Source organism: Brevibacterium sp. S22 (assembly GCF_004745485.1).
GTDB lineage: Bacteria > Actinomycetota > Actinomycetes > Actinomycetales > Brevibacteriaceae > Brevibacterium.
The window spans coordinates 1-56,615 of sequence record NZ_RHFG01000026.1 but is presented as its reverse complement, the minus strand read 5'-3'; the positions used below and the strand labels follow the sequence as shown (position 1 = coordinate 56,615).

Below are 56,615 nucleotides of genomic sequence, written 5' to 3'. Positions count from 1 at the left end.
CGTGGGCGGAATCCGTCGATGCCAGCCGGGAGCTGTTCGGCCGGCTCGTCGGTGTGCCCGCCGATCAGGTGGTCACCGGGGCGGCCGTGTCCCAACTGCTCGCCCCGATCGCCGCAGCCCTGCCCGACGGAGCGGAGGTCCTGATCCCCGACATCGAGTTCACCTCCGGGGTCTACCCGTTCGCAGTCCACGCCGACCGCGGTGTGCGCGTGCGCACCGCGCCACTGACCACCCTCGCCGAGGCGGTCGATGAGTCCACGACGCTCGTCTCGTTCTCCGCCGCACAGTCAGCAACCGGCGAGGTTGCCGACATCCCGGCGATCACCCGCCGCGCTCGGGAAGTCGGAGCACTCACCGTCCTTGACGGCACTCAGGCGGCCGGATGGCTGCCGCTCAACGCAGCCGAGGTCGACTTCCTCGCCGTCGCCGCCTACAAGTGGCTGTGCGCCCCACGCGGAACCGCCTTCCTCACGATGCCATCGCAGGTGACAGGCGTCGACGGTTCCCATCTGCGCCGTACGGAGTTCTTCGACCGGCTCACACCTCTGGCCGCAGGCTGGTTCGCTGCCGGAGGCGGGGCCAGCTACGGGATGCCGATGCACCTGGCCGACGGTGCCCGCGCCTTCGACATCTCACCGGCCTGGCACTCCTGGGTCGGCATGGCCCCGGCGCTCGAGCTGGTCCTCGACGTCGGCGTCGAACAGATCCACACACATGACCTGGCTCTGGCCAACCGTTTCAGAGCCGGACTCGGAATGTCGGAATCGAATTCGGCAATCGTGACCATCGACCTCGACGACAGTCGGCACTCCTGGCCCGGCGCCCTTGATCGCCTCGACGCAGCCGGGGTGCGATACTCGCAGGCCGGAGGAAACATGCGCTTCGGATTCCACCTGTTCAACGACGAGGCCGATGTCGATACTGCGCTCAACGCTGTGACGGACGGCGTGACTTATTGAAGTGCGCCCTCGGGCATCAGCGTGTGCGCAGACTCCTCATCCAAGCTCAGAGCGAGGCGAGAATGCTTTCCAGTCTATTCGCGGTCGCCTCGAGCTCCCGGGCTTGTGCAAGAAGCTTCTTGTGCTCGCGCTGCAGTGTTGCCACGGTGTCAGCAGTCGCTGAACCGTTCATACAGGGCAGAAGCTCACGAATCACCTCGGTGCCGAGGCCGGCGTCGATGAGCCTGCGATAGAGGAGGACTCGCTCGACAGAGTCAGGCGGGTAGCGACGTTGGCCTCCTCCGGTGCGCTGCGGAGCGAGGAGGCCCTGCTCCTCGTAGTAGCGGAGAGCGCGCGGACTGCTGCCGGCACGACGTGCCGTCTCTCCGATTGTTAACAGGGTGGACGACTTCGGGTTCTGTGACATGCGCCTCATTGGCTTGAACGTGACATGGACGTCAGATTCTAGCATCGAGACACCCTCCTGAACCGGCGGGAAATGCGAAAGGAAGCACGGTCATGAAAATCAAGAACAGCGTCGCCATCGTCACAGGAGCGAACCGCGGACTGGGGAAGCAGTTCGCCGCTCAGCTGCTCGAGCGCGGTGCCGGGAAAGTCTATGCGGCAGCGCGCCGTCCAGAGCTGGTCGAACTGCCCGGAGCCGAGGCCATCCGTCTCGATGTCACCGACCAGCAGCACGTCGATGATGCGGCTCGTGCGGTCGGTCGAGCAGACATCGTCATCAACAACGCTGGATTCTCATCCTTCGCCCGACTCATCGATGGGGAGATGGACGACATCAAGGCAGAGATCGAGGTCAACTATGTCGGTGCACTGCGCATGGTCAGAGCCTTTGCGCCAGCCATGCGTAACCGCGGTCGAGGCGCTTTCCTCAACGTCTCCTCTGTGATGGCCTGGCTGGGTTACGAGCACTCGAACTCCTATGGAGCGTCGAAAGCGGCGAATTGGGCGATGTCGAACGGGCTGCGTGAAGAATTGGCTGGGGCGGGCATCCAGGTCAGCTCCTTGCTGCTCGGAAGCACGGACACCGACATGATGGCAGGAATCGACGTTCCCAAGAACCACCCTGGAGAGCTCGTCACCGCTGCACTCGACCAGTTCGAGGATGGAGTCAACGAGATCCTGGCAGACGATGCCGCCAAGGCACTCAAGGCAGGTCTGTCAGGCGACCGCGGTCGCTTCGCCGACTGACGCAGCACTTGAGCGTCAGCTGACTCCGGGTCGACCAGCTCGATCCGCACCTGGACCGTCCCGCACCCCGACCAATCCAAACGCCGACCTCGGAGGGAATTCGATAACACAGCCATAACGATCGCTTGGGCGTTCTCCGACGGCGGAGAGTCAACCGGCCCCAGCCGTCGGGGCAGGACGGCCTTTGTGAAAGATCTGCAACATTCAACATTTTCTTCATGTGGCGATCGGACCGCGAACTCGGGGCTAATCTTGCTCTCGGTGCCTGTCCTGCACGCAAGGGACGGCCGCAACTGACAGACCACTGCGCATCTCAGCTGCACCAAGCGAGGATGCCGAGAACGAGATGGAGTGACGATGACCTACACCCTGCAGGCCGTTGAGAACTCGGATGAGAAGACAGACCTGGTCAAGCGGTCCTGGACCGGGGCGCTCATCGTCATCGTCGCCGCCATATTGGGTGGGCTGCTGGCATGGAATGAACAGCACCCCATGGCGGTGGCACTCGCCATCCTCGTCGGCGGTGCCGGCATCCTCGCCGTTGACATCGCCTTGGCCTACCGCTCCTCGGTACGACGCTCGAAAGGCTGAACCGCGCGGGAACCGCACCCGTTCCGTCGAAGCCAAAAGACGGCGGCTGAGCCACCGCAGCTGAGACAGCACAACATCCGCCGTCCGCCTCCGACTAGCATGCTGACTTGAAGCATGCCGGCGACAGGAGGTGAGTGATGACCGGCCACGACCAGAGGGCCCCAGGCATCGGCCTGCTGACCGTCCTCCTCGGCGCCGTCGCAGCCGGACCGATCCTGCTCTACGGGCTCAGCGCCACGAGCGATTCGATCATCGCCGAGCTCGGCATCTCCGAAGCCCATTTCGGACTCCTGGCCACCACCTGCTTCGGTGCCGCCGCGATCGGCAACGCCACGCTGGGCCGCCTCGCCGATCGGCATTCCGACCTCTCGCTCATGGCGTTCATCTTCGTCCTCGCCACACTCGCGCTGCTTCTGGTGGCCGTGCCCGACGGATTCTGGATGCTGCTGCTCGCCGCCGCCCTGTCCGGCATCGCCCAATCCTTCCCCAACGGCGTGACCAACCGGATCCTGTTAGAGCGCGTTCCGGACTCCAAGCGCATCGGCTGGGTCGGCATCAAACAGTCCGGAGTCCAGGTCAGCCAGCTCGTCGCAAGCCTGCTCTTCCCCGTCCTCGCAATCGGCATCGGCTGGCGCGGCGCGGCCCTGACCACAGCCATTATCCCGCTCGTCCTCCTCGCGATGACCTGGCAGTCGCTGCGCACCACCCCGCTGCTGCCCACCGCACCGTCGAAGGTCGAAACCTCCGCCGAGGAGGCCGGCACCAACCCTCCCAAAGAAGAGACCGACACCCCCGCCGAGGCGGCCGACCGTTCCGCCGAACCGGCCACCACCCGCCCGGCGAAGCACCCAGGAATGGTGTGGGCGCTCGCCGCCTTCGGGCTCATCAACGGCATCGGCGTGCAGGCGACGAACGTGTACATGCCCCTCTTCGCCGTGCGCGAGATGGGCTTCAGCCTCGTCCTCGGCGGCGCCACGGCAGCACTGGCCGGAGTCATCGGCGTCATCGCCCGGGTCACCTGGGCCAGACGCATGGCCAAAGGAGCCTCAGGCCCTCACCTGCTGCTCATCCTCGCCCTCATCGCCCTGACCGGAGCGGTGCTCTTCTTCGTCGCCGATGCCGCCGGCTGTGCGGCGCTCGTCTGGTTGGCCGTGGCCTTCCACGGCATCTCCGCGCTCGGGGTCTCCGTTGTGCTCATGGCCGCGCTCATGCGTGCCATCCCTGCGGCATCAATGGTCTCGGCCAGCGGAATGGTCACGGCCGGAATGTTCTTCGGCTTCGCGCTCGGTCCGCTGGGGATGGGTGTCATCGTCGGTTCGCCGGGCGGCTTCGAACTCGGCTGGATCGCTGTCGGCATCACCTACCTGCTGTGCATACTGCTCGCCCTCGTGCTCATTCGCGTGAACTCTCGAGGCAGACGGTGAAGCCAGCGATGAAAGGTTGGGCTGAACATCGCCGGTCGTCTGTGACCATTCGCCGGTGCAAGGGGAGGCTCGCAGCTCGCGAACCAGGCGAATCAGCTCAATTGCAGATGCAGCAGCGGATACGGTCGTCCGGCCTCGTCGGTTTCGCTGCGAGCGACCAGGTGGAAACCTCGACGAGTATAGAACTCCACCGCTTGGCGATTCTGTTCATTCACATCGACGTTCCTGACGCCGTGATCGTTGACGGCGCGGCTGAGAAGTCTCGTGCCGATGCCGGTGCCGCGCTGCTCAGCGTCGATGAACAGCATCTCGAGGTTTCCGTCGAGGACACCCGAGAATCCCACCGGTCGACCATTCAGCTCTGCGATGGTGAGCGACACAGCGGGGAAGTAGTCAGACTCCAGTTTGGATTCGATCTGACTTCGGTCCGACTCGGAAAGGAAGTCGTGAGTCGCGTCGACCGCGCTTCGCCAGATGGCGACGAGGGGCGCAAAGTCCTCTGGTCCGCGTGACGACCGAATTCTCAGTTCACCTGCGCCGAGGTCCGGCTGCTCATTCATATCTCGATTATGTCAGGGCAGTCACACGGCACACGATCCGGCCTTCTGCATCGCCGGCAGCACGCTCTACGGCGTCTCGGAGTCCTCGGCGACGCGGTCGCGCTCGCCCTCTACGTCAGTCCTCGAAGCTAGACTCACAGTCGGCAGAAACTTTGCGGCAGGAATCTGTTTACACACACGAAAGGGCGGATAGGGTGGCGGCCCGTATCACTTCGGCGCGACCGACGTTTGCCCTGGCGCTCGAATACGAAACGACGGCACGTGGGATTACTGAGCCTGGCGCATATGAGGAGTGCTTGTGACTCCAGCACGTTCTGAGCACTACCGCATTCCGTCCAAAGACGTGAATGGTCGGTTAAAGCCGCAGCTGCGAGACTTGGGCAAAATGATGTTGGACCTCGGATGGAGATTCTACTCAAGCGGGCACGGTATGAGGGCTGTCTGCCCAACGGGTCGATGCGAGATCCAGTTCAACAGCACGCCGCGGGTTCCTGACATTGACGCAAAACGTGTACGCACAAAACTCTCGAACTGTGACCATCGGTCAGATCCGGCACCGAAGCCAGCCGTGCTGAAACGTTTGCGAAAGGTACTCGGCAGGTGAAATCAACCGGAGACCATAGCGTCTCGAAATCTTTTTGTTTACACTTGACAACTAGAGAAACTGGCAGCCAAAGCGCTGGCGCAACCGTTCGTCTGCCATTCAACGTGAGGAGTTGAGGTGCTCTACTACGATCTTCGCTTCCAGCTCAAGCGTGCCGTCACTGATTCTGAAGCTATGGATTACGGCGAGAGAGGCTATTTTTTCGACTCCACAGACGGAGTCCCCTTCGTCACGATAGACGTTTCCGGTGGTGTGGCTGCGCACGAAGCATTGTACGAAGCGCATCACAAATTGATCGCGGATGGAATTGAAGTCGTGCGGGCAGTCCCCAGCTTCGTGACCGTCAGTTCGATGGCTGATCGGTTCGGCGTGTCCCGGCAAGCTGCTCAGCGCTGGTCCAAGGACGATTCGTTTCCGTTGCCAGTCATCACCGATGGCACGAGTCTTTGGTACTGGCCGGAAGTTCGCGAATGGGTTCAGTCGGAACGACGCAAGAAGACTTTTGACGATTGTCTATACCCGTCTTTTGGAGACTACACGCTGTTCAATGCTTCTCTCCTCGGCGCCGATACATCTGCGGCCTGATTGTTCCGAGTCGTTCAAGCAATGACCGCGGGTCGCGCCTCTAACTCTCGCCCGTCTCCTCGACGACACGATCGGTGGCCAGCAGCGTCCGGTCGCCTGCCTGCACTGTGCCCAGACCGTCCGGGGTGAATGCTGCCGGCACCGCGACCACACCTGAGCCGTCGGCCGGGTAGCCGCGGGCAAGACTGCCGGTCGCGGCATTGTGGACGCGCAGCGTGCCACCCTCGCGCAGATAGATCAGGCCCCCGACCGCCGCCTCGAGGTCGACCGACTGCGGCACCGAGACCGGCAGCTCGTTCTTGCCCGTGTCATCGATGACCGTCAGCCCCTGCTTGCCGAGCGTCACGATGGCCCCGGTGTTCGCATCCTGGGCGACCCCGCGGGCGTCGCCATCGAGCAACTCGCCTGTTTCGCGGTCGAGCACCGGACCGACTCCGTCACCGGCGTCGAGGGCGATGACATCCTCGCCCGGATCCGCCTCGGCGACGGCGCGCAGCTCATCGGCGTTCCAGCCGTTGTCCGGCAGCGACAGCTCCCAGGACTGCTCACCGGTGGCGCGCAGCCTCTCGCCGTCGATGCTCAGTATCGTGCCCCGATACTCGCCGAGGCGGCGCACGTCCGAGGATCCGTCCTGCACCGCCTCGCCGGTGGCCGGATCGAGGGCGAGAGCCTCGGCGGGTTCGGCATCCTCGGCGGCGAAGACCGTGCCCGGTCCGCGCATCGGGCCGGGCACATCGACCGGCCCCCACACCTGCTCGCCGGTTTCGAGGTCATAGGCGCTCGCGGTGACATCCTCGTCGCAGTCCGTCGACGACTCGGAATCGGTGAGCACGGCCAGCGGAGTGCCGTCGGCACCGACGCTGATGGTGAATCCGGTGCATCCGCTCGGTCGTTGCGCCTGCCACAGTGTGGAGCCGTGGACGTCGACGGCGGAGAAGTCGAGTCTCTCGTCACCGGCGGCTGCGGAGAGGAAGACCTCGCCGAGGTGCGCCGGCGGCAGGTCCCACCCGGGTTCGACGAGTTCGAGGGGTTCGATGATCAACGGCAGCTGCAGATCGGAGGAGTCGACGGCGTCGAGTTCGATCGTGACCTGCTCGGGCGTCCGGTCGAAGTCATCCGGGGCGTGGGAACAGCCCGCGAGGACAAAGACGCCGATGAGCGGTCCGGCGAGGGCGGAGAGGAATCTGCGGCTGTGCATGGCTCAGTGCTTCGCCCCCGGTGAACGCGACGGCTTCGCCGACTCCTCAGCGGAGGCGGTATCGCCCTGTTCGGAAGCTGCGGTGCCCCGATTCGCGACCGAGGCGGTACCGCCCTGGTCCGCGTCAGCGGCTCGCCGGGCGCGGCGACGCTCATGGCGGAACCACAGAGCGATCGCGAGCACTGCCAGCACGCAGACGACGATGATGTCGGTCGTCGTCGAGGACCACGAGCTCACCCATTCCTGCGCATGGGCCAAGGTAGTCGTCGGCACCAGCGACGGGACCGAGACGAGGCCGTTCGTCGCCCAGAACACGATACCGATCGCGATCATCAGGACACCGGTGACCATCGAGACGATCGGCAGCCTGCGACCGAAGAACGAGACAGAACCTCCGCGGAGGACCGACCGCGTCCGGGTGCCCACGCGGGTCCACAGGGCCGCGATGATGAACAGCGGCACGACCATCCCGGCCCCGTAGACGGCGAGCATGATGCCGCCGAGGGCGAAGCTGCCCTTGGTCGCGGCCAGGGTGAGCACAGCGCCGAGGATGGGCCCGGCACAGACTCCGGCGATCCCGCTCGTGGCGCCGAGGAGGAAGGTCTTCGTCCATCCCGTCGCCTGCGCGGAACGCTGCCGGGCGGCGTCGGCTCCCGGCAGCATCTTGGCCGGGTCGAAGCCGAAGCCGAAGAACTGGACGATGCCGAGCACGATGAGGATGACCGAGGCGACGAGGACGATCGCGCCGCGGTGGGAGGTGAACAGGGCCCCGAGCGTGCCGGCGCCCATGCCCAAGGGGATGAGTACGAGCAGCATGCCCACATAGAAGATGAGACCGTGAAGGATCAGCCGTGACCCGGCACCCACGGTCGAGCCGAAGAACGCTGGGAGCAGCAGTGCGGCGCACGGGCTGAGCAGAGCAAGGATTCCGCCGATGAAGGCGCTGATCAGGCTGATGTCCATCAGTTCTGTCCTTTCTTCGCCGCCTCGACGGCATCGACGAAGACGTCCGTGGGCTGAGCGCCGACATACGGTTGCCCATCGAGGATGAATGTCGGTGTGGAGAACGCACCGAGGTCGGTGCCCATGGCGGCATTGTCAGCCACCGCATCGGCGGTCTCCGGGGAGTTCATGTCCGTGGTGAATTGTTCGGTGTCGAGGCCGATCTCTTCGGCGACTGCGGTCAGGGCTTCGGGAGTGAGCTCATCGGGGGAGCGGGGCTTGCCACCTGAGAACACGGTGTTGTGGAACTCCCAATGCTTGTCCTGCAGGGCTGCGGCATAGGCGGCCTTCGCGGCCTGTTCGGACGCCGAACCGAACACATTGACCTCGCGCCATTCGATGCGCAGATCCCCGGAGTCGACGTAGTCGAGCATCGTCGGCAGCGTGTCCTGCGACCAGGCGGCGCAGTAGGGGCACTGGTAGTCGGAGAAGACGACGAGTTTGACCGGTGCGTCGACGGGCCCATCCGACATGGGATCCGATTCTTCACCAGAGTCGACCTCACCGAGGTCGGACTGCTCGGGGTCGGCGACCTCGGTGACGACAACCTCGGATTCAGGACCGGCACCACCGGCTGTGGGCGCCGATTCGTCCTCGCCGCCGCGGTCGATGACGAGGATCATGAGCACAAGAGCCGCGGCCGCGAGGACGACCGTGGCGGGTATCCACCAGCGGTACTGGGGGCGCGGCGCCGCATGCTTGGCCATGCACTCACTCCTCGATTACTAAGATGCTTAGTAAACTATAGGTCATCGGTCTCACGGGTCGAAAGCGGCGGATCGACCTCCGTCGGCTTCGATGGGCAGTCAATACTGCGCTGGTCGGTCCTCGGTCGGGATGAGCAGGGGGCTTGCGGGGTCGCCGACGAGGAGAGCGCCGGAATCGGAGATATGGTGGGGTGCGCCGAAATCTCCATGCTCTGGTGCTTCCTCGGCGGCGTCGAGGATCTGTCCGTCGTCGGCCGACCGCGACTGTGTGCCATCGTCGTCCGCATCTCCGGCGCCTGATTCGGTGACGATGAATCCGGCCCCGACGGCGGCGAGTTCGGCGTCCCCGTCCAGTGGTGCGTCCCACCGCTTCGTTCCGTCGAGGTCGAAGCCGTGCAGCGTCGAGTCGCTGGTCACCAGCGTGCGGCTGTGCGAATCGAAGCCCGCGCTGTCGATGTCGGTGGCGATGGTGTCTCCCGAGCGCAGATCGATCAGAGTGCGCTGTCGGCCGCCGCTGCCGATGAGTGCATGGGAGCCCCCGACAGTCTCCCAGGGGGTCTCGCGGGCCTCAGCGGCCGTGAGTCCGAGGTCCGCGACGGGGCGAGTCCACAGTCGTCGACCCTCGAGATCCTCGCCGACGAGCTCTTCTCCGTCTGAGAGGACGAGATGGCTGTCGAGGAGCGCGAGGATCCGCGGTGAGGAGTCGTCCTCGGTGGCCAGTTCCACTCCGCTGGCGGGGTCGAGGGCGGTGCGAGGTCCGCCGGCGCCGATGAAGTCCTTCGGCGGGCCGGCGAAGACGAGACCGCTGCCGAGCAGCGGTCCGGGCACCTCGACGGGCCCCCAGAGCCTCTTGCCGGTATGGAGATCGAAGCCCGAGGCCGTCGATGCCAGCGAACCGCCCGCACCTGACTGCTGGTCCATGAGCACGGCCACCGGCCCGTTCGCGGAGCCGCTGACGAGGAAACCAGAGCACACGCGCGGACGCTGAGCCGACCATAGAATCGTGCCGTCGGAATCGACGGCGCGGAACTCGAGGGCGGAGTCGGCCTCGTGCAGCGACAGGAACACGTCTTCGGCCTCCTGCGCGGCCACGTCCCAGCCGGGGTCGATGGCCCCGGTCCCGCTCTCCCCGGCACCGGCGGTCCCCGAGTCGTTCGTCTCGGCCGGGCGGAGTGTCTCGGCCGGCGAGTGCACCGGTCGGGGGTCGGCCGATTCGCTGTTCGCATCAATGCCGGAGCAGGCGGTCAGGGAACCCAGAGTGAGCAGGCAGGCGGGCAGGACCATGGCGGGTGACGTGGAGCTGGTCATGTCTTAACTCTCAGCTCGGGCGAGCGCCTCATCGACGGCGTCGGTGAACTGCTGAGTCGGCTGTGCGCCGAGCAGCGGTGTGCCACCGATGATGAAGGCCGGGGTGCTCGAGACACCGATTGACTGCCCTTCGGCGGCGACGGTGTCGAATTCGTCGTGGGCCTCGGTCGAATTCATATCCTGTTTGAACTGCATCGGGTCGAGACCGAGGTCCTCGCCGAGGCTGACGAGCGAGTCATCGTCGAGCTGAGACTTCGGGCGGTGCTCGCCGCCTTCGAACAGGGCATTGTGATAGTCCCAATACTCATCCTGCTGGCCTGCGGCGAAAACGGCGCGCGCGGCCCGCTCGGACTCCTCCCCGAAGACGGCGAGGTCACGCATCTCGATGCGCAGATCGCCGGAGTCGACGTAGTCCATCATCGCCGGCAGGGTGTCCTCGTTCCATGTTGCGCAGTAGGGGCACTGGTAGTCGGAGTACATGACGAGGGTGACCGGAGCATCGACGTCACCGACCGCATTCGCCTCCTCGGCATCTCTGTGCTCGACGAACGACAAGTCGACGTCGTCTTCGGCGGAACCGCTCTGCGCATTCGAACTCTGCCCCTGGGCATCGGCGTCTGAGCCGCCTTGGTTGGCGATGACGATGCCGATGACCACAGTGGCGAGGATGATGACGGTCAGCGGGACGAGCCAGAACATGGGGCCGCGTTCGGTGCGAAGCACAAAAGCCTCCTGAGGATGAAGTCGTTGGGGGTGCGACCGGGTCGGTGTCGATTCATTTACTATGAAACATAGTATACTAACCTGCATAGTAGACTCGTACCGATTGCCGCATCGGAGAAGGAGCCTCATGCTCATTAATGCTGTCAAAGACGCGTACCGGGGCCTCCTGCTCTGGGACCGCCGGCGCATCGGTGCAGCGTCGGCTGCCGCGGCAGGCTCTGCTGTGGTCATCGGACTTGCGACAGTGCTCATTCCCAATTCCCTCTTCGCCCGCGACGTCCCGCCCGTGTGGTGGGACTATCCGGTGTGGATCCTCACCGCGGTTCTGCTCGGCGTGCTCATCGCCAGCTATGTGCGCAGCCCCGGGTCCGCCTCCGAGGTAGGGGCGGGTGGCCAGGACTCCGCGTCCCAGGAGCGATCGAGCAGCCCGGATGTCGCCTCCGAGCGGCGCTCGGGTGTCCTCGGCGGCGTGGGCGGAGTGCTCGGATGGTTCGCCGTCGGATGCCCGGTGTGCAACAAGATCGCGTTGCTGGCCCTGGGCTACACTGGCGCCTTGACCTACTTCGCACCGCTCCAGCCGATCCTGGCTGCGGCGTCGGTCGCCCTCCTGCTGGCGGCCGTGATCATCCGTCTCAAAGGGCAGTACTCGTGCCCGATTCCTTCGCCCGAAAGGAGCGTCCGCTCATGACCCACACCGATGAACAGGGCGGGGCCTCCTCGCCGATCCGCCTCGGCGCGCTCGAGAAGCAGGTGATGGGTATGCTGTGGGACCACGGGCCGCTCACGGTTCGGCAGATCATCGAACTCTCGGAGGCCGAGCCCGCGTACACGACCATCGCCACTGTGCTGACCAACCTCGAACGCAAGGGGCTCGTCAGCCGCGAGCGTCACGGTCGCTCGGTTCTCCACGCTCCGGTCGTCAGCCGTGAGCAGCACACGGCGCGGACGATGCAGGCGGCCCTGGTCGACGGCGGAGATCGCGCGGCCTCGATCCTCCACTTCGTCGAGGGCATCGATGCCGCCGACATCCGCCTGCTGCGCGACTACCTCGATGAGAAGGGCACTGCCGAATGAGCCTGCTGATCGGCGGTGCGTGCGTCGCCGCGCTCGCCTTCGTCCTCGCCTGGGCCGGGCCCGCCCTCGTGCGCTCTGCCGCGCCGGTGCTCATGCGTGTGCCGCGGCTGGCGGTGTTCGCCCTCCTGTCCCTGCCGATCCTGTTCTGGGCCGTGGTGTCCGCGCTCAGCCTCATGGCTGCCTGGCTGCTCAAAGGCCCCGATGTGCTGCCGATGCCCATCGGCGATGTGTGCCAGCGCTGCCTCATCGCAGCGAACCCCTTCGGCGGTGCTCAGATCGACACGCTCATCCCGGTCGTCCTCTTCCTCCTCCTGCCCCTGGCGGTCACCCTCGGATTCCTCATCCGCGGTGGGCTTCTGGCCAGGCGGCGGCATCGTAAGAACACTGAGACGGCTCGACTCCTCGGCCGGGAAGCCGCCGACGTCGAGGTGGCCGGCCGGTCCGTCAAGACCGTGAGCGACCACCGGCATCTGGCGTTCTCCCTGCCGCGCAGGTACGGGGGAGTGGTGCTGTCTGCGAATCTGTGTTCAGCGCTGGAGCACGGTGAGTTGACGGCAGTGCTCGAGCACGAGAGGGCCCACGTCGACCAGGGCCACCACGCGATCATGGCCGTGGTGGAGACCTTCGTGCGACCGCTGCGGTTCATCCCGCTCTTCGCGGAGGTCGCCGCCTCCGTCCCGCTCTACCTCGAGATCGCGGCCGATGATCGTGCGCGGAAGGTCGCAGGGACTCCCGCGCTCGCCAGTGCCCTGCTGAAGATCGGGCCTCAGATGACAAAGGGCAGCCACCTCGGCGGTTCGTATGCGCTGAATATGGCCGGGCCTGACCGGGTTCGGCAGCTCGTGGCTCCCGTGAAGATGTCACCGGGGCTGCTTCCGACGGCGGCTCTGAGCAGTGCGCTGACCGCCTTCTGCGTCCTCTTCTCCTCGGTCATCGCCACCTATGTCGGTGTTCTGCTCGCCGGCTGCACTCTGCCCTGAGGGCGCAGGTGCCGGTGGGTGTGAGCGAGCCCGATTCTGCCTTCCATCCGGACTCTCACAACCGCAGCTCTTGTCCGACGCTGCGAGCGTACCCCTCCTTGACGAGGTCGAGGTGCGTCCACGAATCCAGAGAAGCGACCTCGGCCAGGCTGCGCAGGGACTCGACGGCAGTGAGCACTTCGCCGGAGGCATGGCCATGGACGGTGGCGATGAAGTCGAAGGCGCCGTGGGTACGAGCCGCGAAGTCGATTGCTGGTGTGGCCAGGATGAGCTCTCGGATTGCGTCGAGGCTGCCGCGGGCCGAGATGCCCAGACCGATGGAGAACCGGTTGCGTGAGATTCCGCCGGGACGGATCGCCGAGATGCGGATGACACCAGCGTCGAGGAGCTTCGCCACCCGCTCTCTTACTGAAGAAGGGGACAGATGGACCTCATCGGACAGAGTCTTGAAGCTTGTGCGACCATCGCGCTGGAGCATCGCAATGATGGCGATGTCGATCGGATCGGGTGAGACGTCCTTGCGCGCGTTCGAGACGAAGAAGCCTTTGAGCACCTCGACATAGGTGGTCAGACGGATCGAGCGGACACCTGGGATCGCGCGCACGGCAGCGAGCATCTCGTCGAGTTCGCTGAGATCGCCATGTCGGAACTCGACGACGATCGGACGCATGCCGCTGACCAGGGAGACCAGCACGGCGTCGGAATAGTCGGCGATCCGGTGAGCGATCGGGGCTGCTGCGCCCTCGACGTCGAGCATCGCATGGACGAGCACCTCGTGGCCGGCGAATCCGGGATCCACGGCCGCCACGACTTTGACACCCTCCTCGTCGATGAGACGGCGCACCCGCTGCGAGGCGAGATCGCGCGAGATGCCGAGCATGCGAGCAAGGTCGAGAATGCTCGCGCGACCGTCGGCCTGCAGCGCTCGGACGAGAGCGGCATCAAGGTCACCGAGATCCCGCTGAGCGTCAGCGCCCTCCGAGGTCGTCATCGGCAGGAACCTCCCATCAGTAACCCGCGGTGGTTCGGAGCAACTCCAAAACCATGATTCAGTCAATTCTATCTCGCAGAAATTCGGTCGATGATTATCTTCAGCAGATGATATGAGTGAAATGTCGAAATCTATCGCCAGAACCGCGATCAGTTGGGCCACTGGACCGGTCGCCTCCCTGACGAACACATGCAAAAACCTCTATATTCGGCGAAGGCACACATCATGCCGACGAATCACATTCGAGCAAGGGAGCTCCACATGCCTTCCACGCACCCGGGCCAGGCCAAGACGCATCGCAAAGCACTGAAGTCGGGCTTCGCGGCCGCTGTCGGCACCACCGTCGAATGGTACGACTTCTACGTCTATGCCACCGCCGCAGCCATCGTCTTCCCCCAGGTGTTCTTCCCCGAGGTCGACAGGTCGCTGGGAACTCTTGCCTCCTTCGGCACCTACGCCGTGGCCTTCTTCATGCGTCCTCTGGGCGGAATCATCTTCGGCCATGTCGGCGACCGCCTCGGTCGCAAGCCCGCACTGACGATCACACTGCTCATCATGGGTGTCGCCACCGTTCTCGTCGGCTGCTTGCCCGACTACGCCACAGCCGGAATGCTCGGCCCCGTCCTCCTCATCGTCTTCCGGATGTTCCAGGGGCTGGCCGTGGGAGGCGAGTGGGGCGGAGCGAGCCTCATGTCGGTCGAGTCCGCGCCCGAGAAATGGAAGACCTTCTACGGCGGATTCACACAACTGGGGAATCCGCTCGGGGCCCTGCTGTCCTCAGCGGCCTTCTGGATCCTTGCCGCAGCCGGCGACGACGTGCTCATGACCTGGGGATGGAGGATCCCATTCCTGTTCTCCGTCATCCTCATCGGCGTCGGCATCTGGGTGCGACTGCGGATCGAGGAGACACCAGTATTCGAGAACGAAGCCAAACAGGAGAAGGACTCGACTCCGATTCTCTACGCGCTCAAGTTCAATTGGCTGCCCATCCTCATGGGTATGGGAATCATCGCTATGTCTTCGGGTGGCTACGTCATCGCCACGACCTTCGTCCAGAACTACGCCACCGGACCCGATGTCGCCATCGGTGCCGATACCATCCTCGCCGCCATGACCGTCGCCTCCTTCGTCGAGGCGGTCGTCACTCTGCCGTTGGCTGCGCTCGGCGACAAGTGGGGAGGCAAGATGCTCATGTACCTGGGCATCGGATTGTCATTCGTCACCATGATTCCGCTCATCCTCTCGATCGAGGCCGGCAATGTCGCCGTGATGTTCGTCCTGGTCTCCGCCATCCGACTCACGCTCTCAGGTGCATGGGCCCCGCTCTCAGCCCTCATGGCGCACATGTTCCGACCGCAGGCCCGCTACACCTCGATGTCTCTGTCCTACGGTCTCGGTGCCGCCATCTGGGGCGGACTCTCACCGGCGATCGCCAGCGGGCTCATGACCTTGACCGGCAGCATCTGGTCGGTTGTCGCCTTCTTCGGACTGCTTTCGGTCGTCGCCTGGCTCGGCACGGCCTTCGCCCCACAGCACCGTGATGCCGTAGACACGGCAGCACCGACCACCGATCTGACCAACCAACCCCGAGGAGATCACTGATGCGCAGACTTGCCACCTTCGACGACCGCGATTCGCAGCCGACAATCGTCACCGCCGATCACATCCACACCGTCGATGACGTGAATCCGAGCGCAGAGGCGATGTTCATCGCAGGCGGAACGATCAGGGCCATCGGCTCTCGTGCCGAGGTGGAAGCGGCGGCATCAGGGGCCGACCCCGTCCGCATCGACCGGCCCGGGACCACGATCGTGCCCGGCTTCGTCGACGCCCACGCCCACCCGCTCATGTACGGGCAGATGCTCACCTGGATCGACGTGTCACCGGACAAGGCAGGCACGATCCCAGCGATCATCGAACTCATGCGCGAAGGCGCGAAGAGACTGCCGGCAGGAACACCGATCCGCGGGTACGGCTACGAGCAGCGCAATCTCGCTGAGCGGAGGCACCCGCGCAAGGAGGAGCTCGACGAGATCGCCACCGACCGCGAGGTCTACATCATGAATTCCTCCGGCCACGGGGGAGTGGTCAACTCCTTCACCTTCGAGAAGTTCGGCATCACGAAGGAGACGCCGAACCCCGAAGGCGGCGAATTCTTCCGCGACGCTGACGGTGAGCTCACCGGTGAACTCTCCGATGCGGCCTGCAACGTCCTCACCGGACTCCACGGTGTCAAGATCGGCCATCACGGACCGAACTTCCACCTCGGCGACGAGGCCGCCGAACACCAGCACCAGCTCGATCTCGTTCAGCGAGAATTCCTGGCAGGCGGCGTCACCGCCATCGGCGATGCACAGGTGTCGAAGCGGGAATTCGCCGCCTACCTGACGATGGTCGACCGGGGAGCGCTGGATCTGCGGGTGTCCATGTACTTTCTCTCCCACCTCCTCGACCAGGTCATCGATCTCGGCCTGACCGGTCCTTTCGGCAACGCCTTCCTCTCAGCGACCGGGATCAAACTCTATGCCGACGGCACCCTGGGCGGCTGGACCGCCTACTTCCCCGAAGGCTATGTAGGCGACCCCTGCCGCACCGGCCAGCTCTACCACGACCCGAGAGAATACGCCGAGCTGCTGTCCCGAGCTCATGCGCACGGATTGCAGACAGCTACGCATGCCCAATCACCGACCGCCATCGCCATGGTCGTCGACGCAGTTGAGAAGGCTCTGGGTGAGCGACCGGATGCCGATGCCCGACATCGGATCGAGCACTGTGGACTGCCGACTGAGGCAGACATCACCCGGATGGCCGAGCTCGGCATAAGGCCGGTCAACCAGACTCAGCACTACTTCAACTGGGGCGAGGGCGTCGAGCAGGCGATCGGCACACCGGGAGAGCGATTCAACCCCCTCGGCGAATTCCTCGCGGCCGGTGTCCCCGCCACCATCTCCTCCGATGCCCCCGTCGCCGAGCCCCGACCGCTCGAAGCGATACAGGCGGCGGTGACCCGGGTGACACGGCGCGGTGCCAAGCTCGGTCCCGACAGTCTGCGGATCACCGCCGCCCAGGCACTGAGGGCCCACACCCTGGAAGGAGCGACCTCCCTGGGCCGGGAGAACGAGTTCGGTTCGCTGGCCGTCGGAAAGCGTGCAGACTTCGTCGTCCTCGACGCCGACCCGTTGGCCGTCGACCCGGCCGAGATCGCTGGCATCGGGGTTCGTGAGACCTGGGTCGACGGCAGCATCCGTCGCTTCGCCGAAGGCCTGACCTCCAGCGATCATCATCGTCCGACGGAAGAGGTCTGAGCCGTGCACGCACTGCTGACGAAGACGGAGAAGCGCAGAACCACGGGCTGGGTGGTCATGGAGGCACTGCGTTCCTACGGTGTCGACACGGTCTTCGGGATCCCTGGAACCCACAACCTCGAGTTCTACCGTCCGCTGGAAGCGCTGGGTACTCGTGCCGTCACGGCCCGACACGAACAGGGCGCCGGATACGCCGCAGACGGGTGGTCGCTGCAGACAGGGCTGCCGGGAGTCGTGCTCACCACAAGTGGGCCCGGACTGCTCAACGCGCTCTCGGCAGCAGGGACCGCCTTCTGCGAGTCCCGGCCCATGATCATCCTCGCCCCAGGCCCGGCCCGGGGCGAGGAGTTCGCCGACGCGGGCACCCTGCATGAGACGAAGGACCAGCTCGCGGCCGCCTCGGCGATCGTCGAATGGGGACGCCGGGTGACCACAGCTGAGGAGGCGGTGATCGCCGTTCACGACGCCTTCGAGCTCTTCGCCTCCTCGCGGCCGCGACCGGTCTACATCGAGATCCCGCTCGACCTGCTCGACGAGGTCACCGACCTCGACGAGCGCCTCGTCACGGCCCGCACTGCCGACCCCGTACCCCTGCCGTCTTCGCAGAGCATCGCTGAGGCTGCGAACCTCTTGAACGCCGCACACAGACCGGTGATCCTTGCCGGCGGCGGTGCACGCGGTGCCGCGGATCAGGTCCAGAGGCTGGCCGAACGACTGGCTGCCCCAGTGGTCACGAGCCTCAACGGCAAGGGCATCCTCGATGAGCATCACCCGCTGTCGCTGGGGTCGAACCTGCGGCTGAGCAGCGTACGGGAGCACGCCCGGAATGCGGACGTGCTGCTCGTCATCGGCGCGAAGCTCGGCGATGCTGAACTGTGGGTCGACCGCCTCGATGCGCAGGGCACAGTCATCCGGATCGATATCCTCGACACGCAGATCGACAAGAACCAGACTGCTGATCTCGGCCTCGTCGGCGATGCCGCAACGGTGCTCGGCGCGATTATCGATGAGTCGGCGACAGCGGGTGAAGCCTCGCGGTCGGTCGCCGAATCAACGGTCGTCGAGCTGCTTGCGGCAGCACGGAGGGAATGCGCCGAACTCTCTCCGGCCAATACAGCGGTCTCGGCTGATATCGCCTCCGCCTTGCCCGCCGATGCGATCGTAGCCACCGATTCCTCGCAGATCGCCTACGGCGGGCTGCTGAATGTGCTCAAGGTTTCGAGGGCGAATTCGACTCCGTATATGGGTACCTTCGCAACTCTGGGGTACGGGCTGCCGGCAGCACTGGGCGCGCGCATCGGGGCTCCGCACCGACCGAGCTTCGTCGTCATCGGTGATGGAGCTCTGATGTTCTCCGTGCAGGAGTTCATCACCGTCGTCGAACAGGGCGAGGACGTCACCGTCATCGTCCTCGACAACGGAGGTTACGGGGAGATCCGAGCCAATGAGGCTGATATCGGCATCGCGCCGATCGGAGTCGACCTCGTCCAACCGGATTGGCCGGGCCTGGCGAGAGCATTCGGGGGCGCCGGCAGGCATGTGAGCTCCGCCGCCGAACTGGCCGCAGCCGTCGACACCGCCCTCGCCGAAGGCGGACTTCAACTCATCCACCTCGATCTCACTGCGTACGCATCTGAGGAGACCAAGTGACAAACTACCCGATCGCTGTCTTCACCGATATCGAGGACACCGACATCAGCCCTGCCGTGGCGATGCTTGAAGGCGCAGGTTTTGAGACCCGGGTGCTGGCGACACGCGATCCGCAGAAGATCATTGCAGGCGCTGAAGGGGCACAGGCGCTGCTGCCGGGCTATTCGGAGATCACCCGCGAGGTCATCGAGGCACTTCCCGACCTACGCATCATTTCGCTGATGTCCATGGGCACGGACAGCGTCGACATCGATGCTGCCGACGAGCATGGAATCTGGGTGACCAACGTTTCCGGAGCCGCTACCGAGGAAGTCGCCACCCACACTCTGTCGATTGTGCTTGCCCATCTGCGCCGCCTTCGCTTCTACACCGCCTCGGCGAACCCCACCGACTGGAACGCGCGGTCGGCAGTCGCACCTCGACGTGTGAGCGAGCTGACGATGGGCATCGTCGGCCTCGGCCGCATCGGACAGGAACTCGCGAGACAGTCCTCAGCACTGTTCGGATCTGTTATCGGCTTCGACCCTTACCTGCCCGACACCGAGGCGGTTCGAGCCGACCTGGACGCACTGGGTGTGCGACGGGTCGACCTCGACGAAGTGCGCGCGAACGCCGATGTGCTCTCGCTGCATCTGCCGCTGACAGAGGACACGGAGAACATGGTCGACGCGGAGTTCCTCGCAGGAATGGCAGAGGGCTCGCTCCTTGCCAACGTCTCCCGCGGTGGCCTCATCGATCACGCTGCGCTGGCGGGCGCACTCGACTCCGGTCGACTCGCCGGGGCCTGCCTCGACGTCCTCGACATGGAGCCGCCGACACCCGAGCACCCAATGCTGGGACGAGACGACGTTCTGCTGACTCCTCACATCGCCTATTACTCCGAACGCACCGCAGAAGAGTACGTGCGCATACAGGCACAGAACGCCATCGCGCTGTTTGAGACAGGGCATCCGGTTTCGCCCGTGAACGCTCCTGAAGACCCAACCGGAGGCATACAGAATGACCGCTCCTAATGATTCGCCCCAGACCTCTGAAGATGTTCTGACCGACGAGGTCAAAGCAACTGCCAGGGCCTGGATCGACGCGCACCTCGATGAACTCGCCGAGTGGCACACTCACATTTGGGAGCTGGCCGAACCCGCTTGGCGCGAATACCGTTCTCAGGCCTGGTACGTAGAGAGGCTGCGCGAAGAGGGCTTTGCTGTCGAAGACGGCTCGGCCGGAATGCCCACCGCATTCTGCGCCGAATGGTCTAACGGCGAGGGGCCGACGCTTCTGAGCTACGCCGAATACGATGCGGTGCCCGGAAACAGTCAGGCCGCGACAACGCATGAGCAGCCTCGCGCCGGAATCAGCCGCTTCGCTCCTGGGCACACCGATCCGCACTCCGCGCTGGGGATCTCGACCCTCGCCGGCCTGCTTGCGACGAAACACGCGATGGAGGTGCACAACCTCGGCGGGCGGCTGAAGTACACCGGCGAGCCGGCGGAGAAGATGCACGGCTCGAAGGTCGTTCACGGACTGCGCGGCTATTACGACGATGCGGACGCGATCGTGTCCTTCCATCCCTTCTACATGCTGCCGCTGTGCAACACCGCCCGCTGGGACACCCACTGTGGTGCCTATTATTCGAAGGTGTACAGCTTCATCTGCGACCACCCGGAGACCTGGCAGCTCTCGAGCGCCGACCCGAACTCGCCGATCCCCGCCTCGCACTCAGCCGCTAGGGCACCGGGAGCCAATGTGGCGCTGTCGCAGATGTACACGGCCAGTCGGACGATGCTCGACTCGATGCTGCCGGCCACCGGAGGGTGGAGCTTCTCCGACGCGATCCTCACCGATGGTCAGGCTACCGCCGACAACCTGCCGCAGCGGGTGGCCAGGCTGCAGTATTCGTGGCGAACTCCCGATGTCGAAATGGCCGAGCATGTTCTCGCCGTCCTCGACCGCAATGCCGCTGCCGCCGCCTCCATGGCCCACTGTGAAGTCGAAGACAGATGGGTGGCCAGAAGCCGGCCCGGTCGGGCGAACCATGTGCTCGCCGAGGTGCTCTATGCCAACCTCGAACAGGTCGGACCGCCCGAATACGGGCCGAAGGCCGTCGAGACAGGGCGGGCAATCCAGTCCGCTCTCGGAGTCCAACCGACGGAGAACCCGTTCCTGGCAGCCACCGAAGAACTCATCGAACCGCAGGAAGCCGAACGCATCCTGCGTGAGCAGATGCCGGTGTGGCAGAGGAATTGGACCAGCGACGACTACGTCGAGATGTCGCACTACGCTCCGCTCGTGCGTTTCTACATCGCCCGACCGACACTCACTCCCAGCGCTGATGGGCGACCACACCCTCCCTGGGCCATGAATGCACTCGGAGGCATCCCCGCGACGATCACACCGACGATCGAGACTGCCGGAAAGACGATCGCGGGAACATTCCTCGATCTGCTGCAGCGACCCAAGCTGCTGTCCGACGCGAAATCGGAATTCGACCGGCGGGTCCGGGCCGAGCCGATGCCGCCCCTGCTGCCCGACGACTTCGCGGCACCTGTTGACCTGCCCTGGCCCGATTACAGATGAAACAGCGCTCAGAGTGTGGCCATTGTGTGTTGACACAAAGAAATGCACAATAGAATGCATGTACGAATATAACGGCGCGGTGCAGGACAGCGAGCACGAGCTTCCGGCGTGGATGGTCCGGTACCGGAACTTCAAAACGCTGTGTTCCTACGTCTGCGGCGAGTTCATCCGCTTCTACCTCACCACCGGCTGCGACCAGATCAGCTACACGCATTCGCAGATCACCGAGGGACTGCCGAACTATTCGTGCCGCCTGACCTCCGTCGACGAGGCGGTCCTGCTGCTGCCGCTCGACGACTGGGTCGAGCGCATGGATGAGGTCCGTCCCCTCGTGCGGGAGTGGTTGGGGGAACACTCGGATCTCAAGGGATGCAAGCCGGAGAAGTCGCACTACCAAGGTGACCCGTATTGGTTCACCCGCTGGCAGGAGGCCAACCCTTGGTGACGGTTGGACGGTCCTGAACACGAGCCGTCTGCCGTGGTGAGGGGACCTGTCGCCGAGAACCATAGACACCGGTCAGGCCGACCGCAGTAGAATCGAGAACATGCGCAAACGTGTGATCGTCATCGTCTTAGCTGCCTTAGCAGTGCTCGGGTTGGTCGCCGGCATGCTCAGTGGCGCTCCAGTCTGAGTCGCTTTCCGGCCCGACAGAATCCACCCTGCCGGGGAAACTCTGCAATGCTATGTTGAGCGGCATGGGAAGCAATGACGATCTCAACTCGCAGCAGTCAGACGTGCCGAGACAGAAGCCGACCGTGAAGACCTTTCACGACGACATCGGCGTGCTCAACCAGCTGAAGAAACTCGAGTCGGAGGGCATTCCGAAGACGGCCCTGCACGTCTTCGCCCACGATTCAGAAGGCGTCGACGAAGTGGTCGGCACCGGCGGCGGAACCCTGAAGGGCATCGGAGAACTCGCGGCCGAACTGTACAACGAACGGAGCGACGAACTCCGGGAGATCTTTCAACGCTACGGCTTCGACTCCGATGAAATCGAGAAGTTCGAAGATGATCTCGACAACGGAGCGATTCTGCTTGTGATCGACGAAACCGCTCCCCGCGCGAAGTAGCAACCGCTCCCCGCGCGAATTATAAGGGCAATCGCCGGACACCGTAAGGGGCTGGTCGCGGACGTCGAGGTTTGGGACGGTGGAGTCTCGGTTCGGCAGAGGTCGTCGGGCAGACGCGCTTCCTGCATCGCTGAAGACCTTCCGAACCTTCGACGAAAGGAGAACCCGTGACCGCGAAATTCAACACCACGAACCCGGCAACCGGAGAGGTCCTCAAGGAATTTCCCACCGCCAGCGACGAGGAGATCTCCGCCGTCATCGACGCCTCCGACGCGGCCTTCCAGGCATGGCGGACGACCGACGTCCGCGACCGTGCTGCACCGCTTGCCCGAGCAGCAGATCTCATGGAAGAGCGTCGTTCCGAGCTTGCTGAACTGCTGACACTCGAGATGGGCAAACTGCCGGCCGAGGCTGACGCCGAAATCGCTCTCTCAGCGAAGATTCTGCGCTACTACGCAGAGGATGGACCGTTGCTGCTCTCCGACGAGGTGCTCGAACCGGCCAGCGGTGGCAGCGCGGTGATGAAGTACGAACCCATCGGGCCGCTACTCGGCGTCATGCCGTGGAACTTCCCCTACTACCAGGTGGTCCGTCTGGCTGCGCCGAACCTCGTCGCGGGCAACACCATCATCCTCAAGCACGCCTCGAACTGCCCGCAGTCGGCTCTCGCCTTTGAACAGATCATGCACGACGCGCGTCTGCCGCGCGACTGCTATCGCAACGTCTTCGCCGACAATGATCAGATCCAGACGATCATCGCCGACGAGCGGGTGCGAGGCGCATCGCTGACCGGCTCCGAAGGTGCCGGTGCGGCAGTGGCGAGCGGTGCGGGAAGCAATCTCAAGAAGTCCATTCTCGAACTCGGCGGCAGCGATCCGTTCATCGTTCTCGACTCCGCCGATCTCGACTCGGCAGTCGATGCCGCCGTTGCGGGCAGGATGACGAACTCCGGACAGAGCTGCATCGCCTCCAAACGCCTGATCGTGCTCGAGGGGCACTACCGCGAATTCGTCGATCTGCTGACTGCGAAGATGTCGAGATTCGTCGCCGGCGATCCACGGGATTCTGCGACGACGATGGCACCTCTGTCCTCCGAACAGGCGGCACAGGACCTCATGGAACAGGTCGAAGACGCCATCGACCACGGCGCCCAGGTGCATACCGGCGGGCATCGTGTCGACAGCCCGGGGGCATTCGTCGAACCCACAGTGCTCACCGGAGTCACGAAGCAGATGCGTGCCTACTCGGAAGAGCTGTTCGGCCCGGTCGCCGTCGTCTACTCGGTCACGGATGAAGACGAGGCCATAGCTTTGGCCAACGACTCGTCATTCGGCCTCGGCGGCACGGTCGTCAGCGATGATATCGAGAAAGCCCAGCGCGTAGCTGATCGGATCGACACCGGAATGGTCTGGATCAATCAGGCGACTTGGACAGAACCGGACCTGCCGTTCGGCGGGACCAAACGCTCCGGCGTCGGCCGTGAACTCGGCGCAGAGGGCGTCCGAGAATTCGTCAACAAGAAGCTCATCCGCACGCCCTGACCAACACGCCTCGGAGCCGACCGGTCCCATCCGGCATCGGGGCTCGTCACGTGATCGACTGTGCATCGACCGAGGAGGAGACATGGACTTCAACATTCGCAATCGCACGGCCCTGGTGACCGGGGCGAGCTCTGGCATCGGGCTGGAAACGTCGCGCCGGCTGCTCGACGAAGGAGCCGTCGTCGTGATGACCGGGCCCGAACCTGATGAACTCAAAGCCGCCGTGGACGAACTCGCCGAGTTCAAGGAGCGGATCTACGCCCACGACGCGGACATCGCCGATGACGAGTCTGTTGACGCTCTCGCCGCGTCCGTCGCCGCCGAGGTCGGTGACATTGACATCCTCGTCAACGTCGCCGGCATCCACGGCGCCGGCGGGCTGTTCCACGAAATCGATCAGGACGGGTGGAACCGGACGATCGACGTCGACCTCATGGGACCCGTCCGGGTGACGCGAGCCTTCCTGCCGGGACTTCGCCGAGGAGGCTGGGGCCGAATCGTGTTCGTGTCCTCCGAAGATGCGGTCCAACCCTATGACGACGAGTTGCCGTACTGTGCAGCAAAAGCGGGACTGCTGTCCCTGGCGAAGGGGCTCTCACGGACGTATGCCGCGGAAGGTCTGCTGGTCAACACCGTCTCTCCCGCGTTCATCGCCACCCCGATGACCGACGAGATGATGCGGCAGAGAGCCGAACAGCACGGGGTGACCTTCGACGAAGCGATCTCCTCCTTCCTCCGAGAAGAACGCCCATTCATGGAACTTGGCCGACGCGGACGGCCTGAGGAAGTGGCTGCGGTCATCGCCTTCCTGTGTTCGGATGCCGCGAGCTTCGTCAACGGTTCGAACTACCGCGTTGATGCCGGATCTGTGGCGACGATCTGACCTTCCCGCCGAGGCTGTGATGGCGCCATATGACCATGACCGGACAGAAGGAGCATCCGAAATGACCGACTTCCGATACGTGATCATCGGCGGCGGCATGACCGCCGATGCCGCAGCGAGGGGAATACGAGAGTGTGATGCGGACGGGTCGGTTGCGATCATCAGCAACGACGTCGAAGAGCCGTACACCCGACCGGCATTGAGCAAACGACTATGGACCGACGGAGAGTTCAGTCGCGACGACAATCGTCTTGATACGGCTGCCGTCGACGGCGTGCAGATCTTTCTGCAGACGGAGGCGACCCGCGTCGATGTCGAAGAGAGATCCGTGAAAACGACGTCCGGCGAATTCGGCTTCGACAAGCTGCTGTTCGCGACAGGTGGGCGGCCGAAGACCATTGACCTCGACAGCGGCGAACGCGTCATCTACTTCCGTGACTTCGCCGACTACCGCCGATTGCGCGCACTCTCCGGGAAGGGCCGACGGATCGCCGTGATCGGTGGGGGCTTCATCGGCACCGAACTTGCCTCGGCACTCGCGCAGAACTCGACCGATACGACTCTGATCTTCGACGACGAGATTCTGGGAGCCTCTGTCTTCCCAGCCGATCTGGCAGAACGATTCCATCAGCTCTATATCGATCACGGCGTCGGTCTGGTTCCGGGGACGAAGGTTTCTGCGGGCCGCACCGATTCCGATCGGGTGATCCTCGACTGCGGCGGCGACACCCACACCTTCGACGCCGTCGCAGTCGGTCTCGGGATCACTCCATCGACTCGTCTGGCAGAGGCTGCGGGTCTCGACGTCGACGACGGAATCGTCGTCGACGCCTCCCTGCGCACCTCCGCTCCTAATGTGTTCGCCGCCGGAGACGTCGCCAGCTATCCCGATGCGATTCTCGGACGGCAGCGCGTCGAACACGTCGACAACGCCACGCAGATGGGAGCTGCGGCCGGCCGGATCATGGCAGGCGCGGACGAGACATACACCCATACGCCCTACTTCTATACGAATGTGTTCGACTTCGGCTACCGAGCCGTCGGCACCCTCGACCCTGACCTTCTGACCGTCGAGGACTGGGGCACCCCGCATACTCGAGGAGCGGTCTTCTACCTCAGCGACGATCGGCGTGTGCGAGGCGTCCTCACACTAGGGCTGGATGACGAACTGGACGCGGCACGGACGATCATCTCCGAAGACTGGGCTCACTCGCCGGGCGACCTCGTGCACCGTCTGACGTCTTCAGCCTGAATACGCCGCCCTCGCCGTGGTCGCTCGAGCTCTGAGGAGAGCTCAGCGGTCGCGGTCGTCGCTGAAAGGTGCCCGCGGGGGAGGGGGCAACATGTCGATGAGTTCATTGACGGCTTCGGCGAGAATATCGTGCTGGTAAGGAGCCAGGAGATACGCCTCGTGAATGTAGGCATCGAGTTCGTACTCCGTGAGCTCGCCGCCGAGGCTGACGTAGTGCATCCACACCCCGGTGATCGACAGATTCCAGAAATCGATGGCTTCCGCGAGTTCCCTGCGCCGGACGATCGCCCGGTCACCAGCACAGGAAGACACGAGGTGGGCTTCGGTGCGCCTGTGGTTCTGCTCGTCCATGCTGGTGATTCGCCTCGTGAGATCCGCGGCAGGAAGTCTGTCTCGTCCGCCGTGGGCATTGACCGGGCCTCCCTCACTGGAGAGCGGGCAACGCCGCTGTCCCCACATTCTAAGTACGGCACCTCAGACAGCACCAGGGGGTGCGGATCGTCCCGACTGACCTCATACGGGCGGTTGGATCGAGCGCTCGCAGAGAGGTCCGTCGCCTAATCGAAGGAGATCTGGTGTTTGTGTCCGACGTCCTTCGTAATCGCCTGCAGCTGCGCACTGATCAGAGGATCTCTGTCGATGTGCCGGCGAGCGATGGGACACGAGACTGTGATGGGAAGGCGGCGGTTGAGGGAGTCCTCGAGAGACAGACGCATGAGCTCTCGGCAGTGTCGTTCCGCGTTGATCGGCTCGATAGCCTCGCAGTAGACGAACATCATTCCGTCCGGCGCGATCGTGTAGTGAAGTGAAGCCACAAGCTGCCCGGGCAGATAGAGGTCGAATTTGGAAGCTTCGGTGTTGTTGAGCAGTGTGTACACAGAGATCCCCTTGGATGAGAGACGGAGGCCAGCTGCTCGACCGATCTCAGCTTAGCCCACAGCCGCTCGTCACTACAACGTTCTTTCCCGGAGGTAGTGCAGTGAGGCCTCAGGGGTTCACCTTCATGGTGGTAGTCGGGCGATGGTTCGCTTGTCGGTGCCGGCTCAGCCGGTCATCCCCGGAAGCGAACCAGTGCGAACGAATTCTTCGGCCACCTCCCGCAGCTTCGTATTCGTCGTCGAGCTCACCTTTGTCAGAAGCAGGAAAGCGTCGTGCTCGCCGATCTTGTATCTCTCCATGAGGATGCCTTTGGCCTGCCCGATGAGATCTCGGGAGGCCACAGCTTCGTAGAGCTGGCCCTACTTCTGCGCATTGGCCAGGGCCAAGGACGCGTGTGCGGCCAAACCGCTGCCGATGTCTTCGGCTCCTTGGTCGAACGCCTTGGGCGTCCTCGAGTACAGATTGAGAGCACCGAGGCTGTCGGCTTCGACATAGAGCTGGAACGCAAGCATGCTTCTCACTCCCTCAGCGACCGCACTGGCGGCGAATCGTGGCCAGCGGGTGCGGGTGCTGAGATCCGGGACCCGCACAATGCGGTGTTCCCGAATGGAGTCGAAACAGGGGCCCTCATGCAGCTCCGACTGCAGGGCGTCCAATCGCTCGGGGATGAGGTGCGAGGGTGCCCGGGAGCGAATTCGGCCATCGCTGCTGACGATCGAGAGCGACGCGTAATCGGCACCTGGTATGACTCGCACCGCTTCGTCGACCATCACCCCGAGGACGAGATCGTCGGGTTCCATCATGAGGGAGCGGGCCCATTCGCCGAGTTCTGCAGTCAGCCGGTGTCGATCGGTGTGGGTGACCGTCGGTGCTGAAGACACCGACTCCTCACCCATGACGTCGCGATCGGGGCCCGTCGACTCTGCTGCAGTGTCATCCATCTCGGATCCCCTCTTCCCCACATGCCAGCGCTGTCACCGGTGACCTCAGTATTCGTCGGCATCGCCTCTGGCGTCAATACAGAGTCAGCCGCAGAGTGGCCACGACGTCGTCGGCGGCGTCCGACGGGCGCTCAGGGGGTGGGCTGGCCGCCGTTGACGTTGAGGGTCTCACCGATCACGTAGCTCGATTCCGATGAGGTGAGGAATACATATGCGGGCGCCAGCTCCGTCGGCTGTCCCGCCCGTCCGAGCGGAGTGTTCTTGCCGAAATGCGGCAGTGCCTCCTTCGGCTGGCCGTCGGAGACCTGCAGCGGGGTCCAGATCGGTCCCGGGGCCACGGAGTTCACTCGGATGCCCTTCGGGGCGAGCTGGGTGGCCAGCCCCTTCGTGAAGTTGTTGATCGCCGCTTTCGTCGACGCATAGTCGATGAGGTGGGCGGAAGGCGAGTAGGCCTGCACGGAGGTGGTGTTGACGATCGTCGACCCGGGCCGGAGGTGTTCGAGAGCGGCCTGCGAGATCCGGAACATCGCCTGGATGTTCGTCCGGTACGTGTTCTCCCACTGTTCGTCCGTGAGATCGGCGATGTCTTCGACGGCGATCTGTCGACCGGCGTTGTTGACCAGGGCGTCGAGTCCGCCCAGTTCCTCGGCTGCCTGTCGGACCACTCTGCGACAGTGATCGCGGTCTGCCAGGTCGCCGGGCAGCGGCACAGCTGTGCGGCCGGCCTCGCGGATGAGCTCACAGACGCGCTGTGCGTCCTCCTCCTCGGCAGGCAGATAGGACAGGGCGACGTCGGCCCCTTCCCTGGCGAAGGCGATTGCGACCGCAGCTCCGATGCCGGAGTCCGAGCCGGTGATGAGCGCCTTGCGACCGCGGAGCCTGCCGGTGCCGGCATAGCTGTCCTCACCGCGATCAGTGCCGGGGATGAGCTCGGCGTCAAGGCCCGGCTCGGGTTGATCCTGCTTCGGGGGTGTGATGTCGGGAAAACGTGTGGTCGGGTCTTGGAAAGTCAGCTGGTCGCTCATCGCGATCCTCCTTTGTCCTGCTTCGTCCGCCGCTTGCTCTCCTTCTCGAGCGCATCGATGAGTTCCTGCTTCGTCATCGACGAGCGCCCGGAGATGTTCAGCTTCTTCGCCTGAGCGTAGAGGTGCTCCTTCGAGGCGTTCGCATCGACTCCGCCTGCCGTCCTGCGATTGGTGTTCTTGCCGCCTGCGCTCTGCGCGTCCGAGGGGCCGGAGGAATCTTTCGCCACCCATCTGTCGCCGACCTTTTCGAAACTGTGTTTGAGGGCGTCGTAGGCGACCTGGTGGGCTCGCTTCTCATCCCCGTATTGGTCAATGGCCGAGTCGTAGGCCTTGGCGAAGGTCCGCTGCGCCTTCTTACTCGACTTCTCCAGTGTCGACGGCAGCTCGGCTTCCTTGGGCTTTCCCGTCTTCGTCGTCTTCGGCATGGTGTGAACAGCTCCTATCGTGTCGGCGTCGTCTGCTGCATCGAGGTTCGGTCCCGTTCAAGGCGGAGGTCGGTCTATCTCACCGCCGCCTCAGCCGGTGCGCTTCTTCGGGGCCGACTTCTTCGTCCCCTTCTTCGACGGCGATTTCTTCGCATCCTGCTTCGTGTCGGCCTTCTTCGACGTTCCCTTCTTCTTCGACGACCGGGAACTGTCCACTGACTTGCGCAGTGCTTCCATGAGGTCGATGACATCGCCGCCGGTGTCATCTTCTGCGTCTTCTTCGTCGAACGTCTTCTCGACATCGAGGCTCTCGCCCGCTTCGATCTTCGCGTCGATCAGTTTGCGCAGCTCGACCTGGTAGTCGTCGGTGAACTCCTCGGGGGTGAAGTCTTCGGAGTAGGACTCGACGAGCTTCTCCGACATCTCGAGTTCCTTGTCGGAGATCTTCGCCTTCGAGTTCACGCCCTTGAAGTCCACGTCCCGGATCTCGTCGGCCCAGCGCAGCGTCTGAACCATGAGGACCTTTCCGCACACCCGCAGAACGGCCAGCCGTGTCCGAGTGCGCAGCGTGAGTCTGACGATCGCGGTCCGTTCGGTGTCCTCGAGCGTCTGCCGCAGCAGAAGGTAGGCCTTCGGGGTCTTCGAGGTCGGCTCGAGGAAGTAGGACTTCTCAAGCATGATGGGGTCGATCTCGTCACTGGGCACGAACTGGAGGACTTCGATGTCGTCGTCATCATCTGCCGGGAGAGCCTCGAAGTCCTCGCTTGTGAGCACCACTCGGTGCTCGCCGTCGTCGAAGGCTTTGTCGATGTCGTCGTATTCGACGGTCTTTCCGCATTCCTCACAGCGATGCTGATTGCGGATGCGACCGTCGTCTTTGGCATGGACCTGATGCATTCTCACGTCGTGGTTCTCCGTGGCCGAGTACAGCTTCACGGGCACATTCACGAGGCCGAAGACGATGGATCCGGTCCAGATAGCTCTCATATCCCCATTGAAACGCAGGTTTCGGGCACTGGCTAGCCCCCTTGGCCGAGTACTCGGTTGACGCACTCAGAGCATCTGGCCCCGGGGATCAGCCGGACTCTCGAGCCCTGCGCGCCGAGGCGACGTCATCGACGATGACGACGATGTGGCGCAGGCTCGTGATGAGGGAGCCGTAGAGCGGCCAGGTGGTCTTCGGAAGCGTCTGAGCCTGTGCGATGTCGGTTGAGAGCTGTTCGAGGCTGTCGAAGATCGGTTCGACCTCGCTGTCGGGATCGGCGATGGCCTCTCCGGCATCGGCGACGATCGACGCCCATTCTTCACGGAACCATGTGTTCCATTCGGTTTCTGACGAGGACGCCTCACGCAGAGTTCGGGCGAGATTCCGCAGGTGCGAGATGCCTTCGTCGACTCTGAGCAGGATGCTCTCATAGCCTTCCTTCTCGGCAGGCTCCGCGCTCTCGGCAGTGGCTCGTCCGCCGCGCGAACTGCGCAGACGCACCGCCGTGCGGGGGTTGATGCGTCTGCTCTCGCGGGCGAATCGCACGGTCTGCCACGCCGACTCGAGCTCTCGGCTCATGGCCTCCGTACGTTCGAACCACTCCTGTGCGGCCTCAGAGTCCCATGAGCGGGAGAACTGCTTTGACATGTCGGTGAGGACTTCGCCCATCTGCCGGTTGACGCTGTCGATATAGCGTGCCGCCTGTCGATCCCGCAGAGGTGGGACCATGAGGAGGTTGACCGCGAGGCCGACGCCCACTCCGAGGGCGAGTTCGAGGAGTCGGTCGACGAGCAGGGGCTGCTGAGAGTCGAATCCGGAGCCGAGGATGAAGATCGCCGTCGTCGCGATCGCCACCCCTTCGTCGCGGATCCACGACAGGCGGGCACCGGCCAGACCGACGAACATCGCCAGAGCGAAAGTCCAGAGACCGACACCGAGGTAGTTGCCGATGAGGAAGGACACACCGACTCCGATCGTCGACGCGATCGTCGTCTGCACTCCTCGAGAGAACGACCTGTAGACGGTGGCGTGGACCGTCAGCAGCGCAGTCCACGGAGCAAGGAACGGCATCTGACTCTCAAGCACGGCATCGGAGAACCACCAAGCGCCCGTGGCTGCGATCACGCCCTTTGCGATCTGCAGTAAGTCGGTGGCGAACTCCGGCCGCCGGAAATACTCCGCCGCTGAGCGTTTGTGGGACATTGCAGGCTCCTTGCTTCGACGTTTCGATCAGACTAATTCAGCTCCGGACGCAGTGTAAGGGGCATCCCCATTGCAGGTCAGATCGGTATCGCCGCTCTCGTCAGGAAACAGATTCTCCGGGGAGTCGTGCTCATCATCGTCGGCTGCATTGTCGGACCCGGAGGAGTGAGCCTCGTCGGCTGACGGAGTGCGACGAAGCGAAACGGATAGAGTGAGTGGATGTCTCCTCTGAGAATGCCTTCCCTCCGCGACATCGGCCGTCGTTTCGTGCCCTGGGCGGTCGGTGGACTGGCCGGTGCGGTGCCGGCGACCGTCGCAGCGTCGATGGCCATCGACCTCATCCAGAAACGGGGACGGAAGACGCGCACTGCTCCGCGACCGGGAACCTTCAGCGCGACGGTCGAGGAGTCAGAGCTCAACATCTACACCGATGGTTCCACCCTCTACGAGGACATGCTCGATGCGATCGACTCCGCACGTGAGTCAATCCTCATGGAGACGTTCATCTGGAAGAACGACGAGGTCGGGCAGAGGTTCATCGATGCCTTCAATGCAGCATCAGATCGCGGCGTGGACATCCACCTCATCTACGACGGTTTTGCGAACCTGGCGGTCCCCGCATCCTTCTACCGGCAGCTGTCCGAACGGATCCATGTCCTGCGCCTGCCGACGGTGGCGCGGCAGTTCTGGCGCGGGCCTTTGCGCCACTCGGGATTCAACCATTCGAAGATCCTCGTCGTCGATGATGATGTGGCCTTCGTCGGAGGGTTCAACATCGGCGCTCTCTATTCCCGTCACTGGCGCGATACCCATCTGCGGTCGGTCGGGCCCGGAGCTTGGGGTCTGCGACAGACCATCGCACAGGTGTGGAACGAGTTCCACGACGACGAGCAGATCGCCTGGGTCCCGCCGACAGTGTGGGAGTCGAAGCTGCGGGTCGCGGCGAACCTGCCCATCCACCTCGTCTACCCGATTCGGAGCATGTACCTCAACGCCTTCGCCCGTGCACGGAAGCGGATCTGGCTGACGACTCCCTACTTCATCCCCGACCAGCAGCTGCTGCGCGCCCTCATCGAAGCGGCTGACAGGGGTGTCGATGTGCGGGTGATGGTTCCGCAGGAGTCCAACCACATCCTCGGGGACTGGCTCTCACGTGGGTTCTTCGAGCAGATGATCAACAGCAGGGTCACGGTCCTGCTCTACACCGCGAGCATGATCCATTCGAAGGTCGCGACCGTCGACGGCGAATGGTCGACGGTGGGTACGGCGAACATCGACCGGCTGTCGTTGACCTTCAACTACGAGACCAACGTCGAAGTCATCGACAGCGCCTTCGCCGCAGAGATGGAGAAGGTGTTCGACAGCGATTCCGCGCACTGCGTGGAACTCGGCGCGGATTGGCTCGACCGGCATCAGCTGGTCAAACTCGCCGAACGGGCGCTCGTGCCGATGCGCCCCTGGCTGTAAGCCGGGCTCTGCAGCCGACCGGATGAGCCTCAGACAGCGCAGACGCTGTGCACCCCCTGTCGCTTACCGGTGATGCCCAGTACCGTGAAAGGACGAACGCACGAACAGTGCACCGGAGGAGGTGCCCAGTGGCACGCCGCACACAGAAGGTCACGGTCGAGGGCCACCGGCTGACGTTGAGCAACCTGGACAAGGTCCTCTACCCGGAGACCAGGACGACCAAGGCTGCGATCCTCGATTACTGCGCCAGGATCGCCCCGCACCTCATCCGACATGCCCGGAACCGGATCGCCACCCGCAAACGCTGGGTCGATGGAGTCGGCACACCCGATGACCCGGGGGAGGTGTTCTTCGAGAAGAATCTCCCCGAATCCGCGCCGTCGTGGATCCGATCCCGCGCGATCCGGCACTCCACCGGCACCAAACGCTATCCACTGGTCGACGATCTGGCGACACTGACCTATCTCACGCAGATGGCGGCACTCGAGATCCATGTGCCGCAGTGGACGGTGAGGCCGGGAGCGAAAGACCCCGGCACGATCGACTCCGAGAGCAGATATCCGGACCGGATGGTCTTCGACCTCGACCCGGGCTCAGGGCGAGGGCTGGCCGACTGCATCGAGGTCGCCCAGCTGGTGCGGGAGCTGCTCGAAGGCATGGACCTGAAAGCGTACCCGGTGACCAGCGGGTCCACAGGCGTCCATGTCTATGCCGCATTGGACGGTTCGGCGAATTCGCAGAACATCTCCGATGTCGCCCATGAACTCGCCCGCAGCCTGGAAACCGACCACAAAGACCTCATCGTCTCATCGATGAAGAAGTCCCTGCGGGAGAACAAGGTGTTCATCGACTGGTCGCAGAACGCGGCGGCCAAGACCACGGTGGCTCCGTATTCTCTGCGCGGACGCTTCACTCCCACCGTCGCCGTCCCGCGCAGCTGGGACGAACTCGATGATCCGAGCGCGGTCGAACAGATGCGCTTCGAGGATGTCCTCGACCGGATCGACGATGTCGGGGACCTCCTCGAACCCCTCGCCGAGGCGGTCGGAGGAACCGCCTCGGCGCCGGCCGACGATGGATCGAATGAGGACCGAGATCCCGGGAAACCGGTCCGCGACCGCCTGGAGGTCTACCGGTCCAAACGGGATCCGAAGCATACGAGCGAACCGGTCCCTGCGGGTCAGGGCACGAGCGGAGACGAGCCGACCTTCGTCATCCAAGAGCACCATGCCCGGAGCCTTCACTGGGACTTCCGCCTCGAACACGACGGGGTCTTGGTCTCCTGGGCACTGCCCAAGGGGCCGCCGACGAAGCCGGAGAAGAATCACTTGGCGGTCCAGACCGAGGACCATCCCCTCGAATACGGCAGCTTCGAAGGGACGATTCCGAAGGGGGAGTATGGTGCCGGGGATGTCGAGATCTGGGACTCCGGGACCTGCGATATCGAGAAATGGGATGAGGGCGAGGAGGTCATCGCCGTCCTCCATGGGCGTGAGGACGGCGGGCTCGGCGGGGTGAGACGATTCGCCCTGTTCAACACCGGAGGCCACGGTCCGAACAAGGATCCGGAGAAGAACTGGATGATCCATCTCATGGAGGACGAACCGAAGAAGCAGTCGGCGGCAGCGGACCGTTCCTCGAAGAAGGGCACGCCGGCTGGTCGTCCTTCGAGCAAGCGAGCTTCGAAGAAGGAGGCTCTGCCCACGGATCTGTCTCCGATGCTCGCGAGTATCGGAGACATCGATTCCGTGCGCAGGGAAGCCGGGGACTGGGCCTTCGAGATGAAGTGGGACGGCATCCGTGCCCTGGCGCGTGTGCGCGCAGATGACGGTGACGAGTCTGGAAGCGTGACGCTGACCAGCCGCAACGGCAAAGACATGACGCACACGTATCCGGAGCTTCGCGAACTCGTCGACTGCGTCGATGTCGACTGCGTCCTCGACGGAGAGATCATCGCCCTCGGGCAGGGCAGCCGACCGGACTTCGGGCGGCTCCAACGCAGGATGGGACTGACCCGAGAACATGACATCGAACGGGAACGTGAGCGAACGCCGGTGTTCCTCATGCTCTTCGACGTCCTCCACGCCGACGGAACCTCGCTGCTGCGCACACCGTATACAGAACGCCGTGATCGTCTGTTCGATCTGGTGATCGAGAGTGACCACATCCAGGTGCCCGATGCTTTCGAGGGAAGCGTCGATGCCGCTTTCGACTCCAGTCGGAAGCTTCGACTCGAAGGCGTGATGGCGAAGCGGGCCGACAGCATCTATCGCCCCGGAAAACGTACGCGCACCTGGGTCAAACTCAAGCACTCCTCGACCCGTGATGTCATCATCGTCGGCTGGCGGACCGGAGAAGGCGAACGCTCAGACAGTTTCGCCTCACTGTTGGTCGCCGCCCATGACGACGACGGACTCCACTATCTGGGGCGGGTGGGCACCGGGTTCGACGAGGAGGCTCTGCGGAGTCTGCGCTCCGGTCTCGATCGCCGGTCGCGGAAGACCCCGGCGCTCACGGTGCCGGCCGCCGAGTCGCGAGATGCCCACTGGGTGCGCCCCGACCTCGTCGGGGAGGTCCGGTTCTCTGGCCTGACCGAGGCCGGACGCCTGCGGCACCCGGTCTGGCGGGGCCTGCGCTCCGACATCGACGCAGAGGATGTTCGAGCCTGAGCGGCCTCGGCGGGGACCGAACCGTGAAGCGCGGACACCGAACCGTGAAGCACGGAGACCGAACCGTGAAGCACCGCCTGCGATCGCTCAGCTCTGCGCGGCGGGTTCCGCCCGGGTGTCGGGGGCGTACCGCAGCGGTGTGAACTCCCAATAGGTGCCGCAGCGCCACACCCATTCCAAGGGGCCGTAGCGGAAGTAGCGCAGCCAGACCGTTGAGAAGGCGCACTGGGCGAGGACGATGACGGCCCAGATGACGAGTCCGTCAACAGCGGAGATGTGTCCGAGACCGGTCAGGAGCGGGAGGACGAGGACGCAGATCACGGTCTGTCCCAGATAGTTCGAGAACGCCATCCGACCGTACAGGCGCAGAAAGGACAGGCACTTTCTGCCGAATCGGGTGCGCAGCAGAAGGATGAGACCGGTGACGTACATGAGACCGGGAACCAAGGCGGTGCGGAAAGCGATCTCGTGAGCCTCGGTCGAACCGGTCCCGGCAGCGGTGGTCCAGATCCAGATCGGCACCGAACCGAGGAGGCTGAGGACGAAGATTCCCGTGACCGGGATTCGAGTCGCTGCGGAGTACAGGCCCAGACCGGTCAGCCAGAACCCCAGCATCATGTGCCCCAGGGTCCGGACGTACGACAGGATGGGAAACAGCAGTGCCGGCGGCTGGAGATCGCCGAGGCTCGACGCCAGCTGCAGCACGTCGGGGACCGCTGCTGCCGCGACACCGAGAAACACGAAGGCCCAGCGCGGCAGTCGAGTCAGCGGCAGAAGCAGGAGCGCCAGGACGCCGTAGGAGGCGAGCACATCGATGCCGCCGAGAGCCGAGTTGATGACGCCGGCCGCGATGAGGATGATCATCCGCCGGACATAGACCCAGGCCGAACGGTTCTTCGCGCGCAGCCTGCTCAAGAAGATGAACACACCGGTGCCGAAGAGGAAGGCGAAGATGAAATGGAACTTGCCCAGGGCGACATCGTCGACGATCTGCCAGATCACCGCGTCTGTTCCGACGGGATCCTCTGTCTGCCCGGCCTGCGACAGGAAATAGTTAATGTTGATGAGCAGAATACCAGCGATGGCGATGCCGCGGATGACATCGATCGAGACGATGCGGTCTTTCGGATTCGATGGCTGTGTACGATCAGTGGCAGGGTTCGCGTGTGCGGGTTCGTGGATCACGTCGAGCCACGCTATCAGACCACATTCCTTGTCGGATAGAATCGTCGGATCCTGAGTGGTGACGCCGACCTGGTGCCTCCCGGTATGGCAGATCTGGGCCCGAATGCAGCCGCCCGGAGGAGAGCCCGGAGGAGGGCCCGGGGGAGAGCTGGTCTCCGGTCTGTCCCTGCATCGGAGCTTGCTCTGACCACTTACGGGAACCGACAAACTGCGTTAGTCTCGAAAGAGCCGTTGTATCGCCACCTGTGAGGAGCAGACAATGAACACACCGGAGAACATCGCCTACACCGCTCGCGCGGAAGTCACCGGCGGTCGAGACGGACACGGGACCACAGACGACAAGATGGTCGACGTCGACCTGCGCACACCGAAGGAACAGGGCGGACCAGGCGGAGGAACCAACCCCGAACAGCTCTTCGCCGTCGGCTACGGTGCCTGCTTCCAGGGTGCTCTTGGCCTGGCGGGCAAGGAACAGGGCGTCGACACCTCGAAATCCGTCGTCAACTCGCAGGTCGGCATCGGCAAGGAGGGCGAGAGCTTCGGCCTGTCGGTCAGGCTCGAGGTCAACATCCCCGGAGTCGACCTCGAAACCGCGCAGAAGCTCGTCGACCGCACCCATGAGCTCTGCCCCTATTCGAAGGCCACCCGCGGCAACATCCCCGTCGAGGTCGTCGCCGTCTGAGGCGACCGGTCATGCTCCCGACGATGTGACTAGGGCACGTCTCAGCGAGGTGACCGACCTACGGGTGGATCGCCCGTTCCTCGCTGCCGTGCCCTGGAGTGAGATTCCCCAGTTGAGAGGGCCGCAGGGCGGTGAAGTTGCCCTCGCCCCCAACCGCGACCACACGGGCGGTGAGGCAGGCGTGATCGCCCCCGTCGTCGAGCATCGTAACTCGATCGACGAGGAGGCGGTTCGGCAGGTCCGCGAGCAGCGGCACACCCTCCTCGGTGACGGTGAGGTCCAGGCCGGAGAATTTGTCTGTGTCCGATCCGGAGACGGCCCCGAAGTGCCGGGCCAGGTCACGGTCAGCCGAAGTGAGGAAATGGACTGCGAAGCGGTCGGAGCGCAGGGCGACTCGGTATGTGTGGTTGGCCTTCGACAGCCAGAAGCAATACCGCTGCGGATCGATGCTCGCCTGCGAATGGAATCCGACGAGGCAGCCGGCCCGTTCGCCCTCCGCCGAGGTGGTGACGACGATGAGCGGCGCATCGACCGAGGCCATAAGGTCGTCGATGCTGGTGCTCATGAGCCTCTCCGATCCGGCGGTTTCGCCTCGTAGCGGAGGAAGAGGGTGTCATCATCGACCATCGTCGACTTCAGCGAGAACTGCGCGATGTCGGCCCCGGGTGGAGCGATGCTCACCGGCAGCTCATCACCGCCCATCATCGGTGAGATCGACAGACTCAGTTCGTCGAGGCGGTCGGCGGCGACGAGCTCGCCGAGCCATCGTGGCCCGCCTTCGCAGAGCACGACGCGGTAGCCCAGCCCGGCCAGCGCCTGCAGAGCCTTCGCCGGTTCGACGCGGTCTTCGCCGGCGATGATGATCGTGGCCGCCTGTTCCGCGGTGGCCAGCCGCTGCGGATCGGCCTTCGCGCACGTAATGACGATGGTGCGTGCGTGGTCCGGGGCTCCGGCGAAGACCTGCGAGGACCAGTCGAGGTCGAGGCTGCGACTGACCACCGCCACCGGAGGCATCTCGGACTGGCCGCGAGCCCGACGCCGTACCAGGGCATCCTCGGCCATCCACATCGGCGCGTAACCCTCATTGCGCACAGTCTGAGCGCCGACCATGACGACATCGGCGATCTGCCGCATCCGCCGGAACAGATCCTGATCGGGTGCGGTCGACAGCGCGCCGACGCGCCCGTGGATGGCTGCGGTTCCGTCGAGACCGGCCACCATGTGCCCGGTCACCCAGCACTCATGGCGCGGCTGGGCGCGATCGACCTCGAGATAGGGCGTCAGCGGGTCCGGGACCGGTGCGCCGCGTTCGAGAGGCTCCATCCGTGCAGTCTACTCAATCGCTCCAGGCATCGTCGGTGAAGAAGCCGTCGATCCAGCCGGGCAGGCGGTGTCCGTCCTTCGCGGTCTCGAGAGTGTAGGGAGCGACGTGGAAGCCGGCCTTGTCGAGGGTGCGCATATCGTTCGTCGGCAGCTTCGTGCTCGGTCCGACCCATTCGATGCCGGCGTGCTTGATCTCGTCGAGGGGTTCGTCGGGCATGGTCGGACCGGTGAGGTAGAGCGAGGTGTATCCGCGTTCGGCGATCGTCTTCGCCGCCGCGAAGTCGAAGGACTGGACGATGAGGGAGTCGGCCAGTCCGCGTTCGTCGAATTCGTCAAGCACCTGATCGACCTCCGCCGAGGTGGCCCCGGGCTTGATCTCGGGCACGAGGACGACGTCGCCGCCCATTTCGTCGAGGAGTTCGTCGAGGGTGACGGTGGCGGCTTCTTCTCCGCCGGCCGGGTGTTTGATCGTGGCCGCGTCCCATTCCTCACGACTGAGATCCCGGATCGGTCCGGTCACGCCGCTCAGTGTGCGGTCGGCGGTGTCGTCGTGGATGAGGACGGGGGTGCCGTCTTCGAGGAACTGGATGTCCATCTCGGGCAGGAATCCGTCCTTCGCCGAGGCGGTGAAGCCTTCCATGGATTCCTCCGGATAGACGTCGGCACCGCCTCGGTGGGAGATCGTGGTCGGGAATTCGATGTCGGCGACCTTATCGGGGGCGGCGTAATCGCTGGGGGAGCCGAGTCCCGGGGAATCACCTGCTGAGCCGAGACCGACGGCCGTTGCGGGGGCGAGGCCGGCGCTGAAGGTGGCCGAGGCCGTGAGGACCCCGGCGGCGATGACCGTGAGCGGGCGGATGGACGTGGATTTCGCATTCTGTCTTCTCACGCCAGCGACGCTAGGAGCGGCAGGCGACCCTGCGGCGAAGTCGCCGTGAACGCCGGAATCAGGGCAGGCGAACGTGCGGAGAACGCGCGATCCGGTCAGCAGCGACCTCGGCGCCGGGGCGCAGTCCTCTCAATCTCTGCCCGTTCTCAAAGGCGGCGTCGCGAACGGCATCGTTGGAGAGGATGGACGTCACCGTCTCACCGATGGTGTCAGGAGATGCCGACTTCGGCAGCCAGTCGCCGAGGCCGGCCGTCTTCACGGTCGTGCCGATGAGGCGCTGATCCGAGGTCGCGTTGATCGGCATGACCAGCAGAGGGACCCCGTGAGCCAGAACCTTCATCGTCGTCGAATGTCCGCCATGGCCGATGACGAGGTCCATGTGCGGCAGCAGCTCGGCGTGGGAGACCCAGTCGCGGATCTCGACGTTCGCCGCCCCTGCCAGCTGCCCTCCGAGGCGAGCCCCGCCCGTGGTCACCGTCGCTTCGACGGGAAGCCGACTGAGGGCGGTGACGATGCGGCGATACACCGGCAGCATTCCCGGCCAGTCGGTGCTGCTGAGGGCGACGAGGATACGAGGACGTCGCTCGGTGGGACGGGGTGGGGTTCCGACCTCGGTGGTGCCGGTCCAGAAGAAGTCATGCAGTGCCGGGTCGTCGCGTCCGGGATCGAGCGTGCGGTCGGTGAGCAATAGCCGCTCGGTGGCCCGTGCCCAGAGTTCACCCGGCCGGATCCCGGTAAGGCGCAGCGCTCGCCCCATCGGGCCGCGGTCGAAGGACCGTGCCCAATAGGCGCCGAGGGTGTGGAACAGGATGACGACAGGCACTCCCGTGCTCAAGGCGCCGCGCAGGGGTGCGGCGGCCATGCAGTCGATGACGACCACATCGGGTCGGTTGTTGCGGATGAGAGAGGAAGTGGTTCGAATGGTCTTGCGGCCCGCCATCAGCGACAGCATGGCGGCGGCTTGAGCCACCGGGCGCCTCCCTGCGGAAGAGGCGATCGCTTCGGCGGGTGCGAATGCCACCTGGCCCAGATCAGTGCGACCGCCCGGCAGCCCAGCGACCTCGACTTCGGCACCGCGGGCGGCGAGTTCTTCGGCCACAGCCAGGGTGGGCGGAATGTTGCCGCCGAAGTCAGCCGTGATGAACAGTGCCTTCATCGTTGTCCTCCCGTGCCGTGACGCAGCCTTCTGATCTCTTTGCCCGGTCCCGACTTCGCAAGGAGCAGTGAGCCGTCGGTGGGGTCGGTCTCTACCTGAGCCGACCACCAACGCCGCCACCGGGGGATCACGAGAGTTGCGACGCCTTCTTTCTCGCCTTTGGACAGCTCGAATCGAGTGGCCTGGAGTGCGCCGCGGCCGGAGGTGCCGATCGCCACGAAGGTCAGCGTCTCACCCTCACCGGTCATAAAGGTGGCTGCGTCGAAGAATATCCCCTGCAGCCAGACATCGTGGCGCAGCGAATAGGTCCGATTGACCTGCTTGCCTGCGAAGACTCCCGTCAGTTCGATCTGCTGCCCATCCCTGCGGGCGGCCAGCTCGGTGTCCTCATCGGGTATCCGGCACGACCATTCGATCGTGGCCAGGTTCGATTCCGACGTCAGGGTTTCACTGCGCACCAGTTTGCCGGTGTTCGGGTCGGAACCGATGAGGGTCCGGGTGCCGTCGACCGAGAATCGAGCGCTGTCGACGGTGACGGTGAGGGCAGCGTCGCCGGTGGAGTCGGAGTATTCCAGAGGGCGAGTCTCACTCGGCGCAAAGTCGGCGAGCCGGACTGTTTCCCTCGGTCTCGGCCGATGGACGATGCGGCCGTCCTGAATCACCATCGTGATGTCGGTGGTCGAGGAGATGTCGTCGAGCGGTTTCGAATCCAAGACGAGCAGATCGGCGGTCTTCCCCTCGGCGATGATGCCGCGGTCACGAAGGCCGAGGAGTTCGGCGGCTCTGCCGGTCGCGGCCTGGAGTGCGGCTGTCGGGCTGAGTCCGGCGGAGACGAGGAGCTGCAGCTCATCATGCAGCGATCCGGCGGGCATGGCCCCTGCCATACTGTCGGTTCCCGCGACAATCGGCACTCCCGCCTCATGGGCTCGGCGGAGATTCTCGCTGCCGATGCTGAGGTAGTCGTCGCCGGCGTCGTTCCTGATCGCCTGTTCGATGACGAGAGTCGAGACCAGCGGGACACCGGACTGAGCCCACCTGTGAAGAAAACCGTCCGCGTCGTCGACGGGGTCTTCGATGACGCCGTGTTCGATGCTGTCGATGCCGAGGTCGAGGAGCGCATCGACGTCATCTTGGTAGTGAGTGTGCGCACTGACGGTGAGACCTCGTGTATGAGCTTCATCGATCACAGCGCGAACTGAGTCCCATGAGAGTTTGTTCAGCGAGTCACCGAATTCGGCGTAGTCGCCTCCTTGGACGACGATCTTGATGAGGTCGACACCCGAGGCGGCGAGGCTGCGGACGACGGTCCGGGCCTCAGTGGGGCCATCGACCGCGCGGACCATGTGCTTCTGCAGCCACCGGTTGTCCCTGGCCACTGTGATCTCCGGATGGCCACCGGGAGCGGTGAGGGCGGGTCCGGCGATGACAAGGTGCGGGCCGGGCCGCGAAGTGGACTGGAATCGCTTCAGCCGCGTGACCTCCCGCAGCGGATCGGCCATCGTCCTCACCATTGTGATGCCGTTGCGCAGGAGGTCGAGAAGCATGGCCTTGTGGTGGTGGGTCCGCACTCGAGCCTTCAGACCGTTGTGCACGCCGAGGTAGTCGAAGTGCATATGCGCATCGATGAGTCCGGGGATCACCGTCCGCCCGGTCGCCTCGATCACTTCCTCGCCTGCGGGGGCAAGACCGTCGGTCGAGATCTCGACGATCTGACCGTCGTGGATGCGCAGATCGGCCTGGGGGATCTCGGCACCGTCGCCGACAACCATATGGGCTCTGCGGATGAGCATCAGGAGCCATCTCCTTCCTGCGGCCGGTCGTCGGGGACCAGTGTGATGATGCGTTCGAACAGGCGGTGCAGATCATCATCACTCAACGGCGGCATGATCGCAGCAGAGCCGACGGCGATGACGTAGGGCAGCAGCGCAGCCAGACGCACCTCCTCCTCGTCGTCGGTGACCTGACGCCAGATCGCACGGATCGACTCAAGCCGATTTTCGTCGATCGACGCCTGCGTGCGTGCCGCATCGGAATCGGTCAGGGCCCAGGCCCGCAGGGCCGCTTCGAGTCGCGGTCGACGAAGATCGCTGCGAGCTGCCCCGAGTCGTGAGATCAAGGTGACGGATGCTTCTTTCGCTCCGCGCGCATCCCCGGTGCGGCCATCGGCGGCAACGCCGGCGAACGTGGTGACCTGTTCGTCACGGAGGTGGTCGAGCAGGGCCAGTTTGAAATCCTCGGCGCCGGCGAAATGGTGGTAAAAGGATCCCCGGCTCAGACCGAGTCGGGCAGCGAGCCGGTCGATGCGCACCGCTGCAGCGCTGCCTTCTTCGGACAAGGCCGCGACACCGGCCTCCAACCATCTCTGACGGGCCGAGCTCATACCTGTTGCCGTTCTCTCTGTCGGCGAATCCTCTGGCACCTCAACATACAGTACTGTACTGTCGGTTTCCAGGCCTTCTCCCAAGCGGCAGGCTGTCGATGAATGCTCGTGCCGCGGGCGCGGGATTGAAATTGCTCCAAGCCGGATACTCGACGCTGTTGGGTCGAGTGCTGGCGGTGAGGACCATGATTTCAGGCCTATTCATTAACACGTAAACGACAATGGGTTGTAAGATGGTTACATGTCAACGAAAATGCCAGGTTCAGCTTTCCCGGTCTTGGATGCAGACGAAGAGCGCGCGTGGAGGGCCTTCCGGCGGATGATGATCTCCGTGCGGACGTCTACCGCTCGGGATCTGACCTGGACCGGATTGTCCGAGCCCGACTACGAGGTGCTCAGCACCTTGGTCGAACTCCCTGAAACCACGAGTTCACTGCACCGGCAGGCGGCGAAGATGGGGTGGTCCCGAAGCCGGCTGTCTCGGCACGCGAGCCGAATGGAGTCGCGTGGTCTCATTCGCCGCGCGCCCGATCCGGACGACGGGCGCGGCTGTCTCCTTGTGCTCACGAAAGATGGGCGTGATGCGCTGCGCAATGCGACTCCGACTCATCTCGAATCGGTGCGCAGGCATTTCGCCGATCGGCTCGGTCCCGAGGATCTGGACGATGTATTGCGCATCGCCGGTAAGCTGACGTCCGACGAAGGGGCAAAAGGTGGGGGAGAAGATGCCTGATCGTATTGCTGCGACGGCAGTAGCCGACGATGCGACTGCCGACAGGCGACCCGCCTGGTCCTGGGCGGCGTTCTGCGGTGGCATCCTCGGGGCGAACAGCTGCCCGCACCTTCTGGTCGCGGCCCGGCGCGGTCATATGCTCACCCCGCTCGGCGGCAAGGATTCCGGCCCTGCGGCCAATCTGATCTGGGGGCTGATGAACGTGACCGCGGCATCGGTCGCCGTGCTCTCTGCCGTGCGGTCAGCGGATCAGCCGTCGCGACTGACGTGGCCCTTTGCCCTCGGCTCAGCGACCTTCGGCGCCTGGGCGGTCATCTACGAGACAATCAGCTCCAAACGTGGAGGTGCGCACAACGATGGATGAGCCGATCAACGACCGGCAGCTGGTGGTGCTGGACGCACCGTCCAACCTCGGCTTGCGACCGCCGGCGGACGGAGCCGTCCCCGGTTGCTACAAAACGCCCTGGGCCCTGCGCAATATGGGGCTCCTGCGCCGACTGGATGCCGACGACGCAGGAACTCTCATCCCGCCGCGATACGTCGCCGATTGGGAGCCGGGAGGCGGCGTCCGCAACGGACAGGCGATCGCTGACTACGCTCAGAGACTCGCTGCACGCCTCACTGAGAATCTCGAGCAGGGCGAATTCCCGGTTGTGCTCGGAGGTGACTGCTCGATCCTGCTGGGTCCCGCTCTGGCGCTGCGCAGAAAAGGGCGATACGGCTTGGCGTTTGTCGACGCCCACGCCGATTTCCGACATCTGGGCAACTCCCCGCATGTCGGTGCGGCGGCGGGGGAGGAGCTGGCGCTCGCCACCGGACGAGGAGACGCCTATCTGACCGATATCGGTCGTCTGCGTCCCTACTTCAGAGATGACGACGTCGTCGCTCTCGGCGTCCGCGACGTCGAGGATCTGCGCGATATCGCCGACAGTGACATCGCGGTGGTCTCCGACCCGGTAGGTGCAGCAGAAGCCGCCCGGGACATACTCGTGCGAGACGAACTCGACGGGTTCTGGATCCACGTGGACGCTGATATCCTCGACCCGTCCATTCTGTCCGCCGTCGACTCGCCCACTCCCGGCGGTCTCACCGCGGAGCAGCTGATTCAGCTGCTCGCGGATCTGCTCGCTCTGCCGGGGGCGACCGGGCTTCACCTGACGGTCTTCGACCCCGACCTCGACGAGGATGGACACCAGGCAGAACTCCTCGCCGACGTCCTCGTGCAGGCATTCGCGCTCTCGCACGAACTCAAGCGGCCCACCGTCTGAGCACGCGGAGGATCTCCGCAGAGGCGGCCGCGGGCGAATCGAGCGTCACGATGTGGCCGGCATTCGTGATGATGTGGTCGCGGACTCCCTCGAACTCTGCCCACCGGCTCATTGCCGAGGCGATATTGTTCGGAGTGTGGCCGGAGTATTCGACCAAGTCCGCTTCTCATCGAGTGCATCCCTTCTCTCGAGGGGCTGGGCTGTGTAGGCCGACGTCTGTATAATATTGACATGTAAACGAATTTGACGGCAAAGGGGCCGCAGTGACGAAACCAACTCTTGACCAAGCGCGCGCAGTCCTGCAGGCGCAGCCATTCAGCACGATGTTGGGCACGGTCATCACCGAATACAGTGATGACGCTGCCACTCTCGAACTCGAAGTGCGACCGGACTTCCTGCAGCAGCACGGCTATATCCATGGCGGACTGCTGTGCTATCTCGCCGACAATGCCTTGACCTTCGCTGCAGGTCGCGTGCTCGGACGCGAGATTCTGACGTCCGGAGTCACGCTCAACTACCTGCGGCCGGCGCAGGGGGAGAGGCTCATTGCCCGTGCCGCCGCTCAGGGAGCGACCGCGAAGACTGCGGTGACGCTCGTCGAGATCTCTGCCGTCAAAGATGGCAGCGAGTACCTCTGTGCAGTGGGGTCGGGAACCAGTGCAAAACGGGTGTGAGTTCGTCTGAGGTGGTGGAAACAGTGATGATGTGGTCTTCACTGCGACGGCGTGCCCCTCAGCCGCCTTGCTCTGCTCTCGCGCGACACTCTGAGTGATGCCGCTGAGCACAGCCAATCCGACCGGGCGAAAGAATCCTCCGCACAGAATATTGACAAGGAGTGTTGTCGACGGAGACGCCGAGGTCGCAGCGTTGCCCGATGGGGCTGAAACCGTTGTGTGCCATTGGTGAAACCGTCATGAAACCGCGGTGGCGAACACTGGCGGCATGACCGAAACACAGATCGCGTCCACGAGACGCACACAGCAGCACACACCCACCTCGGCGGTATCGATCCGAGGGCTGTACAAGTCCTTCGGTGACTTCACCGCCGTCGACGGAATCGACCTCGACATCCGCCCCGGCGAGATCTTCGGACTCCTCGGCCCCAACGGCGCGGGAAAGACGACGACGATCAACATGCTCTCCACCCTGCTGAGAATCGACGGGGGACGAGCCGAGATCTTCGGCGTCGATGTCGCACGCCACCCACACAAGGTCCGGCAGCTCATCGGCGTCACCGGGCAGTACGCCTCCGTCGATGAGAAGCTCACCGGCCGCGAGAACCTCAGGCTCATCGCCCGGCTGCAGGGAGTCTCCCGCAGATCTGCCCAGTCGATCGCGGCCGACCTGCTCGACGAATTCGGGCTGCAGAAGGCCGCGGACAAACCGCTGTCGACGTTCTCCGGAGGCATGCGCCGACGTCTCGACCTGGCGGTGAGCCTCATCAGCCGACCGCCGCTGATCTTCCTCGACGAGCCGAACATGCTCAAGGGTGATACGTATCGTGCTTCGTATCTCCAGTGTACCGACTTCAAGCTGGCGGCATGACGAAGACAGTTGAGCTGTGCGAAGTCCGGGGTGTGAGCGATGTGTCGCTCACACCCCGGGTTCGACGGTGGCTGGGTTACTTGTACTCACCCACAACCTGGTAAAGACCAGGGCTCGCCTTCGCGATGCCCGCGGTCTTCTTGGCGTACTCAGCCGCCTCCGGGTCGGACTGGGTCGCCTTGACATCATCGGCAGACTCCCACTGGGCCACGTTGAGCACGCGCGTCTTGTCGGCGCTGGCGAGCAGGGTGACAGAGATGAAACCGGGCCGGTGCTTCATCACCTTCTCGGTACCCTCCTTCAGCAGCTCGACGAGTTCCGGCTGCTTCTCCGGCTCGACGTCGATGACGTTGACGAAAGTGACTGGATTGGACATTGCGATCCTCCGTTGGGTTCGAGTTCGACCGGAGTCGATTCACATGGAGCCGAGTTCCGGGGGCACTGCTTCCGCACCTAGTAGACAGACGAGCTAGCTGACGAGAGTGTGAGGCGTGTAGGACGTCTCGCTGCTCCTCGACGGTCAGAGCGGGCTAGAGCGACCCCGTTGCGCGTCAGTGACGACGCACCCCGAAGCCCGCGGGTGTGCGACCGAGACTGTAGGCAACGCGCTCAGTCTTGACCCTCACTCCTGGCAAGAACCCCCACCGGCTTAGATGAGTAACCCGGAGATCGGACCGCGGTTCGGAGCAGGAATCAGAATCGTCACCCAACTTCCCCCAGGTCACAGATATGTGCGGATCAAACCCATGGAACTTGAACGTATTATCCTCCCGGCGAACCAGGCCGGTCCTAAATTCAGCTACTGCTTCAGGAACACTGACAACAAGGCTGACCTCCACGTGTTCAGGAACTGCATGCAATGCAGCGAACGCGAGATCTTCGTGTTCCCAGTCTACGTAGATAGCGACATGACGAACCGACCGACTCAATACACGACTGAAACGAGCATTGGCGAGGAGGGATACGAGGTAGCCCGGCGATGTTGATATGTACCGGACTTGAGCGTCCGGCATAGCACTCCAGCATTGACGCGCACCCTCGTCGCAGGAACCAATGGGGACTTCCCGAAGGGTCGCCTCATCGGGGTCTACAAGGTACGGACGCGTCCCCAACCTTCTAGCTCGCTCGGCACTCACGGCAATAACAAATTGAGCGTCCGGCGCTAACGCAATTAGCGTGCAATCCCCTCCAAGGGCAGGTGGTTTACTGTATCCCGATACGCGCCAGGTCACCAGCTGATCAAGCCAACGCTCCAGCAAGGGCAGACCTGCGCCTCGAAAACCAGCCCTGACGATACGCTCCGCACGAGGAAGCCCAGCCGGAATGAGACTCAAGCCCTTGGCCTCGTCAGGCACTCCTGTCCAGTCGGTGAACATATCCAACTGCTCTGGGGTTCGTACATCCTCCAGCGGGTCAAAAGGCAATGACGGACGAGACGCAACCCAAAATGGCGAGCCCGTACGCGATGAAAAGTGCCACTTCATCAGGCTACGCACTGAGAGCGCAGCCTCATCATCATCAGAACGTCTGCCCAGATCGTCCGTCTGTGACGCGCAGGAGTTCACGGCTGAAGCCTCGAAACCACCCAGTCAGATCCCCGGCGTGAGAAGAGCAGTCGCTCATGCAGCCTGTCACGGCCGTTTGCCCAGAACTCGATGTCGGAAGGTTGAATCTCGAAAGCCCTATAGGTTACCGGTCTCGGTAATGGGGCATCCTCGGCGAGTTGCACGGCCGTCTGGCGGAGGCCTTCAACATCACCTAGAGGACGGCTTTGACAGGAAGCAACGGACATCGCGTGTGTGCCGAGGGGGCGTCGTTGCCACATCCTGTCGGCAACGGTCTCGTCTAGGCATTGGATAGAACCGCGGATGCACACCTGCTCTCTGGTTTCACGCCAGTAAAACAGCGCTGCCACCTTCGGATTCGCCAGAGCTTCCTGGCCTTTAGGGGAGTTGGAGTGAGACGTGAAAATGAGGCCAGCGGTCGTGAGCTCCGCCAATGCTACTGTTCTGATAGACGGCTGGCCCGCATTTGTAGAGGTAGCCAACGCCATTGCTAGCGGTTCGCGGACCCCGAGACGCACGGCGCGTTTCAGCCATGAGGTCATTAGCTCGAAAGGCTCGCCAGGTGGATCTAGATACTCAGGGAAATCTACCTCGATATGGCCTGTGAGAGTCTCCGAAAGATTGTCATTCATTGCTTCGATCCGTTCTGGTTTATACGAGTAGCGTGCCGTGAGCGACAAGAGCCGTAGCTCCCGATAAGGAGACAGCGCATTGCGGCTCTTGATCCTGTCGAATCGAAACTGTCATCCGACAATCTTTGCCGAGCTTGTGCCCTTGTCGGACTTCAACCCGGAGTAGTGAGTCATGGAGTCCGATCGACACCGCGTGTAGCGCTATTGGTGCGCAGGCTGATCCGGTGGCAGCATCTTCTTGGACTCCATATGCCGGGGAGAACATTCGATTGAACAGGACTCCGTTTTCTGCGGCATAGCAGTTGATCGCCATGTCCTCGAAAATAGAGAGACGGCGATGATCTGGGCGTATCGCCATCAACTCATTTACGGTCCTGATGGGTACTACGAGATGTCTGGCACCCGCGTCGTAAAGCGCTGGCGGGCCAGCGAAGCTCGATGTGCCTAGAGCGGCTTTCAGCTCAGCTGCATGTTCGGTCACGATCTCAGTGGGCATGGCTTGGGTGATCTGCACGCTACTCGTATCAGCCGGATCTTTGGAGATCCTTACCGCCCCGGACGGAGTTGTGAACGTTGCGTTAGAGAGTTGATGACGGTCCAGATGCACTCGCGCTGCACCGATGAGCGGGTGGCCCGCGAACGGTAGTTCGTTCACAGGGGTGAATATTCTGCATTGCACCCGCGTCGGGTCGCTCCTCGGCCTGTCGACAAAGACGACTTCCGAGAGTTGAAACTCGGCGGCGATGTCTTGCATCGTCCTTTGGTCTAAGTCGAACGAGTCGAGGAACACAGCGACCGGGTTACCGACCAGGGGTCTGGTGGCGAACGCGTCAACTAATTGGTACTGATGTTCCACGGTCCACCTTCTTGGTCGTCCTCGTTTCGGAACGGCTGAGTACGCCCTCGATGAGTTCAGCGAGCAGCCAATCATTGTTGTGAGTCAGAACTGACTCAATGTGGAACTGGGTCGAGGCAAACGCCGTACCGCTGAGTACTGCGACGTCCTCGGAGTCAGGGTGCAGGATCGCCCGGACATGCCTTGCGGGATTGGAATGGACGAAGGGGGTTAGGGAACGAGCGGTGTATGTGTTGTAGAACCCCAGTGTCGCTTGTCGATTCCAAAGCGGAAGTTCGATCTGCTCACCTTGGTGCGGTTGCGCTAGTCGAGCTATGGGCAAGCCAAGCTCTAGCGCGAGTATCTGATGGCTCAAACACTCGGCGAGGAACGGTCGCCGTTGCAACAGCGCGGACCGGATGAGCCGGTGAAGAGAAACGATGCGCTGATCGGTCTTGTTCTCGGGGTTGCCGGGACCAGGGCCGAACAGAATCAGATCACGGTCAGCCGGGAGTTCGTCCACGTCGAGGGCTGGTAGTTCGTCCACGTAGAATCCCAAGGATCTGAGTAGTACAGCCAGCATGTGTGTAAAGTCGTCTTCGGCGGTCACTATCAGGCATGTCCGCCCGCTGAATCGATGTCGGTTGAGTGCGCGCTCAGTTGTGCTCTTGAGCCAGAAGTCGGACACTACGGCGCGGCGAACTGTCATGGCCTGGCCAATGGAGGCGTCAAGGGAAGCCTCAGCCTCAAAGACCTGTCGCAATCCCGCAGTCTTGGCACGAGTCTCCTGCGCTTCGGAGTCGGGATCTGAATGGCGCACAATAGTTGAGCCAGCCGAAATACATACGTCGCCGTATCGCGATATCTCGGCGGTTCGGATGAGGATGGCTGAATCGAGAGATTGCCCTCCGCAGCCGTCGGGTTCGACCAGAGCCACCACGCCGCTGTAGTAGCCGCGCGGCGAGGGCTCCCGCTTGTGGATGACGCGAGTAGCGCTCTCCAGGGGGCTCCCCACGACTGTTGGAGCTAGGAGGGTCGATCTGAGCACTCGGCCGATGTTGGCGGAGGTCCGACCGGAGATTTCGAACTCCGTGTGGACGACGTTAGACATTCGACGAATGCGTGGACCGATTACGGCGGCCCCTTCCGGGCAGAGTGAGGCCATCATCTTCAGCTCCTCATCCAGCACCATGAGGAGTTCATCGGCTTCCTTCTGGTCTGCTAAGAACGCTTGGACCTCGCGTGTTGTCGGCCGACGCCCTTCCGCTCTTAGAGTTCCGCTGATGGGGGTCATCGCTACGATTGAGTCATGAAGCGACACGTGGCGCTCAGGAGAAGCCCCCAGGAAGACTCTGTCTTCCAACGAGACTAGAAAGGTCCAATAGGCGCCTGCTTCGCGTTGGACCAGCCGCTTGTAGAGTCCGAGTAGTGAGGCGTTACTGCTATCGCTCAGCGTTCCTTGAAGCGTTCGTTTTAGGACGAAGTTTGACCCGAGGCCGCTGCCGATGTCTTCGACAATGGAGGCGGAGGCAATGTCGGCGTATTCCGCATCGCTGATATCGAACTCGAAATTCTCCACGTGGCCTATTGGTCCCGCGACCAGGCTCTCGAATTCGTCGCGGTCTGTGACGTAGTGCTGAGACACCGTGCAGGTCAAGATTGGTTGCTTGTCGTCTTGAGCGGAGAATCCACGTTCTTCGATCGAACGGTAAGGAAGGAGTACGAGTTTGGTGGCTTCATCGTCGGTGGCGATCTGAGTCGTGTCCTCAACGGTGCTGGCGTCGAAGATGAGCAGGTCGATATAGTCCGGGGTCGCTTGTCGCAGTATCAGGGCGTAGCTGGTCTCGTGTTCGCTGATGATCTGCAACGCCTGGCTGGCGGAAACCTGGCAGTTCATATCAGGTCACTTCCAATGAACTTGATCTGTCCGCATCGATCGCCGATATATTCCAGCGTGTCGATGTGGAGAGTTCGATTGAAGTCTGCGGTTGCATCTCCGATCACGAAGCACTGGATGTCTTCGGCGACGCAGTCGATGGCAGTTGCCAGGATGCCCACATGTAGGTAAATCCCACAGACGATCAGCTGATCTTTGCCGAAACCTGAGAGGAGTTCTGCCAAGCCGGTGTGGGTGAAGGCGCTATAGCGCCATTTCGTAATTCGGGAGTCCTGCTCCGTAGGCTCAACAGAGTCGACCAAGCGGCGGTCCTCCTCGTCTGCGTCCATCCCAGGCCCCCAGAAGTCCGTCATGAGTCCTCGTTCTTCCAAGGTCATCCCGCCACGCTGACCGCTGTAGATCAGCGGCGCTCCTCGGTCTCTGGCGAGACGTACGAGCCGGCTGACGTTGCTTTGCAACTGATGAGATGGCTCAACTGGCAGTGCCCGGACGAAGTACTCCTGCATGTCATGGACGAGCAGTGCCGCGCGGGTCCAATCGAGTGCCCATCCGGGTCCGCGCGTCTTCACATCAGCGATAGTGACTTGCGCGTATGACGTAGTTGTGAATGTATGTTTCATGTCAGCGGCCCTCCGTCCAAGCGGTTAGGACTTCGGCAGTTTGGATTCGATTGAGACGCGGGTCGCAGAGGCTCCGGTAGCTGTTAGGCCCACGTCGGCTATCGACGCTCGTGGTGCACTCTTCGATCCCATAGTCTCCGGTGGCTTCCAGATGGATACCCGCGGAGTGGAGGTCAAAGGTCTTGAGAATTTCGTTGAAGGCGGTGACCTCGTCCAGGACATCAGGTATCAGTCGTGTCTTGGCTCCATCATCAGCACTTCTCGTGTTGCCGTGAAGAGGATCCACCATCCAATTAAATTCAAGGCCGGCGGTGCATAGTGCCGAGACGATGGCAGGAAAGTCATCTCTGATCCGTGAACGACCGAATCGCGCAATGAGCGAGAGGCGCCCCTTTTCGTTATGCGGATTAAGGGTCCTGACAAGCCGCTCAGCTTCGCTCGTTGATACACCTGGTCCAATCTTGCAAGACACCGGATTGCGAATGACCTCCATGAGCGATAAGTGGGCACCGTCGAGCTGCCGGGTACGGTTACCTATCCAGGGCCAGTGCGTCGATGTCAGGTAACGATCATGGCCCTGGAATCGAACCTGCGGGTGTTCGTAGTCCATCAGCAGCGCCTCATGGCTCGTCCAGATTTTTCGTCCGGTCGTGCTGTTGTGGTGACGTATGGCCTCCGTCGCCCGCTGGGCCAAACGATGACCTCTCAAGAGCCGGAACGGGTCCGGCTCGCGTTCTTCAGGAGTTGGTCCAGGCCCGTTGACTGCGTCGCCCATGTACGTTGGAATGTCTTGTCCGGCGACGGTCTCGGTCGGATTGCTGCGGGGCTTCGCGAACTGACCCGCGACCCGACCGATAGCGATCACCCCCTGGCCGGTGGCTCCAGCGACCAGGTCAGCGGCTTCATCTATGAAGTCCAGCTTCCGGTCGACGGCCTGCGGTGATAGCTCGACGAACGGCTCAGCGCAGTCGCCAAGCTGAACGACGGTTGCGTGGCCGCTGGCGACAACTGCCAGACAGACTCGCAGCTCCTCGATTTCCTCTGCGGTCACGAGGGACTGGGCCGCCTCCAGCCGGTGCCGCACCTGCTCGACTAGGTGCGGTTGGGGCCATGTGGGCTGATGCGCTGCGGAGGAGTATTGAGTGAGAGTGGACTGATGCGTGTGGTTTCTGGTCGGCGTAGTCATTACTGGGGGATGCCTTTGCGTTCAATTCGCGGCACCGGGAGGCCGAGGGCCTTGAGCTGCAAGATCGGGTTCATGAATTCGCGGCACCGGACGATCAGGCCGCCGTCCATCTCGAACGAAAACAGGAAGTGGTTTTCGTAGTATCCCTCGTCATACCCCTCGAACCGGATGGCACCGTGACCATCGCATTCGACCCAGAAATGGTTGGGATCGGTCTCAGGGTGGACTGTGATGTTGTACCACTCCCAGTCAGGGAAGCACTGGAGCGACCAGTGCGCATGCCGCTCAAGCGCCGACTTGCCTCGGATCTCGATTGCTTGTCCCGATTCGGTGGTCCAGAGGCCCCCGATCCCTTCCTCGACAAACAGGTTGTGTCGGTCATATCGGTCCTCGCCTTTGGTATGCATGTACCGTTCGACGGTTTGGAGGTTCTTATTGCGGAGGTCATCGTTCTCACTGATGGACATGGTGTGCTCCTTCTCTCTGTTGAGTCAGCCGAGACCGGGTGGACAGCTGGAAACTTGGAAGTCGATTGTCGATCTCGTTGCGAAGACGTTGGCGGTATGAGCCGAGGCCGCCGAAGTAGAAGAGTGCTCGGGGGCTGTCGGTGTGAACATTTGACCCAAAGATCCACGATTTAACTTCGGCGAAAACGGAGCCCTGGGCCATCTCCGTGGACTCAACCGCCCAACGATTCACAGCGTCTGGATGTACTTCGACGGTGGCGGCCTCGGTAGAGTCGGCTACCGCGATCACCTCTGCGATGAAATCGACCTGTGCCTCGATGCCTGGCGGCAAGTTCGAAAAGACCCCCAAAGGTCCAAGTACGGTGAAGAAGTTCGGGAACTTCGGCGTAGCAATCCCTAGGTACGACGAAGGAGCATCGCCCCAGTGTTCGGGCAGGTTCGTGCCTTCTCGCCCTTGGACGTGGAAATCGCGGTATGCCCCGTCTACTGCCTCGAACCCGGTGGCGAACACGATGACATCGACTTCGAAGAAGCGTCCGTCGTCGAGGGTGATTCCGTGCGGCGTAACGGATCGGATAGGGTTCCGTCTGGTGTTCACCAGGGATACGTTCTCGCGGTTGAAGGTCTCGTAGTAGTTGTCTACAGCGACGGGGCGCCTGGCGTACGGCTCGGTGGGAGTCAGATCCTTCACCGTGTCGCTGTCCCTGACGATGACGTTGATCTTCTGCTTGATGAAGTCAGCGGCGGCGTTGTTGGAGACGCGATTGAACGCAAGATCGGAGAACGTCCCGAACATAAAATTGAAGCCTCCGCCTTCCTCCCAGGCCTTCTCAAAGACTTCTTCTCGCGTCTTCTCATCGACATCTTGCGCCCCGGTTTGTGGCTCCTCGAAACCGCACGCAAGTCTCGTCAGCCGCCAGGCATCCCAGAGTTCGGCGAAGGACTCTTCATAGTGGTGAGATTCGCTGTCGGTCCACCGTCGTTGCCCCGCCGGGACGACGTACTGGGCCGTGCGTTGGAAGACGACCATCTCTTCGACCTCGGTCGCTGCATTGGCGATGAGCTGACAACCAGTTGAACCGGTGCCAAACACCGCGACTCTTGCTCCGGCGAGACTCACGCCTTCAGGCCATCGAGCCGTGTGGATGGTCCGCCCGGTGAACGATGCAAGGCCGGGGATGTTGGGGAGGACCGGCTTCGAGAGGACGCCGGCGGCTCCGATGAGATACCGAGCCGAGAACGTCTGGCCTCTGTCCGTCCGCACTTCCCACCGTGCTTGCTCTTCTTTGAAGTCAGCCGTAGTTGCGGTCGTCTCGAAGTGGAAGATCTTGTCCAAGTCATGCCGCTTCATGAAATCCTGAAGATAGTCACGAATCTGACTGCCCTTCTGATATCGCGCGGCGCGATCCCAGGAGGGCGATACGGTCGGATCACCGGAGTACCGATAGACATGGCTATCCGTGTCAGCCTGGACTCCTGGGTATCTGTTCCAGTACCAGGTTCCTCCCGCATCGCTGCCCTTCTCGATGCCGACAACGTCGAGACCGAGGTCGTTGGAGAGCTTATGAGCCGCATAGATCCCTGAGACTCCGGCTCCAATGATGATTACGTCGCACTTCAGATAGCTCACGTCGGTTACCTTTCGATGGTGTTGTGGCCGACGCTGCTTGAGTGCGGCCGAGTTCTATCGCGGACAGCTTGGCGATAGTTCGAGGTTGTGGTTCGAAACTTTTCGGATCGGGTGCTACTGGCGGTGCCGACATGTTCGAGTTCTTCGCGGTTCATCTTTCGATTCGCGAGCACGACGTTGTTGGTCTGAGGAAGCCTGGCGGACACGAACTCCCCAATGGCGATGAATGGGTCGGCTTCGGTCTTGATTGCCCCGGCAAGACAGGCGGCGTCGACGATAGTTTGCGAGGCACCCTGTGCCCCAATGGGGTACATCGGGTGTGCCGCGTCGCCAAGTAATACGACTCGTGAGCGGGACCACTGATTGATCGGGTCACGGTCACGGAGGCGGTCCGACTTGATAGTCGGGGACTTCTCGATCATCGCTTCGATGTCCAGGAAGTCGAGGGTCCAGTTTCCGATCAGGGGCCCCAGTATGCGCCGCACGGCTTCTTGGCTCTCGCCGAGGACCGGAGTTTGTCCCTCGTAGACTCTGTCAGGGACGAGGAGCACCCAGTTGATCCGGCTCGATCCGCTTCTAGCAATGGGCGCGGAGACCGGGTAGGCGATGAGTCGACAGCCATCGTCGGCTGTGACGAGGATGAAGGTCTCTCCGTCGAGCATCTTGGGGAGGTCCGCGACTCCGCGATAGAGAGTCATGCCGCCATCGTGAAGCGCGGTGGCTCCTACGGGACTGATGCAAAGAAGGGTGACAGCGTGAGTGTCATGCTGCGAGAGCAGCTGGCTCTATGATTGCTTCGTACTCCACTGGTGTCAATCGACCCAACCGGGCTTGTCGACGACGTCGGTGATATGT

General features: G+C 63.2%; 57 protein-coding genes and 2 pseudogenes (1 of these 59 running past the window's edge). 27 read left to right on the top strand and 32 right to left on the bottom strand.

The window, feature by feature from the left end:
• A protein-coding gene (locus EB835_RS16745; RefSeq protein ID WP_205749968.1) for an aminotransferase class V-fold PLP-dependent enzyme crosses the window boundary here: on the top strand, positions 1-959 show its 3' portion. Its footprint begins 214 nt before the window's first position; 959 of the gene's 1,173 nt are visible here — the last part of the coding sequence; its start codon lies off the left edge, out of view; it ends in the stop codon at positions 957-959.
• Positions 960-1,005: 46 nt separating this feature from the next.
• Here EB835_RS16745 and EB835_RS16740 read toward each other — a convergent pair whose 3' ends face one another.
• Positions 1,006-1,365 carry a MerR family transcriptional regulator gene (locus EB835_RS16740; protein ID WP_135810587.1) on the bottom strand — a complete coding sequence of 120 codons (360 nt, stop codon included), beginning with the start codon at positions 1,363-1,365 and terminating at the stop codon, positions 1,006-1,008.
• Between the two features lie 92 nt (positions 1,366-1,457).
• Here EB835_RS16740 and EB835_RS16735 point away from each other — a divergent pair, with 92 nt between their 5' ends.
• From EB835_RS16735 to EB835_RS16725, 3 genes are all read left to right on the top strand, one after another.
• Positions 1,458-2,150, top strand: coding sequence for an SDR family oxidoreductase (locus EB835_RS16735; protein WP_135810586.1), 693 nt, complete (start codon positions 1,458-1,460; stop codon positions 2,148-2,150).
• 357 nt (positions 2,151-2,507) lie between these two features.
• Entirely contained in the window at positions 2,508-2,741 is a 234-nt protein-coding gene (locus tag EB835_RS16730) for a hypothetical protein (RefSeq protein WP_135810585.1), read from the top strand.
• A 137-nt stretch (positions 2,742-2,878) separates the two neighbouring features.
• Positions 2,879-4,165: an MFS transporter gene (locus EB835_RS16725; protein ID WP_135810584.1), complete on the top strand. Its 1,287-nt coding sequence runs from the start codon at positions 2,879-2,881 to the stop codon at positions 4,163-4,165.
• Positions 4,166-4,257: 92 nt separating this feature from the next.
• Here the strand turns inward: EB835_RS16725 and EB835_RS16720 are convergent, their stop codons facing one another.
• Positions 4,258-4,725, bottom strand: a complete 468-nt coding sequence (locus EB835_RS16720; RefSeq protein ID WP_135810583.1) for an acetyltransferase — start codon at positions 4,723-4,725, stop codon at positions 4,258-4,260.
• Positions 4,726-5,446: 721 nt separating this feature from the next.
• Here EB835_RS16720 and EB835_RS16715 point away from each other — a divergent pair.
• Positions 5,447-5,914 carry a helix-turn-helix transcriptional regulator gene (locus tag EB835_RS16715; RefSeq protein WP_135810582.1) on the top strand — a complete coding sequence of 156 codons (468 nt, stop codon included), beginning with the start codon at positions 5,447-5,449 and terminating at the stop codon, positions 5,912-5,914.
• A 40-nt stretch (positions 5,915-5,954) separates the two neighbouring features.
• On the opposite strand, the gene EB835_RS16710 is transcribed toward EB835_RS16715, so the two are convergent.
• The 5 genes from EB835_RS16710 to EB835_RS16690 all read right to left on the bottom strand — a co-directional run bounded on the left by EB835_RS16710 (position 5,955) and on the right by EB835_RS16690 (position 10,852).
• The gene (locus EB835_RS16710; RefSeq protein WP_135810581.1) at positions 5,955-7,112 is read right to left on the bottom strand and encodes a hypothetical protein; all 1,158 of its coding nucleotides are present in this window, start codon (positions 7,110-7,112) and stop codon (positions 5,955-5,957) included.
• 3 nt (positions 7,113-7,115) lie between these two features.
• Positions 7,116-8,075: a cytochrome c biogenesis CcdA family protein gene (locus tag EB835_RS16705; RefSeq protein ID WP_135810580.1), complete on the bottom strand. Its 960-nt coding sequence runs from the start codon at positions 8,073-8,075 to the stop codon at positions 7,116-7,118.
• Positions 8,075-8,821, bottom strand: a complete 747-nt coding sequence (locus tag EB835_RS16700; RefSeq protein WP_135810579.1) for a DsbA family protein — start codon at positions 8,819-8,821, stop codon at positions 8,075-8,077. The genes EB835_RS16705 and EB835_RS16700 overlap by 1 nt, the downstream gene beginning before the upstream one ends.
• Positions 8,822-8,920: 99 nt before the next feature.
• The gene (locus tag EB835_RS16695; RefSeq protein WP_135810578.1) at positions 8,921-10,129 is read right to left on the bottom strand and encodes a hypothetical protein; all 1,209 of its coding nucleotides are present in this window, start codon (positions 10,127-10,129) and stop codon (positions 8,921-8,923) included.
• Between the two features lie 3 nt (positions 10,130-10,132).
• Positions 10,133-10,852, bottom strand: a complete 720-nt coding sequence (locus tag EB835_RS16690) for a DsbA family protein (protein WP_205749967.1) — start codon at positions 10,850-10,852, stop codon at positions 10,133-10,135.
• Positions 10,853-10,979: 127 nt separating this feature from the next.
• On the opposite strand from EB835_RS16690, the gene EB835_RS16685 reads away from it, so the two are divergent.
• From EB835_RS16685 to EB835_RS16675, 3 genes are read left to right on the top strand one after another with little or no spacing between them, the layout of a single operon-like run.
• Entirely contained in the window at positions 10,980-11,540 is a 561-nt protein-coding gene (locus EB835_RS16685; RefSeq protein ID WP_135810577.1) for a hypothetical protein, read from the top strand.
• Complete coding sequence (locus EB835_RS16680; protein WP_135810576.1) at positions 11,537-11,926, top strand: BlaI/MecI/CopY family transcriptional regulator; 390 nt, start codon at positions 11,537-11,539, stop codon at positions 11,924-11,926. The genes EB835_RS16685 and EB835_RS16680 overlap by 4 nt, the downstream gene beginning before the upstream one ends.
• Positions 11,923-12,906 (top strand): M56 family metallopeptidase, encoded by a 984-nt coding sequence (locus EB835_RS16675; protein ID WP_135810575.1) that lies wholly within the window; start codon positions 11,923-11,925, stop codon positions 12,904-12,906. Before EB835_RS16680 ends, EB835_RS16675 begins: the two co-directional genes overlap by 4 nt.
• Before the next feature lie 55 nt (positions 12,907-12,961).
• Here the strand turns inward: EB835_RS16675 and EB835_RS16670 are convergent, their stop codons facing one another.
• Positions 12,962-13,897 carry an Lrp/AsnC family transcriptional regulator gene (locus tag EB835_RS16670; protein ID WP_135810574.1) on the bottom strand — a complete coding sequence of 312 codons (936 nt, stop codon included), beginning with the start codon at positions 13,895-13,897 and terminating at the stop codon, positions 12,962-12,964.
• 261 nt (positions 13,898-14,158) lie between these two features.
• On the opposite strand from EB835_RS16670, the gene EB835_RS16665 reads away from it, so the two are divergent.
• From EB835_RS16665 to EB835_RS16620, 10 genes are all read left to right on the top strand, one after another.
• Positions 14,159-15,499, top strand: a complete 1,341-nt coding sequence (locus EB835_RS16665; RefSeq protein ID WP_135810573.1) for an MFS transporter — start codon at positions 14,159-14,161, stop codon at positions 15,497-15,499.
• Complete coding sequence (locus EB835_RS16660) at positions 15,499-17,202, top strand: amidohydrolase (RefSeq protein WP_135810572.1); 1,704 nt, start codon at positions 15,499-15,501, stop codon at positions 17,200-17,202. Before EB835_RS16665 ends, EB835_RS16660 begins: the two co-directional genes overlap by 1 nt.
• Before the next feature lie 3 nt (positions 17,203-17,205).
• The gene (locus EB835_RS16655) at positions 17,206-18,852 is read left to right on the top strand and encodes a thiamine pyrophosphate-binding protein (RefSeq protein WP_276606007.1); all 1,647 of its coding nucleotides are present in this window, start codon (positions 17,206-17,208) and stop codon (positions 18,850-18,852) included.
• Positions 18,849-19,865, top strand: a complete 1,017-nt coding sequence (locus EB835_RS16650) for a C-terminal binding protein (protein WP_240688807.1) — start codon at positions 18,849-18,851, stop codon at positions 19,863-19,865. The genes EB835_RS16655 and EB835_RS16650 overlap by 4 nt, the downstream gene beginning before the upstream one ends.
• Positions 19,852-21,426 (top strand): amidohydrolase, encoded by a 1,575-nt coding sequence (locus tag EB835_RS16645; protein WP_135810571.1) that lies wholly within the window; start codon positions 19,852-19,854, stop codon positions 21,424-21,426. Before EB835_RS16650 ends, EB835_RS16645 begins: the two co-directional genes overlap by 14 nt.
• Positions 21,427-21,484: 58 nt before the next feature.
• The gene (locus EB835_RS16640; RefSeq protein WP_135810570.1) at positions 21,485-21,871 is read left to right on the top strand and encodes a hypothetical protein; all 387 of its coding nucleotides are present in this window, start codon (positions 21,485-21,487) and stop codon (positions 21,869-21,871) included.
• A gap of 251 nt (positions 21,872-22,122) precedes the next feature.
• Positions 22,123-22,497: a general stress protein gene (locus EB835_RS16635; protein WP_168216769.1), complete on the top strand. Its 375-nt coding sequence runs from the start codon at positions 22,123-22,125 to the stop codon at positions 22,495-22,497.
• A gap of 167 nt (positions 22,498-22,664) precedes the next feature.
• Positions 22,665-24,038, top strand: coding sequence for an NAD-dependent succinate-semialdehyde dehydrogenase (locus EB835_RS16630; protein ID WP_135810568.1), 1,374 nt, complete (start codon positions 22,665-22,667; stop codon positions 24,036-24,038).
• Between the two features lie 82 nt (positions 24,039-24,120).
• Entirely contained in the window at positions 24,121-24,921 is an 801-nt protein-coding gene (locus EB835_RS16625; RefSeq protein ID WP_135810567.1) for an SDR family NAD(P)-dependent oxidoreductase, read from the top strand.
• A gap of 61 nt (positions 24,922-24,982) precedes the next feature.
• Positions 24,983-26,173, top strand: coding sequence for an NAD(P)/FAD-dependent oxidoreductase (locus EB835_RS16620; protein ID WP_135810566.1), 1,191 nt, complete (start codon positions 24,983-24,985; stop codon positions 26,171-26,173).
• A gap of 42 nt (positions 26,174-26,215) precedes the next feature.
• Here the strand turns inward: EB835_RS16620 and EB835_RS16615 are convergent, their stop codons facing one another.
• The 8 genes and pseudogenes from EB835_RS16615 to EB835_RS16585 all read right to left on the bottom strand — a co-directional run bounded on the left by EB835_RS16615 (position 26,216) and on the right by EB835_RS16585 (position 31,631).
• Entirely contained in the window at positions 26,216-26,524 is a 309-nt protein-coding gene (locus tag EB835_RS16615) for a hypothetical protein (protein WP_135810565.1), read from the bottom strand.
• A 206-nt stretch (positions 26,525-26,730) separates the two neighbouring features.
• Positions 26,731-27,051, bottom strand: coding sequence for a hypothetical protein (locus tag EB835_RS16610; protein WP_135810564.1), 321 nt, complete (start codon positions 27,049-27,051; stop codon positions 26,731-26,733).
• A gap of 165 nt (positions 27,052-27,216) precedes the next feature.
• Positions 27,217-27,396 (bottom strand): annotated as a pseudogene (locus EB835_RS20690) (ANTAR domain-containing protein); the annotation flags it as partial.
• 15 nt (positions 27,397-27,411) lie between these two features.
• Complete coding sequence (locus EB835_RS16605) at positions 27,412-27,993, bottom strand: GAF domain-containing protein (RefSeq protein WP_240688805.1); 582 nt, start codon at positions 27,991-27,993, stop codon at positions 27,412-27,414.
• A gap of 131 nt (positions 27,994-28,124) precedes the next feature.
• Positions 28,125-29,018 carry an SDR family oxidoreductase gene (locus EB835_RS16600; protein ID WP_135810563.1) on the bottom strand — a complete coding sequence of 298 codons (894 nt, stop codon included), beginning with the start codon at positions 29,016-29,018 and terminating at the stop codon, positions 28,125-28,127.
• A complete protein-coding gene (locus EB835_RS16595) occupies positions 29,015-29,443 on the bottom strand; it encodes a ChaB family protein (RefSeq protein ID WP_135810562.1) in 429 nt (142 codons plus the stop codon). Before EB835_RS16595 ends, EB835_RS16600 begins: the two co-directional genes overlap by 4 nt.
• Before the next feature lie 90 nt (positions 29,444-29,533).
• Positions 29,534-30,430 carry a non-homologous end joining protein Ku gene (locus tag EB835_RS16590; protein WP_135810561.1) on the bottom strand — a complete coding sequence of 299 codons (897 nt, stop codon included), beginning with the start codon at positions 30,428-30,430 and terminating at the stop codon, positions 29,534-29,536.
• A gap of 88 nt (positions 30,431-30,518) precedes the next feature.
• A complete protein-coding gene (locus EB835_RS16585) occupies positions 30,519-31,631 on the bottom strand; it encodes an FUSC family protein (protein ID WP_135810560.1) in 1,113 nt (370 codons plus the stop codon).
• Between the two features lie 63 nt (positions 31,632-31,694).
• Between EB835_RS16585 and EB835_RS20790 the strand changes: the two genes are divergently transcribed.
• The 3 genes from EB835_RS20790 (at position 31,695) to EB835_RS16575 (ending at position 35,767) form a co-directional block, all read left to right on the top strand.
• The gene (locus EB835_RS20790; protein ID WP_346763159.1) at positions 31,695-31,814 is read left to right on the top strand and encodes a GPGG-motif small membrane protein; all 120 of its coding nucleotides are present in this window, start codon (positions 31,695-31,697) and stop codon (positions 31,812-31,814) included.
• Between the two features lie 36 nt (positions 31,815-31,850).
• Positions 31,851-33,098: a phospholipase D-like domain-containing protein gene (locus EB835_RS16580; protein ID WP_135810559.1), complete on the top strand. Its 1,248-nt coding sequence runs from the start codon at positions 31,851-31,853 to the stop codon at positions 33,096-33,098.
• Positions 33,099-33,226: 128 nt separating this feature from the next.
• Entirely contained in the window at positions 33,227-35,767 is a 2,541-nt protein-coding gene (locus EB835_RS16575; protein ID WP_135810558.1) for an ATP-dependent DNA ligase, read from the top strand.
• An 87-nt stretch (positions 35,768-35,854) separates the two neighbouring features.
• Here the strand turns inward: EB835_RS16575 and EB835_RS16570 are convergent, their stop codons facing one another.
• On the bottom strand, positions 35,855-36,952 hold the full coding sequence (locus EB835_RS16570) for a DUF418 domain-containing protein (protein ID WP_168216768.1): 1,098 nt from the start codon (positions 36,950-36,952) through the stop codon (positions 35,855-35,857).
• A 259-nt stretch (positions 36,953-37,211) separates the two neighbouring features.
• On the opposite strand from EB835_RS16570, the gene EB835_RS16565 reads away from it, so the two are divergent.
• Complete coding sequence (locus EB835_RS16565; RefSeq protein WP_135810556.1) at positions 37,212-37,634, top strand: organic hydroperoxide resistance protein; 423 nt, start codon at positions 37,212-37,214, stop codon at positions 37,632-37,634.
• A 58-nt stretch (positions 37,635-37,692) separates the two neighbouring features.
• Here the strand turns inward: EB835_RS16565 and EB835_RS16560 are convergent, their stop codons facing one another.
• The 6 genes from EB835_RS16560 to EB835_RS16535 are packed head-to-tail and all read right to left on the bottom strand — an operon-like array spanning position 37,693 to position 43,382.
• Positions 37,693-38,199: a flavin reductase family protein gene (locus tag EB835_RS16560; protein ID WP_135810555.1), complete on the bottom strand. Its 507-nt coding sequence runs from the start codon at positions 38,197-38,199 to the stop codon at positions 37,693-37,695.
• Positions 38,196-38,957 (bottom strand): dihydrofolate reductase family protein, encoded by a 762-nt coding sequence (locus tag EB835_RS16555; protein WP_135810554.1) that lies wholly within the window; start codon positions 38,955-38,957, stop codon positions 38,196-38,198. Before EB835_RS16555 ends, EB835_RS16560 begins: the two co-directional genes overlap by 4 nt.
• A gap of 13 nt (positions 38,958-38,970) precedes the next feature.
• Entirely contained in the window at positions 38,971-39,846 is an 876-nt protein-coding gene (locus EB835_RS16550; protein ID WP_135810553.1) for a glycerophosphodiester phosphodiesterase, read from the bottom strand.
• Between the two features lie 58 nt (positions 39,847-39,904).
• Complete coding sequence (locus tag EB835_RS16545; RefSeq protein WP_135810552.1) at positions 39,905-41,002, bottom strand: glycosyltransferase; 1,098 nt, start codon at positions 41,000-41,002, stop codon at positions 39,905-39,907.
• Complete coding sequence (locus EB835_RS16540) at positions 40,999-42,792, bottom strand: amidohydrolase family protein (protein ID WP_135810551.1); 1,794 nt, start codon at positions 42,790-42,792, stop codon at positions 40,999-41,001. Before EB835_RS16540 ends, EB835_RS16545 begins: the two co-directional genes overlap by 4 nt.
• Positions 42,792-43,382, bottom strand: a complete 591-nt coding sequence (locus EB835_RS16535) for a TetR/AcrR family transcriptional regulator (protein WP_135810550.1) — start codon at positions 43,380-43,382, stop codon at positions 42,792-42,794. Before EB835_RS16535 ends, EB835_RS16540 begins: the two co-directional genes overlap by 1 nt.
• Positions 43,383-43,623: 241 nt before the next feature.
• Between EB835_RS16535 and EB835_RS16530 the strand changes: the two genes are divergently transcribed.
• The 3 genes from EB835_RS16530 to EB835_RS16520 are packed head-to-tail and all read left to right on the top strand — an operon-like array spanning position 43,624 to position 45,383.
• Entirely contained in the window at positions 43,624-44,115 is a 492-nt protein-coding gene (locus EB835_RS16530) for a MarR family winged helix-turn-helix transcriptional regulator (protein ID WP_135810549.1), read from the top strand.
• A complete protein-coding gene (locus tag EB835_RS16525; protein ID WP_135810548.1) occupies positions 44,108-44,479 on the top strand; it encodes a hypothetical protein in 372 nt (123 codons plus the stop codon). Before EB835_RS16530 ends, EB835_RS16525 begins: the two co-directional genes overlap by 8 nt.
• Entirely contained in the window at positions 44,472-45,383 is a 912-nt protein-coding gene (locus EB835_RS16520) for an arginase family protein (protein ID WP_135810547.1), read from the top strand. The genes EB835_RS16525 and EB835_RS16520 overlap by 8 nt, the downstream gene beginning before the upstream one ends.
• On the opposite strand, the gene EB835_RS20325 is transcribed toward EB835_RS16520, so the two are convergent.
• Positions 45,364-45,540, bottom strand: coding sequence for a hypothetical protein (locus EB835_RS20325; protein WP_168216767.1), 177 nt, complete (start codon positions 45,538-45,540; stop codon positions 45,364-45,366). The genes EB835_RS16520 and EB835_RS20325 overlap by 20 nt on opposite strands.
• 106 nt (positions 45,541-45,646) lie before the next feature.
• On the opposite strand from EB835_RS20325, the gene EB835_RS16515 reads away from it, so the two are divergent.
• Positions 45,647-46,057, top strand: coding sequence for a PaaI family thioesterase (locus EB835_RS16515; protein WP_205749966.1), 411 nt, complete (start codon positions 45,647-45,649; stop codon positions 46,055-46,057).
• Between the two features lie 268 nt (positions 46,058-46,325).
• Positions 46,326-46,859 (top strand): annotated as a pseudogene (locus EB835_RS16510) (ATP-binding cassette domain-containing protein); the annotation flags it as partial.
• Positions 46,860-47,004: 145 nt separating this feature from the next.
• Here EB835_RS16510 and EB835_RS16505 read toward each other — a convergent pair.
• From EB835_RS16505 to EB835_RS16465, 8 genes are all read right to left on the bottom strand, one after another.
• Positions 47,005-47,304, bottom strand: a complete 300-nt coding sequence (locus EB835_RS16505) for an antibiotic biosynthesis monooxygenase family protein (RefSeq protein ID WP_009883830.1) — start codon at positions 47,302-47,304, stop codon at positions 47,005-47,007.
• 1,185 nt (positions 47,305-48,489) lie between these two features.
• Positions 48,490-49,125: a pyridoxal 5'-phosphate synthase gene (locus tag EB835_RS16500; protein WP_135810545.1), complete on the bottom strand. Its 636-nt coding sequence runs from the start codon at positions 49,123-49,125 to the stop codon at positions 48,490-48,492.
• Between the two features lie 830 nt (positions 49,126-49,955).
• Entirely contained in the window at positions 49,956-51,857 is a 1,902-nt protein-coding gene (locus EB835_RS16490; RefSeq protein WP_135810543.1) for an anthranilate synthase family protein, read from the bottom strand.
• Positions 51,854-52,477 carry an isochorismatase family protein gene (locus tag EB835_RS16485; protein WP_101642758.1) on the bottom strand — a complete coding sequence of 208 codons (624 nt, stop codon included), beginning with the start codon at positions 52,475-52,477 and terminating at the stop codon, positions 51,854-51,856. The genes EB835_RS16490 and EB835_RS16485 overlap by 4 nt, the downstream gene beginning before the upstream one ends.
• A gap of 1 nt (position 52,478) precedes the next feature.
• On the bottom strand, positions 52,479-53,663 hold the full coding sequence (locus tag EB835_RS16480) for a 3-deoxy-7-phosphoheptulonate synthase (RefSeq protein ID WP_127362560.1): 1,185 nt from the start codon (positions 53,661-53,663) through the stop codon (positions 52,479-52,481).
• Positions 53,663-54,130 (bottom strand): PhzA/PhzB family protein, encoded by a 468-nt coding sequence (locus EB835_RS16475; protein WP_009883836.1) that lies wholly within the window; start codon positions 54,128-54,130, stop codon positions 53,663-53,665. The genes EB835_RS16480 and EB835_RS16475 overlap by 1 nt, the downstream gene beginning before the upstream one ends.
• A complete protein-coding gene (locus EB835_RS16470) occupies positions 54,117-55,760 on the bottom strand; it encodes a flavin-containing monooxygenase (RefSeq protein ID WP_127362561.1) in 1,644 nt (547 codons plus the stop codon). Before EB835_RS16470 ends, EB835_RS16475 begins: the two co-directional genes overlap by 14 nt.
• Before the next feature lie 5 nt (positions 55,761-55,765).
• Complete coding sequence (locus EB835_RS16465) at positions 55,766-56,458, bottom strand: FAD-dependent monooxygenase (RefSeq protein WP_135810542.1); 693 nt, start codon at positions 56,456-56,458, stop codon at positions 55,766-55,768.
• Positions 56,459-56,615 lie beyond the last annotated feature (157 nt).

Excerpts from the sequence above, each read along its gene's own strand:
- EB835_RS16640 (WP_135810570.1), top strand. The coding sequence starts at position 21,485 with ATGTACGAATATAACGGCGCGGTGCAGGACAGCGAGCACGAGCTTCCG.
- EB835_RS16695 (WP_135810578.1), bottom strand. The coding sequence starts at position 10,129 with ATGACCAGCTCCACGTCACCCGCCATGGTCCTGCCCGCCTGCCTGCTC.
- EB835_RS16665 (WP_135810573.1), top strand. The coding sequence starts at position 14,159 with ATGCCTTCCACGCACCCGGGCCAGGCCAAGACGCATCGCAAAGCACTG.
- EB835_RS16595 (WP_135810562.1), bottom strand. The coding sequence starts at position 29,443 with ATGCCGAAGACGACGAAGACGGGAAAGCCCAAGGAAGCCGAGCTGCCG.
- EB835_RS16685 (WP_135810577.1), top strand. The coding sequence starts at position 10,980 with ATGCTCATTAATGCTGTCAAAGACGCGTACCGGGGCCTCCTGCTCTGG.
- EB835_RS16560 (WP_135810555.1), bottom strand. The coding sequence starts at position 38,199 with ATGAGCACCAGCATCGACGACCTTATGGCCTCGGTCGATGCGCCGCTC.
- EB835_RS16565 (WP_135810556.1), top strand. The coding sequence starts at position 37,212 with ATGAACACACCGGAGAACATCGCCTACACCGCTCGCGCGGAAGTCACC.
- EB835_RS16725 (WP_135810584.1), top strand. The coding sequence starts at position 2,879 with ATGACCGGCCACGACCAGAGGGCCCCAGGCATCGGCCTGCTGACCGTC.
- EB835_RS16680 (WP_135810576.1), top strand. The coding sequence starts at position 11,537 with ATGACCCACACCGATGAACAGGGCGGGGCCTCCTCGCCGATCCGCCTC.
- EB835_RS16735 (WP_135810586.1), top strand. The coding sequence starts at position 1,458 with ATGAAAATCAAGAACAGCGTCGCCATCGTCACAGGAGCGAACCGCGGA.
- EB835_RS16590 (WP_135810561.1), bottom strand. The coding sequence starts at position 30,430 with ATGAGAGCTATCTGGACCGGATCCATCGTCTTCGGCCTCGTGAATGTG.
- EB835_RS16605 (WP_240688805.1), bottom strand. The coding sequence starts at position 27,993 with ATGGATGACACTGCAGCAGAGTCGACGGGCCCCGATCGCGACGTCATG.
- EB835_RS16720 (WP_135810583.1), bottom strand. The coding sequence starts at position 4,725 with ATGAATGAGCAGCCGGACCTCGGCGCAGGTGAACTGAGAATTCGGTCG.
- EB835_RS16540 (WP_135810551.1), bottom strand. The coding sequence starts at position 42,792 with ATGCTCATCCGCAGAGCCCATATGGTTGTCGGCGACGGTGCCGAGATC.
- EB835_RS16585 (WP_135810560.1), bottom strand. The coding sequence starts at position 31,631 with ATGTCCCACAAACGCTCAGCGGCGGAGTATTTCCGGCGGCCGGAGTTC.
- EB835_RS16465 (WP_135810542.1), bottom strand. The coding sequence starts at position 56,458 with ATGACTCTCTATCGCGGAGTCGCGGACCTCCCCAAGATGCTCGACGGA.
- EB835_RS16670 (WP_135810574.1), bottom strand. The coding sequence starts at position 13,897 with ATGACGACCTCGGAGGGCGCTGACGCTCAGCGGGATCTCGGTGACCTT.
- EB835_RS16530 (WP_135810549.1), top strand. The coding sequence starts at position 43,624 with ATGTCAACGAAAATGCCAGGTTCAGCTTTCCCGGTCTTGGATGCAGAC.
- EB835_RS16555 (WP_135810554.1), bottom strand. The coding sequence starts at position 38,957 with ATGGAGCCTCTCGAACGCGGCGCACCGGTCCCGGACCCGCTGACGCCC.
- EB835_RS16620 (WP_135810566.1), top strand. The coding sequence starts at position 24,983 with ATGACCGACTTCCGATACGTGATCATCGGCGGCGGCATGACCGCCGAT.
- EB835_RS16660 (WP_135810572.1), top strand. The coding sequence starts at position 15,499 with ATGCGCAGACTTGCCACCTTCGACGACCGCGATTCGCAGCCGACAATC.
- EB835_RS16525 (WP_135810548.1), top strand. The coding sequence starts at position 44,108 with ATGCCTGATCGTATTGCTGCGACGGCAGTAGCCGACGATGCGACTGCC.
- EB835_RS16710 (WP_135810581.1), bottom strand. The coding sequence starts at position 7,112 with ATGCACAGCCGCAGATTCCTCTCCGCCCTCGCCGGACCGCTCATCGGC.
- EB835_RS16475 (WP_009883836.1), bottom strand. The coding sequence starts at position 54,130 with ATGTCCATCAGTGAGAACGATGACCTCCGCAATAAGAACCTCCAAACC.
- EB835_RS16635 (WP_168216769.1), top strand. The coding sequence starts at position 22,123 with ATGGGAAGCAATGACGATCTCAACTCGCAGCAGTCAGACGTGCCGAGA.
- EB835_RS16705 (WP_135810580.1), bottom strand. The coding sequence starts at position 8,075 with ATGGACATCAGCCTGATCAGCGCCTTCATCGGCGGAATCCTTGCTCTG.
- EB835_RS16500 (WP_135810545.1), bottom strand. The coding sequence starts at position 49,125 with ATGAATGACAATCTTTCGGAGACTCTCACAGGCCATATCGAGGTAGAT.
- EB835_RS16545 (WP_135810552.1), bottom strand. The coding sequence starts at position 41,002 with ATGAAGGCACTGTTCATCACGGCTGACTTCGGCGGCAACATTCCGCCC.
- EB835_RS16730 (WP_135810585.1), top strand. The coding sequence starts at position 2,508 with ATGACCTACACCCTGCAGGCCGTTGAGAACTCGGATGAGAAGACAGAC.
- EB835_RS16490 (WP_135810543.1), bottom strand. The coding sequence starts at position 51,857 with ATGAACTGCCAGGTTTCCGCCAGCCAGGCGTTGCAGATCATCAGCGAA.
- EB835_RS16480 (WP_127362560.1), bottom strand. The coding sequence starts at position 53,663 with ATGACTACGCCGACCAGAAACCACACGCATCAGTCCACTCTCACTCAA.
- EB835_RS16700 (WP_135810579.1), bottom strand. The coding sequence starts at position 8,821 with ATGGCCAAGCATGCGGCGCCGCGCCCCCAGTACCGCTGGTGGATACCC.
- EB835_RS16600 (WP_135810563.1), bottom strand. The coding sequence starts at position 29,018 with ATGAGCGACCAGCTGACTTTCCAAGACCCGACCACACGTTTTCCCGAC.
- EB835_RS16615 (WP_135810565.1), bottom strand. The coding sequence starts at position 26,524 with ATGGACGAGCAGAACCACAGGCGCACCGAAGCCCACCTCGTGTCTTCC.
- EB835_RS16535 (WP_135810550.1), bottom strand. The coding sequence starts at position 43,382 with ATGAGCTCGGCCCGTCAGAGATGGTTGGAGGCCGGTGTCGCGGCCTTG.
- EB835_RS16520 (WP_135810547.1), top strand. The coding sequence starts at position 44,472 with ATGGATGAGCCGATCAACGACCGGCAGCTGGTGGTGCTGGACGCACCG.
- EB835_RS16675 (WP_135810575.1), top strand. The coding sequence starts at position 11,923 with ATGAGCCTGCTGATCGGCGGTGCGTGCGTCGCCGCGCTCGCCTTCGTC.
- EB835_RS16645 (WP_135810571.1), top strand. The coding sequence starts at position 19,852 with ATGACCGCTCCTAATGATTCGCCCCAGACCTCTGAAGATGTTCTGACC.
- EB835_RS16625 (WP_135810567.1), top strand. The coding sequence starts at position 24,121 with ATGGACTTCAACATTCGCAATCGCACGGCCCTGGTGACCGGGGCGAGC.
- EB835_RS16505 (WP_009883830.1), bottom strand. The coding sequence starts at position 47,304 with ATGTCCAATCCAGTCACTTTCGTCAACGTCATCGACGTCGAGCCGGAG.
- EB835_RS16740 (WP_135810587.1), bottom strand. The coding sequence starts at position 1,365 with ATGTCACAGAACCCGAAGTCGTCCACCCTGTTAACAATCGGAGAGACG.
- EB835_RS16485 (WP_101642758.1), bottom strand. The coding sequence starts at position 52,477 with ATGAAACATACATTCACAACTACGTCATACGCGCAAGTCACTATCGCT.
- EB835_RS16580 (WP_135810559.1), top strand. The coding sequence starts at position 31,851 with ATGTCTCCTCTGAGAATGCCTTCCCTCCGCGACATCGGCCGTCGTTTC.